Annotated in this window: 75 protein-coding genes (1 of these 75 cut by a window edge); 28 read left to right on the top strand and 47 right to left on the bottom strand. The window is 65.3% G+C overall.

Annotated elements, in window-relative coordinates; translation table 11 throughout:
• On the bottom strand, positions 1–487 hold the beginning of the coding sequence (locus BRW65_RS23300; protein WP_065500638.1) for a zinc ribbon domain-containing protein. It extends 956 nt beyond the left edge of the window; only the first 487 of its 1,443 coding nucleotides appear in the window; it begins with the start codon at positions 485–487; its stop codon lies off the left edge, out of view.
• A 199-nt stretch (positions 488–686) separates the two neighbouring features.
• Here BRW65_RS23300 and BRW65_RS23295 point away from each other — a divergent pair, with 199 nt between their 5' ends.
• Entirely contained in the window at positions 687–1,175 is a 489-nt protein-coding gene (locus BRW65_RS23295; RefSeq protein ID WP_244168176.1) for a helix-turn-helix transcriptional regulator, read from the top strand.
• Between the two features lie 801 nt (positions 1,176–1,976).
• On the opposite strand, the gene BRW65_RS23290 is transcribed toward BRW65_RS23295, so the two are convergent.
• Entirely contained in the window at positions 1,977–2,762 is a 786-nt protein-coding gene (locus tag BRW65_RS23290; protein ID WP_073878632.1) for a hypothetical protein, read from the bottom strand.
• Between the two features lie 137 nt (positions 2,763–2,899).
• On the opposite strand from BRW65_RS23290, the gene BRW65_RS23285 reads away from it, so the two are divergent.
• From BRW65_RS23285 to BRW65_RS23275, 3 genes are read left to right on the top strand one after another with little or no spacing between them, the layout of a single operon-like run.
• Complete coding sequence (locus BRW65_RS23285; RefSeq protein WP_207546042.1) at positions 2,900–3,598, top strand: class I SAM-dependent methyltransferase; 699 nt, start codon at positions 2,900–2,902, stop codon at positions 3,596–3,598.
• Between the two features lie 23 nt (positions 3,599–3,621).
• Entirely contained in the window at positions 3,622–4,275 is a 654-nt protein-coding gene (locus BRW65_RS23280; protein ID WP_108724089.1) for a phosphoribosylanthranilate isomerase, read from the top strand.
• A gap of 37 nt (positions 4,276–4,312) precedes the next feature.
• Positions 4,313–6,199 carry an ATP-binding protein gene (locus tag BRW65_RS23275; RefSeq protein ID WP_065498575.1) on the top strand — a complete coding sequence of 629 codons (1,887 nt, stop codon included), beginning with the start codon at positions 4,313–4,315 and terminating at the stop codon, positions 6,197–6,199.
• Positions 6,200–6,314: 115 nt separating this feature from the next.
• Here the strand turns inward: BRW65_RS23275 and BRW65_RS23270 are convergent, their stop codons facing one another.
• From BRW65_RS23270 to BRW65_RS23255, 4 genes are all read right to left on the bottom strand, one after another.
• Entirely contained in the window at positions 6,315–6,755 is a 441-nt protein-coding gene (locus tag BRW65_RS23270) for a type II toxin-antitoxin system VapC family toxin (protein ID WP_065498574.1), read from the bottom strand.
• Positions 6,756–6,758: 3 nt separating this feature from the next.
• Positions 6,759–7,022 (bottom strand): type II toxin-antitoxin system VapB family antitoxin, encoded by a 264-nt coding sequence (locus BRW65_RS23265; protein WP_065498573.1) that lies wholly within the window; start codon positions 7,020–7,022, stop codon positions 6,759–6,761.
• A 106-nt stretch (positions 7,023–7,128) separates the two neighbouring features.
• Entirely contained in the window at positions 7,129–7,314 is a 186-nt protein-coding gene (locus BRW65_RS23260) for a hypothetical protein (RefSeq protein WP_073878630.1), read from the bottom strand.
• Between the two features lie 223 nt (positions 7,315–7,537).
• Positions 7,538–8,230 carry a hypothetical protein gene (locus BRW65_RS23255; protein WP_131810732.1) on the bottom strand — a complete coding sequence of 231 codons (693 nt, stop codon included), beginning with the start codon at positions 8,228–8,230 and terminating at the stop codon, positions 7,538–7,540.
• A gap of 123 nt (positions 8,231–8,353) precedes the next feature.
• Here BRW65_RS23255 and BRW65_RS23250 point away from each other — a divergent pair, with 123 nt between their 5' ends.
• From BRW65_RS23250 to BRW65_RS23230, 5 genes are all read left to right on the top strand, one after another.
• Entirely contained in the window at positions 8,354–9,043 is a 690-nt protein-coding gene (locus BRW65_RS23250) for an HNH endonuclease family protein (RefSeq protein WP_065498578.1), read from the top strand.
• Between the two features lie 34 nt (positions 9,044–9,077).
• Positions 9,078–9,905, top strand: coding sequence for a hypothetical protein (locus BRW65_RS23245; RefSeq protein WP_065498571.1), 828 nt, complete (start codon positions 9,078–9,080; stop codon positions 9,903–9,905).
• Positions 9,906–10,027: 122 nt separating this feature from the next.
• The gene (locus tag BRW65_RS23240) at positions 10,028–11,083 is read left to right on the top strand and encodes a hypothetical protein (protein WP_065498570.1); all 1,056 of its coding nucleotides are present in this window, start codon (positions 10,028–10,030) and stop codon (positions 11,081–11,083) included.
• 4 nt (positions 11,084–11,087) lie between these two features.
• Positions 11,088–11,555, top strand: a complete 468-nt coding sequence (locus tag BRW65_RS23235; RefSeq protein ID WP_065498569.1) for a MerR family transcriptional regulator — start codon at positions 11,088–11,090, stop codon at positions 11,553–11,555.
• A 195-nt stretch (positions 11,556–11,750) separates the two neighbouring features.
• Positions 11,751–12,215 carry a hypothetical protein gene (locus BRW65_RS23230; RefSeq protein ID WP_065498568.1) on the top strand — a complete coding sequence of 155 codons (465 nt, stop codon included), beginning with the start codon at positions 11,751–11,753 and terminating at the stop codon, positions 12,213–12,215.
• 17 nt (positions 12,216–12,232) lie between these two features.
• Here BRW65_RS23230 and BRW65_RS31020 read toward each other — a convergent pair whose 3' ends face one another.
• Positions 12,233–13,051, bottom strand: coding sequence for a type VII secretion target (locus BRW65_RS31020; protein WP_065498567.1), 819 nt, complete (start codon positions 13,049–13,051; stop codon positions 12,233–12,235).
• Between the two features lie 192 nt (positions 13,052–13,243).
• Between BRW65_RS31020 and BRW65_RS23215 the strand changes: the two genes are divergently transcribed.
• The 4 genes from BRW65_RS23215 (at position 13,244) to BRW65_RS23200 (ending at position 14,961) form a co-directional block, all read left to right on the top strand.
• On the top strand, positions 13,244–13,573 hold the full coding sequence (locus BRW65_RS23215; protein WP_108724088.1) for a hypothetical protein: 330 nt from the start codon (positions 13,244–13,246) through the stop codon (positions 13,571–13,573).
• 5 nt (positions 13,574–13,578) lie between these two features.
• The gene (locus BRW65_RS23210; protein ID WP_073878646.1) at positions 13,579–14,064 is read left to right on the top strand and encodes a hypothetical protein; all 486 of its coding nucleotides are present in this window, start codon (positions 13,579–13,581) and stop codon (positions 14,062–14,064) included.
• A gap of 191 nt (positions 14,065–14,255) precedes the next feature.
• Positions 14,256–14,570 (top strand): hypothetical protein, encoded by a 315-nt coding sequence (locus BRW65_RS23205; RefSeq protein ID WP_065499229.1) that lies wholly within the window; start codon positions 14,256–14,258, stop codon positions 14,568–14,570.
• Entirely contained in the window at positions 14,557–14,961 is a 405-nt protein-coding gene (locus tag BRW65_RS23200) for a hypothetical protein (RefSeq protein WP_065499147.1), read from the top strand. Before BRW65_RS23205 ends, BRW65_RS23200 begins: the two co-directional genes overlap by 14 nt.
• 169 nt (positions 14,962–15,130) lie before the next feature.
• Here the strand turns inward: BRW65_RS23200 and BRW65_RS23195 are convergent, their stop codons facing one another.
• The 7 genes from BRW65_RS23195 to BRW65_RS31850 all read right to left on the bottom strand — a co-directional run bounded on the left by BRW65_RS23195 (position 15,131) and on the right by BRW65_RS31850 (position 20,367).
• The gene (locus tag BRW65_RS23195) at positions 15,131–15,454 is read right to left on the bottom strand and encodes a type II toxin-antitoxin system PemK/MazF family toxin (protein WP_065499155.1); all 324 of its coding nucleotides are present in this window, start codon (positions 15,452–15,454) and stop codon (positions 15,131–15,133) included.
• Positions 15,451–15,693: an antitoxin MazE5 gene (locus BRW65_RS23190; RefSeq protein WP_065499157.1), complete on the bottom strand. Its 243-nt coding sequence runs from the start codon at positions 15,691–15,693 to the stop codon at positions 15,451–15,453. Before BRW65_RS23190 ends, BRW65_RS23195 begins: the two co-directional genes overlap by 4 nt.
• A gap of 46 nt (positions 15,694–15,739) precedes the next feature.
• Complete coding sequence (locus tag BRW65_RS23185; protein ID WP_065499159.1) at positions 15,740–15,955, bottom strand: hypothetical protein; 216 nt, start codon at positions 15,953–15,955, stop codon at positions 15,740–15,742.
• Between the two features lie 203 nt (positions 15,956–16,158).
• The gene (locus BRW65_RS23180) at positions 16,159–17,127 is read right to left on the bottom strand and encodes a hypothetical protein (RefSeq protein WP_065499161.1); all 969 of its coding nucleotides are present in this window, start codon (positions 17,125–17,127) and stop codon (positions 16,159–16,161) included.
• A complete protein-coding gene (locus BRW65_RS23175; protein ID WP_065499164.1) occupies positions 17,127–18,641 on the bottom strand; it encodes a hypothetical protein in 1,515 nt (504 codons plus the stop codon). Before BRW65_RS23175 ends, BRW65_RS23180 begins: the two co-directional genes overlap by 1 nt.
• Positions 18,638–19,144 carry a hypothetical protein gene (locus BRW65_RS23170; protein ID WP_131810763.1) on the bottom strand — a complete coding sequence of 169 codons (507 nt, stop codon included), beginning with the start codon at positions 19,142–19,144 and terminating at the stop codon, positions 18,638–18,640. Before BRW65_RS23170 ends, BRW65_RS23175 begins: the two co-directional genes overlap by 4 nt.
• A gap of 26 nt (positions 19,145–19,170) precedes the next feature.
• Complete coding sequence (locus BRW65_RS31850; protein ID WP_065499168.1) at positions 19,171–20,367, bottom strand: C2 family cysteine protease; 1,197 nt, start codon at positions 20,365–20,367, stop codon at positions 19,171–19,173.
• Between the two features lie 172 nt (positions 20,368–20,539).
• On the opposite strand from BRW65_RS31850, the gene BRW65_RS23155 reads away from it, so the two are divergent.
• Both BRW65_RS23155 and BRW65_RS23150 read left to right on the top strand, forming a co-directional pair.
• Positions 20,540–20,737 carry a hypothetical protein gene (locus tag BRW65_RS23155; protein ID WP_065499170.1) on the top strand — a complete coding sequence of 66 codons (198 nt, stop codon included), beginning with the start codon at positions 20,540–20,542 and terminating at the stop codon, positions 20,735–20,737.
• Positions 20,734–21,111, top strand: a complete 378-nt coding sequence (locus BRW65_RS23150; RefSeq protein WP_065499172.1) for a type II toxin-antitoxin system death-on-curing family toxin — start codon at positions 20,734–20,736, stop codon at positions 21,109–21,111. Before BRW65_RS23155 ends, BRW65_RS23150 begins: the two co-directional genes overlap by 4 nt.
• 33 nt (positions 21,112–21,144) lie before the next feature.
• Here the strand turns inward: BRW65_RS23150 and BRW65_RS23145 are convergent, their stop codons facing one another.
• The 9 genes from BRW65_RS23145 to BRW65_RS23105 all read right to left on the bottom strand — a co-directional run bounded on the left by BRW65_RS23145 (position 21,145) and on the right by BRW65_RS23105 (position 28,911).
• Positions 21,145–21,576 carry a type II toxin-antitoxin system VapC family toxin gene (locus BRW65_RS23145; protein WP_242657529.1) on the bottom strand — a complete coding sequence of 144 codons (432 nt, stop codon included), beginning with the start codon at positions 21,574–21,576 and terminating at the stop codon, positions 21,145–21,147.
• Entirely contained in the window at positions 21,567–23,048 is a 1,482-nt protein-coding gene (locus tag BRW65_RS23140; RefSeq protein ID WP_139273214.1) for a hypothetical protein, read from the bottom strand. The genes BRW65_RS23145 and BRW65_RS23140 overlap by 10 nt, the downstream gene beginning before the upstream one ends.
• Before the next feature lie 51 nt (positions 23,049–23,099).
• Positions 23,100–23,534 carry a hypothetical protein gene (locus BRW65_RS23135; RefSeq protein WP_131810764.1) on the bottom strand — a complete coding sequence of 145 codons (435 nt, stop codon included), beginning with the start codon at positions 23,532–23,534 and terminating at the stop codon, positions 23,100–23,102.
• A 187-nt stretch (positions 23,535–23,721) separates the two neighbouring features.
• On the bottom strand, positions 23,722–26,145 hold the full coding sequence (locus tag BRW65_RS23130; protein WP_065499180.1) for a hypothetical protein: 2,424 nt from the start codon (positions 26,143–26,145) through the stop codon (positions 23,722–23,724).
• Positions 26,146–26,161: 16 nt separating this feature from the next.
• Complete coding sequence (locus BRW65_RS23125) at positions 26,162–26,647, bottom strand: hypothetical protein (RefSeq protein WP_131810765.1); 486 nt, start codon at positions 26,645–26,647, stop codon at positions 26,162–26,164.
• 176 nt (positions 26,648–26,823) lie between these two features.
• Positions 26,824–27,423 (bottom strand): hypothetical protein, encoded by a 600-nt coding sequence (locus BRW65_RS23120; protein WP_065499185.1) that lies wholly within the window; start codon positions 27,421–27,423, stop codon positions 26,824–26,826.
• Positions 27,424–27,437: 14 nt separating this feature from the next.
• Positions 27,438–27,863, bottom strand: coding sequence for a hypothetical protein (locus BRW65_RS23115; RefSeq protein WP_131810766.1), 426 nt, complete (start codon positions 27,861–27,863; stop codon positions 27,438–27,440).
• Positions 27,860–28,321, bottom strand: a complete 462-nt coding sequence (locus tag BRW65_RS23110; protein ID WP_065499189.1) for a HEPN domain-containing protein — start codon at positions 28,319–28,321, stop codon at positions 27,860–27,862. The genes BRW65_RS23115 and BRW65_RS23110 overlap by 4 nt, the downstream gene beginning before the upstream one ends.
• Positions 28,318–28,911 carry a helix-turn-helix domain-containing protein gene (locus tag BRW65_RS23105; protein ID WP_065499191.1) on the bottom strand — a complete coding sequence of 198 codons (594 nt, stop codon included), beginning with the start codon at positions 28,909–28,911 and terminating at the stop codon, positions 28,318–28,320. The genes BRW65_RS23110 and BRW65_RS23105 overlap by 4 nt, the downstream gene beginning before the upstream one ends.
• 172 nt (positions 28,912–29,083) lie before the next feature.
• On the opposite strand from BRW65_RS23105, the gene BRW65_RS23100 reads away from it, so the two are divergent.
• The 3 genes from BRW65_RS23100 to BRW65_RS23090 are packed head-to-tail and all read left to right on the top strand — an operon-like array spanning position 29,084 to position 30,236.
• Positions 29,084–29,407: a hypothetical protein gene (locus tag BRW65_RS23100; RefSeq protein WP_131810767.1), complete on the top strand. Its 324-nt coding sequence runs from the start codon at positions 29,084–29,086 to the stop codon at positions 29,405–29,407.
• Positions 29,404–29,853 (top strand): hypothetical protein, encoded by a 450-nt coding sequence (locus BRW65_RS32405; RefSeq protein ID WP_065499193.1) that lies wholly within the window; start codon positions 29,404–29,406, stop codon positions 29,851–29,853. The genes BRW65_RS23100 and BRW65_RS32405 overlap by 4 nt, the downstream gene beginning before the upstream one ends.
• Positions 29,850–30,236 (top strand): nuclear transport factor 2 family protein, encoded by a 387-nt coding sequence (locus BRW65_RS23090; protein WP_242657530.1) that lies wholly within the window; start codon positions 29,850–29,852, stop codon positions 30,234–30,236. The genes BRW65_RS32405 and BRW65_RS23090 overlap by 4 nt, the downstream gene beginning before the upstream one ends.
• 27 nt (positions 30,237–30,263) lie before the next feature.
• On the opposite strand, the gene BRW65_RS23085 is transcribed toward BRW65_RS23090, so the two are convergent.
• The 12 genes from BRW65_RS23085 to BRW65_RS23035 all read right to left on the bottom strand — a co-directional run bounded on the left by BRW65_RS23085 (position 30,264) and on the right by BRW65_RS23035 (position 36,105).
• Entirely contained in the window at positions 30,264–30,668 is a 405-nt protein-coding gene (locus tag BRW65_RS23085) for a hypothetical protein (RefSeq protein ID WP_065499201.1), read from the bottom strand.
• Between the two features lie 31 nt (positions 30,669–30,699).
• Positions 30,700–30,999 (bottom strand): type II toxin-antitoxin system PemK/MazF family toxin, encoded by a 300-nt coding sequence (locus BRW65_RS23080; RefSeq protein ID WP_244168175.1) that lies wholly within the window; start codon positions 30,997–30,999, stop codon positions 30,700–30,702.
• 8 nt (positions 31,000–31,007) lie between these two features.
• Positions 31,008–31,313 (bottom strand): hypothetical protein, encoded by a 306-nt coding sequence (locus BRW65_RS23075; protein WP_065499203.1) that lies wholly within the window; start codon positions 31,311–31,313, stop codon positions 31,008–31,010.
• Positions 31,314–31,399: 86 nt separating this feature from the next.
• On the bottom strand, positions 31,400–32,077 hold the full coding sequence (locus tag BRW65_RS23070) for a hypothetical protein (RefSeq protein WP_131810769.1): 678 nt from the start codon (positions 32,075–32,077) through the stop codon (positions 31,400–31,402).
• 35 nt (positions 32,078–32,112) lie between these two features.
• Positions 32,113–32,685 (bottom strand): TIGR03086 family metal-binding protein, encoded by a 573-nt coding sequence (locus tag BRW65_RS23065; RefSeq protein ID WP_073878628.1) that lies wholly within the window; start codon positions 32,683–32,685, stop codon positions 32,113–32,115.
• Positions 32,686–32,761: 76 nt separating this feature from the next.
• Complete coding sequence (locus BRW65_RS23060) at positions 32,762–33,541, bottom strand: SDR family oxidoreductase (RefSeq protein ID WP_065499210.1); 780 nt, start codon at positions 33,539–33,541, stop codon at positions 32,762–32,764.
• 227 nt (positions 33,542–33,768) lie between these two features.
• Positions 33,769–34,410, bottom strand: a complete 642-nt coding sequence (locus BRW65_RS23055; protein ID WP_065499212.1) for a hypothetical protein — start codon at positions 34,408–34,410, stop codon at positions 33,769–33,771.
• Entirely contained in the window at positions 34,407–34,715 is a 309-nt protein-coding gene (locus tag BRW65_RS23050) for a hypothetical protein (RefSeq protein ID WP_065499215.1), read from the bottom strand. Before BRW65_RS23050 ends, BRW65_RS23055 begins: the two co-directional genes overlap by 4 nt.
• A 41-nt stretch (positions 34,716–34,756) precedes the next feature.
• Positions 34,757–35,062 (bottom strand): hypothetical protein, encoded by a 306-nt coding sequence (locus BRW65_RS31430; RefSeq protein WP_131810770.1) that lies wholly within the window; start codon positions 35,060–35,062, stop codon positions 34,757–34,759.
• Positions 35,063–35,109: 47 nt separating this feature from the next.
• Positions 35,110–35,526 carry a hypothetical protein gene (locus tag BRW65_RS23045; protein WP_065499219.1) on the bottom strand — a complete coding sequence of 139 codons (417 nt, stop codon included), beginning with the start codon at positions 35,524–35,526 and terminating at the stop codon, positions 35,110–35,112.
• Positions 35,519–35,869, bottom strand: a complete 351-nt coding sequence (locus BRW65_RS23040) for a hypothetical protein (RefSeq protein ID WP_065499223.1) — start codon at positions 35,867–35,869, stop codon at positions 35,519–35,521. The genes BRW65_RS23045 and BRW65_RS23040 overlap by 8 nt, the downstream gene beginning before the upstream one ends.
• Positions 35,869–36,105 (bottom strand): hypothetical protein, encoded by a 237-nt coding sequence (locus BRW65_RS23035; protein WP_073878626.1) that lies wholly within the window; start codon positions 36,103–36,105, stop codon positions 35,869–35,871. Before BRW65_RS23035 ends, BRW65_RS23040 begins: the two co-directional genes overlap by 1 nt.
• A 57-nt stretch (positions 36,106–36,162) precedes the next feature.
• On the opposite strand from BRW65_RS23035, the gene BRW65_RS23030 reads away from it, so the two are divergent.
• Positions 36,163–36,408: a hypothetical protein gene (locus tag BRW65_RS23030; protein ID WP_036456669.1), complete on the top strand. Its 246-nt coding sequence runs from the start codon at positions 36,163–36,165 to the stop codon at positions 36,406–36,408.
• A 289-nt stretch (positions 36,409–36,697) separates the two neighbouring features.
• On the top strand, positions 36,698–37,054 hold the full coding sequence (locus tag BRW65_RS23020; RefSeq protein WP_065499228.1) for a hypothetical protein: 357 nt from the start codon (positions 36,698–36,700) through the stop codon (positions 37,052–37,054).
• 268 nt (positions 37,055–37,322) lie between these two features.
• Here the strand turns inward: BRW65_RS23020 and BRW65_RS23015 are convergent, their stop codons facing one another.
• From BRW65_RS23015 to BRW65_RS22980, 8 genes are all read right to left on the bottom strand, one after another.
• Positions 37,323–37,736 carry a type II toxin-antitoxin system VapC family toxin gene (locus tag BRW65_RS23015; protein WP_065498951.1) on the bottom strand — a complete coding sequence of 138 codons (414 nt, stop codon included), beginning with the start codon at positions 37,734–37,736 and terminating at the stop codon, positions 37,323–37,325.
• On the bottom strand, positions 37,733–37,963 hold the full coding sequence (locus tag BRW65_RS23010) for a FitA-like ribbon-helix-helix domain-containing protein (protein ID WP_065502704.1): 231 nt from the start codon (positions 37,961–37,963) through the stop codon (positions 37,733–37,735). Before BRW65_RS23010 ends, BRW65_RS23015 begins: the two co-directional genes overlap by 4 nt.
• 498 nt (positions 37,964–38,461) lie before the next feature.
• Entirely contained in the window at positions 38,462–39,439 is a 978-nt protein-coding gene (gene ligD / locus BRW65_RS23005) for a non-homologous end-joining DNA ligase (RefSeq protein WP_244168174.1), read from the bottom strand.
• A 75-nt stretch (positions 39,440–39,514) separates the two neighbouring features.
• Positions 39,515–39,763: a hypothetical protein gene (locus BRW65_RS23000; RefSeq protein ID WP_065498959.1), complete on the bottom strand. Its 249-nt coding sequence runs from the start codon at positions 39,761–39,763 to the stop codon at positions 39,515–39,517.
• A complete protein-coding gene (locus BRW65_RS22995) occupies positions 39,760–40,680 on the bottom strand; it encodes a discoidin domain-containing protein (protein WP_065498960.1) in 921 nt (306 codons plus the stop codon). Before BRW65_RS22995 ends, BRW65_RS23000 begins: the two co-directional genes overlap by 4 nt.
• A 3-nt stretch (positions 40,681–40,683) precedes the next feature.
• Positions 40,684–41,046, bottom strand: coding sequence for a hypothetical protein (locus BRW65_RS22990; protein ID WP_242657522.1), 363 nt, complete (start codon positions 41,044–41,046; stop codon positions 40,684–40,686).
• An 8-nt stretch (positions 41,047–41,054) separates the two neighbouring features.
• Entirely contained in the window at positions 41,055–41,456 is a 402-nt protein-coding gene (locus BRW65_RS22985; protein WP_065498963.1) for a PIN domain-containing protein, read from the bottom strand.
• Positions 41,453–41,695 carry a type II toxin-antitoxin system Phd/YefM family antitoxin gene (locus BRW65_RS22980; protein ID WP_207546058.1) on the bottom strand — a complete coding sequence of 81 codons (243 nt, stop codon included), beginning with the start codon at positions 41,693–41,695 and terminating at the stop codon, positions 41,453–41,455. The genes BRW65_RS22985 and BRW65_RS22980 overlap by 4 nt, the downstream gene beginning before the upstream one ends.
• A 100-nt stretch (positions 41,696–41,795) precedes the next feature.
• Between BRW65_RS22980 and vapB the strand changes: the two genes are divergently transcribed.
• Entirely contained in the window at positions 41,796–42,017 is a 222-nt protein-coding gene (gene vapB, locus BRW65_RS22975; RefSeq protein ID WP_065498968.1) for a type II toxin-antitoxin system VapB family antitoxin, read from the top strand.
• Complete coding sequence (locus tag BRW65_RS22970; protein ID WP_108724102.1) at positions 42,014–42,445, top strand: PIN domain nuclease; 432 nt, start codon at positions 42,014–42,016, stop codon at positions 42,443–42,445. The genes vapB and BRW65_RS22970 overlap by 4 nt, the downstream gene beginning before the upstream one ends.
• Before the next feature lie 397 nt (positions 42,446–42,842).
• On the opposite strand, the gene BRW65_RS22965 is transcribed toward BRW65_RS22970, so the two are convergent.
• The 4 genes from BRW65_RS22965 to BRW65_RS22950 form a co-directional block, all read right to left on the bottom strand.
• Positions 42,843–43,151: a hypothetical protein gene (locus BRW65_RS22965; RefSeq protein WP_065498970.1), complete on the bottom strand. Its 309-nt coding sequence runs from the start codon at positions 43,149–43,151 to the stop codon at positions 42,843–42,845.
• Positions 43,152–43,691: 540 nt separating this feature from the next.
• Positions 43,692–44,021, bottom strand: coding sequence for a hypothetical protein (locus BRW65_RS22960; protein WP_065498971.1), 330 nt, complete (start codon positions 44,019–44,021; stop codon positions 43,692–43,694).
• A gap of 50 nt (positions 44,022–44,071) precedes the next feature.
• Positions 44,072–45,439 carry a cutinase family protein gene (locus BRW65_RS22955; protein WP_065498973.1) on the bottom strand — a complete coding sequence of 456 codons (1,368 nt, stop codon included), beginning with the start codon at positions 45,437–45,439 and terminating at the stop codon, positions 44,072–44,074.
• Complete coding sequence (locus BRW65_RS22950) at positions 45,436–46,152, bottom strand: hypothetical protein (protein WP_065498978.1); 717 nt, start codon at positions 46,150–46,152, stop codon at positions 45,436–45,438. Before BRW65_RS22950 ends, BRW65_RS22955 begins: the two co-directional genes overlap by 4 nt.
• 569 nt (positions 46,153–46,721) lie before the next feature.
• On the opposite strand from BRW65_RS22950, the gene BRW65_RS22945 reads away from it, so the two are divergent.
• The 6 genes from BRW65_RS22945 to BRW65_RS22920 all read left to right on the top strand — a co-directional run.
• Complete coding sequence (locus tag BRW65_RS22945) at positions 46,722–46,922, top strand: hypothetical protein (RefSeq protein WP_051701214.1); 201 nt, start codon at positions 46,722–46,724, stop codon at positions 46,920–46,922.
• Positions 46,916–47,938 carry a hypothetical protein gene (locus BRW65_RS22940; RefSeq protein WP_065498983.1) on the top strand — a complete coding sequence of 341 codons (1,023 nt, stop codon included), beginning with the start codon at positions 46,916–46,918 and terminating at the stop codon, positions 47,936–47,938. The genes BRW65_RS22945 and BRW65_RS22940 overlap by 7 nt, the downstream gene beginning before the upstream one ends.
• Positions 47,939–47,941: 3 nt before the next feature.
• Positions 47,942–48,259 (top strand): hypothetical protein, encoded by a 318-nt coding sequence (locus BRW65_RS22935; RefSeq protein ID WP_065498986.1) that lies wholly within the window; start codon positions 47,942–47,944, stop codon positions 48,257–48,259.
• Positions 48,260–48,274: 15 nt separating this feature from the next.
• Positions 48,275–48,775: a hypothetical protein gene (locus BRW65_RS22930; protein ID WP_065498988.1), complete on the top strand. Its 501-nt coding sequence runs from the start codon at positions 48,275–48,277 to the stop codon at positions 48,773–48,775.
• A 36-nt stretch (positions 48,776–48,811) separates the two neighbouring features.
• On the top strand, positions 48,812–51,310 hold the full coding sequence (locus BRW65_RS22925) for an ATP-binding protein (RefSeq protein ID WP_065498991.1): 2,499 nt from the start codon (positions 48,812–48,814) through the stop codon (positions 51,308–51,310).
• A gap of 14 nt (positions 51,311–51,324) precedes the next feature.
• Positions 51,325–52,885: hypothetical protein (locus tag BRW65_RS22920; protein ID WP_244168173.1), on the top strand; the 1,561-nt coding region annotated here is incomplete at its 3' end.

The following is a 52,885-nucleotide window of genomic DNA, read 5'->3' as shown; positions in this document are numbered from 1 at the left end:
ACACATTTCCACCATCGGTGCGAGTGAAGGTGCGGTATTGGTCAGCACGCACCACGATCTGATTGTGGGTGTGGTTACGGCCTCGGGTGTAGTGCTGGCGCATCAGGCGTGACAAATAGGTGTCCTCGGCCCATTGGTCCGCCTTGAGCAGCGTGTAGTAGCGGCGGCGTTCACCTGGGTCCAGGCAGTGCTTGTACACGGCGCTCCGCACCTTGACCTTGCTTGATTCCCGGCGCGCACGAATGTCGCCGACCGCGTCGCGCAGCGTCTCCTTCCACGAGTTCGCCAGCACCCCAAACGATGCAGCCGTGCCGTCAGCCATCCAGGTATCCCGGATCTCCCGATCCCGTACTCCTACCCCACTGACAGAGCCGTACTGCTGCCACACCAGCGACCGCACTCGGCCCAGCAGTTTCGCCTGTTGCACCAGCTGCTTGTACTTGCCGTTGTTGAGGTCGCGGCTGTAGGCGATACGGGTGACCTTCATCTCAACCCCCCAGTGGTCTGGAATTTGCCGCCGTGGAACCGGCAGGTCTCGGTGTGGGGGCCCAGCCTCGGTTCTGAATGCAGATGCCTAACAAGTCAGCCACCTGTCGCCTGCTTTCCATCGCGGATACCGTTCCACCGTAGTCTAGACTAAGACAGCGGAGTATGACACCGGCATTAACAGGAAGCGGGATACCTCGGTGAATCTTCTTGACTATGAACCTCGCCGCAGGCTGCCCCCTATGACGCGGCGAGTACTGCGCGGATTTAATCCGCTGGCCTTCGCCGCGGCCCGCCGACAACGGGGTATCAGCGTCGCCGACTTGGGCCGCCTCGCCGACGTCGGCCGGTCGACTGTGCATGCTTGGGAAGCCGGCCGTGGTACTCCGCAGGTCGACTTGCTGACGCGAGTGATGCGCATTCTTGATACCCCGATTGAAGAGGTCGTCACCGTCCCGGCCGACGAGCGCTACCCGGGAGACTGGCGAGTTATCAGAGGATTGACGCAACCCGAGTTGGCGGCGGCCGCGAAAATTGCCACGACTACCCTGCGAGGCATTGAACGCGCCGACCTTGCACTGACCGACGCGAACGCGGTCAATCTCGCGAGGCGTCTCGGAATCAGCGTCGAGGAATACCAAGCGGCCTATCAGCGCGCCCGCCACCGCCCGCCCGGCGCCCCGGTATAACGACGCCGACATCCCCAGCAAACCCTTGCCGCCGACGCAGCCTGCATCGGCGCGCGCCACGCAACCACGCTGCGCGCGGGGAAAGGCCGGCGCGCAACCAGCAGCCACGGCCACAACGGGCCTGCTGGTGAGCCTTTCCATTCCCATCGGTCCTCCGAACGCCCTATGCCTTTGCCCCGGCATCGAGGCTGGGTACAGAAAAATTCCAACAGGTCAAAAGCGGAAAGTCACGAAAGTGAGCAAAGGAAAAAACGACAACTCGCCAATAACGATTCGATAACAATCGCCGTGAGTGGAGTCGGGCCCGCGAATGGGGAAAGCCGGTGAGCGGCAGGCAAAAGGCGGTGGCGCCGAGGGGGGCCCAGCGGACTGTGGCGGCACGCCGCGATCTGCGGGTGCTGTGTTTTGGCGCGCTGTTTTCTGGGGTCTCTGCGGGTGGTGTTAAGCCACTCATTAGGGCCGGTCTCCTTGCCTTGGCCTGCTGGGTATGGGTGCAGACGCTACCAACAAAAACACAGCGGTGCAATGGCTGTAAACACCGCGCTATGTTTTGCGCTGTGGTCTAGCCCAAAGCGGGCAGGGCAGCACGGCAGCGCCCGAGGGCTTCAACCCTGGGCTCGGACAGGCCCCCGCCCCTACCGCACCACTACTCCACATCGGTGACATAGCGACACAATGCGCGATCGGGCGGTCGTTCCGCGACGGCTTGCAGACCCGTTTAGTCGCGTACCGAGTCGTATTTCGTCCCGCCACACCGCGCGACTCGACGCGACTCGGCTACCGCGTCGCGCGGGCCGCCGTTCAGGCAGCGCCGACGATGTCTGAGAGCGCGAGCGGCCCGTCGAACTGGTTACGCCCGGCGAGGGCGTCATAGACAACGGCGGGATCGCCCAAGGTGACCGCATTGAGGTCGACTCCCTCAACCGTCCGTGGATCCACCCGCACCCACCGCCACGGATGGGCCACCACCGCAGCATCATTGAGAAAACCGGTGTAGTAGCCGTCGAGAATCGTTTCACCGGGCAGCATCACAAGATGCAACGAGCCAAAGAAGTAGCGGTCGTTGTGATTACGGAAATGCCCCATCAAGTGCCGGCCGAACAGCCGCGCGGTGACATCGGTTTCGTGCCCAGCCGAATGACCTTCAAACCGCGGCGCCGGCGGATAGTTACGCGACACCATCCCCGCCCCCCGCACATCGACCGTCGACAAATCGACGTGCCGGTACCCGCCGCTGATGAGATATCCCGTCGCCCACACCCCCGCCAACAGCGCAGGGTCTAGGCCCGGACCGATCCCGACCAGCACATCGTCATCACCCGCAACAGACGGCTCGCGAGGCTGCTCATGGCCGAACAGCTCTTTGGCCGTCCAGCCCGAAAACATCCGCTCGAGCACCACACAGTGATGCCCTTGAGGAAGGGTCCGCACCTGACCTCCGACCCAGCGGTAATACTGCGATTTGGTCGGGGGGACGGCATTACGGGGCAGGTCTAATTCCCGGGCCGCGCGCTTATATTCAGCGATGAATTCGGAGTACGCGTGCATGTGACGTTCGTCGAGAAGCGCCTTCAACAAATTCGCCACACAGCCAGCCTAGAAGCCAAAAGCGACTCTATGCGACTTCACCACGCGACTCGACGCGACTCCGGAAGACGAGAAGAGGCCCGGAAGAGACATCGCGCTCCGCAAACTGGGCGCCGAGTGACCCTACGATGAAAGCGATGACCGCCACCTCGCTGTTCAAAGACCACGCCAGCGCCTACGCCGCCTGGTCAGTGAAGAATCCGGTCAACACCCAATACGACCGGCCCACCATCCTTGAACTCGCCGGCGATTTGAGCGGAAAACGCATTCTCGAACTCGGGTGCGCAGCCGGCGGCCTGACCACCCACCTGGTGCAACGAGCCGCCGAGGTGCTCTCCGTGGACGCCGAGCCACAGATGATTGAGCTGGCCCGTCAACGGGTGGGCACTGCGGCGCAGTTCAAACTGGTCGACCTCGACCAGCCCAGTGACATCGCCCCAAGCGCCAGCGTGGACGTCGTCGTGGCCTCGCTAGTCCTGCACTACATCCAAGACTGGGCCCCGCTGATGCGAGAACTTCACCGCTGCCTCAAGCCCGGCGGAACGCTGGTCTTCTCCCTGCATCACCCCATCACCGGATGGCTGTTGTCAGATCGCACGGACTACCACCGCACTCAGCTGGTCAGCGAGGAGTGGAACTGGGGCGGCCTCGAGGTCACAGCCCAGTCATACCGCCGGCCCTTATCGAGCATCTTCGGTGAACTGCGCCGCGCCGGCTTCAGCATCGACACCGTCGAAGAACCACAGATCCAGCCCAGCGCTGACATCGACGCCGAGCTGCTCCACGCATTGAACACCCAACCGTTCTTCCTCTACATACGCGCCCAACGCGACTAACTGGCCCGGCGATGAATTCTGCTGTGCGCGTGAAGATTTGCGGCATCGGAACGCGAGACGACCTGGCGGCCGCGGTCACCGCCGGCGCCGACGCAATAGGGCTGATCGTCGGCACCACCCACCTCAGCGAGGACCAACTCGACATCGAACAAGCCCAACACCTCGCAGCGGCCACTCCGGTCTTCGTTTCGACGGTGCTAGTCACCCACCTCACCGACGCCTCGCGCATCTGCGAAGTGGCCGACCTCCTCGGCGTCGACACCATCCAAGCCCACGGTGCCCTGACCCCCGACGCTGCACGCGAACTCTGGGGCCGCCGCGCCAACCGCCGCATCATCCGCACCGTGCACATCACCGGCCCGCACAGCCTCGACGAAGCCGACGAAGCAGCCACCACCGCCCACGCGCTACTGCTCGATAGCCGCACCGAAACACGCTTGGGCGGCACCGGACTCACACACGACTGGACCACCAGCCGCCGCATCGTCGAACGCCTCCACCCCCTCCCAGTCATCCTCGCCGGCGGCCTGGCCGCCGACAACGTCGGCCACGCCATCCACGCTGTCCGCCCGTACGGCGTCGACGCCAACAGCCGCCTCAAATCCGCGACCGGCCGCAAAGACCCCACCGCCTGCACCGCCTTCGTCACCGCCGCCACCTCCAGCCCCATCAGCTAAACGCCGCCGCGTCGCGCTACGGCGCTATCGTCGCCTTATGAACCGCGTGGCCAGCAGAAACGCCCAGGCCGTGACGACCACGATCCCAGCGATCGACCTCGCCCCCGCTGTCCGCCTGCCACCCGAAATAGTGACCGCAACAGTCGCGGTGCTCGCGAACCGTGGCGGCGGAAAGTCCGCCGTCACACACCGACTCGTCGAACTGATGCACACAGCCGGACTGCCCGTGGTCGTGCTCGATGTCAAAGGCGACTGGTGGGGCATCCGCTCCAGCGCCGACGGCAAGGGCGCAGGCCTGCCCTTCGTGATCTTCGGCGGGGACCACCACGACGTCCCTCTCGAACCCTCCGCCGGCCATCTCCTCGCAGACCTCATCGTCGACGACCGGCTCCCCGCGGTGCTGGACCTGTCACACATGAGCAAGTCCCAGGCACGCACGTTTGCCACCGCATTCGCCGAACGGCTCTACCACCGCAACCGCGACCCGCTCCACGTGGTGATCGAAGAGGCCGACGTCCTCATCCCCCAGCGCGCCGCCGCGGACACCGCACGGCTCCTGGGAGCGATGGAGGACCTCGCCAAACGCGGCCGCCACCGCGGCCTGGGCATGACCGTCGTCAGCCAGCGACCCCAGGAAACTGCGAAATCCGTCTTGGAGCTGATGGAGACGGTGATCTTGCTCCGAATGACCGGGCCCCGCTCGATCAAGGCCGTCCAAGACTGGATCAGTGTCAACGCCGACCATGATGACACCACCGCCCGCGAGGTCATCACATCGCTGCCGTCGCTACCCACCGGCCAAGGGTGGGTGTGGAGCCCCGGATTTCTCCGAATCCTCGAACGCACAACGTTTCCCATGTTCAGCACCTTCGATTCGCACGCCACACCCAAGCCAGGACAGACACGGGTGATCCCGAAAAAGCGAGCTGACATCGATCTGGAAAAGCTCGGCGCGGAGATCGCTGCCACACGAGAACGCGTACGCCACAACGACCCTCACGTGTTGCACACCGAAATACAATCCCTGCGTAGCCAACTCGCCGCGGCCACTGCGCGCGCGGAGCATACGACTCGGCAGGCGTCTGGCTCCGCTCAGCTCCTCGAGGACCGCGCGAATGAAATCGCAGCACTACGTGCACAACTCGCCGACCTTCAGACACGACGTCACGTAGATCCCGATGTCGTCAAGTCCCTGCGCTCAGCGGCTGATCTGATCAGCTCGGCGCTGCATGCCCTTACCACCGCGCCGGCATCGCCTATCGCAACAAGGCAGGAGACCCCACCTCCGGCAGCACCCGCCAAACCCCAACACCAGGCCGAACCTCAACCCACCCACGCGGTGACCACACAGACCAACGGTGAAACCTCTTCAGCCACCGACCTTTCCCCGGCGTCCGAACCAAATCCCGACGCACCGCTGCGCTTTCGATCCGGAGCGCAACGCATGATCACGGCGCTGGCCCGGATGGCCCCGCTGCGACTCACCAAAGCCCAGTGGGCCACCGTCGCCCGCATGAAGCACACCGGAGGCACCTGGTCTACCTACCTCGGCCAACTGCGCCGCGCAGGACTCATCGACGAAAACGCCACTGGATTTACCTTGACCGAGACCGGCTGGAATTACCTTGGCCACCGTCCGGAACCGATGACCGCCCAAGAACTCCAGCAGCATTACCTCGGCGTCCTGCGCGCCGGCGCGGCACGAATGCTGCAAGCAGCCATCGACGCCTACCCGAACGGGCTGACTAGAACCCAGATCGCCGACGTGGCCGGCGTCAGCGTCAGCGGCGGCACCTTCTCGACCTACCTCGGCCAGCTGCGCCGCAACGGCCTCATCGAACAACACGATGAGCTCGTCAGCGCCACCGAGGTGCTCATGCACGGAGCAACGCGCCAGAGCGACGACCGACGCCGTCAGCCGTAGCAGAAAAACAGCCGGTTTCTCGGTGTGGTGTTCCGCTACGTTGTGCCACGTTCGAATCTGTGGTCCGACAAGGGCATGCATATCGGTCCGGCTCTGTTCCCGCTGTGGCGTTCGGTCATGTCGGCAGGCGTGCTGTTCTGAGCGGTGTGGGCCAGTAACCGATGATGCCTGCGCCGAATTCAAGGTCGGTCTGTGGGAAGTCATTGCCGATGGCTAGAAGTGGCTCGTGCGCGAGTTGGGCGGTGGCATAGCTCATGCAGTCGCCAAAGTTGAGAGCGGCGGGGTGGTTGCCGCGGCCGTATTGGACGTATGCGCGTTGGGCTGCGTAAGCGTGGTCGGTGGTGAATTCAGCCACGCTGAGGTTGATTTCGCTTCGGAGGCGGTCGAATACGGTTCGCGCGACTGGGCCCTGGCGGGCTGTTAGCACGATAAGTGTTTCAGTCAGCGTGGGTGCGCCGATGACGGGATGGCGGGTGCCGGCAAGGGCGGCGGCGACCTGTTCGGCGGCGGGCTCGTTTTGGATCAGCGCGATGAGTGCTGAGGTGTCGACGATCAACGGTCAGACTCCCGTCTCGGGGTCATAGCCGAGGATCTGCTCGCGTTCCTGTTTGGTGATCGGTGTGTGGTCGGGTAACAGGGGCCAGATTTCGGTCCGCATGACGTCGAGCAGATGGGTGACGCGATCGCCTGCTTGGGCTTCGAGGAGGGCGAGCTGGGCTCGGAGGGCGTCGCGGATGGCCTGTGTCTTGTTGCGGTGGCCCATCCGGGCGGCGAGTTCTTCGGCGAGCAGGTCGACCTCGGGGTCTTTGATGTTCAGCGCCATAGGTAGATGGTACCACAATAATGCTGACGGGTACCACAACCTCCGAGTGGGGACTCGTTCCCTGCGGAGCCGCGGTAGCGGCATTTCGCGTCGACGACCATCGCGCTCAGGATGTTCGACGCAACCGCAGAACATCGTGTACGACGCAGCCGACGCGTTCAGCGGCTTCCGCGGCCGACAGTGTCGGATTGAGCAGGATCTGCAATTCCTCAGCAGTGAATGTGGGCTCAGCGTCCCACGGCGCCTCGTCCCACCCGCTTTCGCTGAAGCCGGAGAATAACTCATCGCGCACGGCAAATCCTCACGAATGTTGGTGTAGTGGGCAATGTCTAGGCGGCGGGCAGAGAAAGAAGGCTATCGCCAAGCACGCGGGGGCTTCATCGCCCAGGATGCGCAGATCTTACGGGCCCGGCCCTCGCGCCGCAGCCTTAACCAGATAGGCGGCCAGAGAACTCAGAAGCTCGCGGGGCCTTTCCTACCGAGTCATCGCGAGGCGGAGACGATCCTCCACCGGATCAGAAATTCGGCCCAGCCACGCCTATGTGGCTGGGCCGGCCAAGTTCCACCCAGGCCGTATGAGCTTCGTCCAAGACCCAGCGAAACACCAGGCCCTTTTCGCCGTCACCGAGTAGCGGCGCACCGTAGTCGGCGAGGTAGCGGTGGCCCGCTGCTGCAAGGGCAGCCGCGAAGGGCGACCATTCACGGTCGTCTTCCCACCACAGCGGCGTGAGCGTGCCAGATTCTTCCAGTTCAGCAAGTGCTGCATCTTCGCTGTGGGTGTCGACGGCATACCCGAAACGGCGCCACATCGGGTGCGGCTGTTGCGGTTTGCCGAGCCTGGCCCACAATGCATGCGCTCTGTCCCATTGCCACGGTTGCGCCCAGAATTCCCACGGATCCTCTGGCCAGCCGTGGGACTGGGTGGCAGCCAGAACGCAGGCGAACTCGAACACGGTGCGGCTGAAATCGCTCCACTGCCCACCAGTTTCATGCTCGCGCATGCCGTGCACCGGCGGGTCAGTCGCTCCCGAGCGCGGTGATGACACCGCCCTCTTCAAAGGAGTATTGCTCAGCGAGCGCACGCCCGGCATCAGTGAGAGCGCGGATCGCCGCGGGCCTGCCAGGAACCGAACCAGCATCGTCAGGTCCTGGATTCGCGCGGGCGGCAGTTTGGGTGACTGCCGACTGCTACCCACAGGCTCAGACATCCACTCATTATCAGCCACAGAACCGACATCACCGACGCAACGACAACGCACCAAGCGAAACAAACGCCAGTGCCAATCGACGAAGCGTCCACTGTGTCGCTGGTCCGCGTTACGGTCAGCAACATGCACGCCACCGCGACCACAACCCGACGGCGCCGCGGCAGCCGGTGGGCTGTGGTTGCGGCCGCGGCCATCACCGCGGGGTGCGCCCACCTCGGCGTCAGCCAATCCAACCCAGCGGCGCCGGCGCCGGCTACCGGTTCCCTGGCCGGCCTGCTCGCACAGGTACGCATCGTCGACCAGATCAACCCCGTACCCGGGTATGACCGCGGATGCGGCAAAGGGCACGGCTGCGTGTTTGGCGCCGCGTGGAATGACCCCCTAGATCACAGCGGATGCGACACACGAAACCGGCTGCTACACACAGCGTTACAAGACATCGAGTACAAGCCGGGAACCCGGGACTGCAAGGTCATCGCAGGACGGCTGGTGCCAGACCCCTACACCGGGCAGGCCGTCGACCTCAAACATGTTGCCGTCGACCATATAGTGCCGCTGAAGGCGGCCTGGGACGCTGGTGCGGCCCAATGGGATCTGCAGCAGCGCCGGATCTTCGCCAACGACATGGCAGAGCTCGTAGCGGTATCCAGCTCAGCCAACAGCAGCAAGGGCGAATCCACCCCCTCGGAATGGCTACCCGCGATCGGCAAATGCCCCTACGTCATCCGCTATCTCACCGTCACCGTCAAGTACCACCTGCCGATCACCATCAAAGACCGCGCGGCCGCAACCGCGGCCTGCCAGACCGACTGAGCCGCCCCCCGGATATCCCGAAAGGCCAACGCCCATGCCCGAATCCAGAGCAATCCTCAAACTTATTCTGAGCAGCACCATCCTGCTTGCCCTGGTCGGCATCCTTCCCCAGATGGTCCGAACCGCCTCGGACATGTCAGGACTACTCACCCAACCTGCCGCCCACCACCCCGTCAGCACCCCACCGCCAGCCGCGACGCCCGACCCGCCCATCGACTGGGTCACCCCGGCCACCATCGGCCTGGGGATCCTCATCGCCGCCCTACTGATCCTGGGCACGTCGCGATACCTGACTAGCCGCCGCGTCGACAAACGCGCACAACAAGAGCGCCGAGCCGCACAGATCCAACTCTGGCAGCAAGGCGTCACGACGCTGGCCGACACCAGCGAGGCCCTGATGGCCTTCGAAAACGACCCCGAATCGGTGTACTTCACCCGCCGTCTCCTCGGCGACATCACCGAACCAGCCACCGCGGCGTTCTACACCGCCTTCGGTACCGCGCAGGCCCTGTGCACCGAAACCGTCCCAGCCGACACCGACATGGTCATCGCCTTCGTCGACGCGGCCGCCGCGGCCCGCCGCGCATTCGGCGCGGCAGACGAAAACGCCCGCCGCAAAGCGCGATTGGGCATCAGCCATGGCGGCCGCCGGCTCACCCCCGACGAGCGCCACAAGATCGATCAGGCCCAAAAGCTCATGCGCCAAGCCCGCGACCCCGCGGTCACCGAGGAGAACGCGCACAACGCCCTCACCAAAGCTCTGAACCTGCTCGACGACGCCGGCGCCATCATCCCTGAACGCCTCACCGCCAACACCACCAAGAGCATCGAAACCGTCCACCGCCGAGCCCTCACCCGATAAGTGCCGATCGCTGCTCGAAGGATGGTGGCGCAGAATACTTGCATGCGGCTCGTCGCCCACATCAAGTGCCCAATCGTCAGCGCCGAGGAAAACAGGCGCATCGAGTCAGAACGCGAGCTTCCATGAGCCGGCGGCGTGGTGCCCCGTGGGCGGCAACGAGCGTTCCGATCATCCGCCGGCAATGGTGTAGCGCGCTCGACGCCACGGCGGAGATCTCGTTCGACCAATACAAGGTCCCACCTCCGCCGAATGCCTCAGCACAAGACATCGCCACGGCGAAGAGAATCCAACGCCTGATCAAGAGATTCGCCGACACCGCCCCCATCATCAGGGCCGAAGCCCAGGCCCTGCGCACCGCCGAGCTGTACTGGGTCGCCCGCGACATGGTCGACGTCGTTTTGGATGCCACGCAATCCCTACCTGAGTGGACGCCGGCAGCCGCGTTACCAGCGCCAACGGGCATGCTGTGCTGGGCGAAATCCGCGGGCACCGTCCCGTCTGGACTGCTGAAACCCGAAGCCGTGGAAGCCGGACTGAATAACCCGGCCTACCTGGCCCAAGGCCTCACCCCAGACGTAGCCACCATCATCGACATCGCCTGGGACGGCGTGTGGTGGTGGAGCAGACCAGATGGCCTGCTCCAAATGGTGCCGTTCTCCCGCGAAGACCAAAACCCTGAGGTGTTACGGCTCGCCGACACCACCTCCCCGGTCTGGGGAGCGCAAACGATCATGGTCAACCCCGACATCCCTCGTACCGAGGAAGTCCACAACACCGAAAGCGCGCACCCCTTCGTCAGCGCCGTCTGGGCGGCCTGGCTACTCATGGCCCAAGCCAACGTCGCCGAAACCCGCACCATCGGACCGCCTCGACCGCCAGAGCCCCCACCAGCCGACACCGACGACCACCACCCACCCGCAGAACTGCCACCGCGAGAGCCCTCAACGGTGACGATCGTCGATCTACGTGCCCGAGCCACCACCTCTGAACCCGGCGCCGAGCCCGGCCGCACCTACAACCACCGCTTCCCCGTCACGGGCCACTGGCGCCAGCAGGCCTACGGCCCCAACCACAGCTGGCGCAAGCCCAAATACATCGGCGACTACATCAAAGGCCCCAAGGGCGCCCCGCTGATCGCTCCCAAACCCCGGGTGCACGTACTACGCAAAGGCCGCTAAGCAGTTGACCAATCCTGAACCGCCGCAAAGCCTCAAGCTCTCCGACGCCGCGAAACTCTGCGGTATCAGCGCCGAAACGCTACAGCTGCTCATTGCTGATGAGCTGCTGCCGCAAGCGGTGAGATCCGCCCGCGGACACTCCTACCTGCCCGCGGCCAACGTGCCCACCTGGGAGCACTGCCGCCAGCTCGTGGTGCGACAACGCGACCGACACCTGCAACGGGCCGCGGATCTGATCGGAAGGGTTGAGGTCGAGCTCGAGGCGGTACGCAACGACATCACCGAAGCACGCGAACACCCCGCCGAGCCCCTTGGCGTTGATCTCCTCGGCGCCACGAGCTACGCAACGTACGGGAACACCACCACAACGTTGGCGGCCACGCTGCAACAACTCGACCTGGTGCGCATGCAGATTGTTCGCTATCACTCTGCACTGCAGGCAATCGTCGACAAGGACCGCGGCTACGGCTAAGGCGGCGCTCAAACGCGCCCTCGAACGGCCACCATGACCAACTGATCTACGGTGTCCGCTCCGGTTGTTACCATTCGAGCGTTGAACGAGACGAATGCGATTAGTCTGTGCGGCAATTCTTTTCGGGCCGACCGTATCCGCTCCCCGCCTGAGGTTCGACCCCCAAAGGATAGTAGCTGAGGAGCACCGGGAACCATGATTACGCTTCTGGCCAGCCACAACGAAGAGCTGTACAAGGTGGAGCCTCGATGTGTGGCCGACATCGCCGACCTCGTCCGCGCCCACCAACTGCAAGTGCTGACCAGCACCGACGGCACACTCGACTTCTGGTTCACCCACCACCCGTGGCTGCGGGTGAACCGTCACGCGACAGGGCTGCTGCTGGCCATCACCCGGTTCACCGCCCACGAGGTGCCCCTGCTGCGCGGCGACATCGTCATCGCCGCCCACGACAGCGCTGGTCAACCGGCCAGTCTCACCGACACCCAGATAAGCCGGCTGATCAACAGCGAACCCAGCCGGCGCGAAGAACGCATCCTGTACCGCCGCTTCGACCGAGACCTTCGCGCGCAACGCCGTACCCGTGCCGCCGCCGAGGCCGCCGCCCGAAAATCGCTACTAGCGCGCGCTTTCGGGCGAACGCACCCAGGCCGTCGCTGACAGCTCGGATGGCCGGTTTATTGCGGCGTGGTCTGCCCAGGCAGCATGCTATGGGGGTTATACGGCTCGGGAACCATATCTCCATGCCACAGATAAATCCCTGAGCCCGGCAGCCACTCGTCATACCCATACGGCGGCAAAGGGTTCGGCGTAACACCCGGCGAATACATCTTGGCGCCAGGGAAATCCGATTGCGGCACCCACACCCCCGACTTCGGGCTCAACTCAACGTAGGGAATCTCGTTGCCGTGTTCGTCATAGAACGGCGCCGGGCCTAATTGGTTGGGCGGCAAGACTTTCACGCCCGGGATCTCATCAGACCGAACAAAACTGTGCGGAACTTGATCCGGATCTTTAGTCCTGTCGTAGACGTCGACCCACGGTGGCCCCTCCCACGAATTCGGCGGTCCCTTTCCACCTTTCCCGGCGATGTAGGGCATATGCCGTTTGTCGCCGGGCTTCCACGTCTTGGAGTCCAACGGCGTGGCCGGCGAGTCTTTGCCTTGCCCCGTGCCGGGCAGATCAGTAGAGAAATCCAGCGCCTTCACCCGCTGCGCGTCCTGGCCGTCGACCCGGGTATAGGTGTCCGCGTGCTCAGTGAGCCGCTGCGCGTAGGCGTTGAAATCAGCCACCTTGGCCTGCACCGGGGCCTCGGCCTTGGCCAGACCGGCCGCGATCCCGACCGCGGTGGGATAGCCCATCGGTCCGTGGGTGTCGATCACCTTCTGCACCTCGTCGGCGGCCTGCGGCGAAATCTGCGCCGCACGCTGCGCCAATTCCGAGTAGGCGTCCGCGAAGCGCACCAAATCAGCCGGGTTGACGTCTAACTCAGCCACACACGTCTCCTACCTGCACCAATTCATCAGTTATCCATGATTCTCCCCGATAGATGCGACACCAGGCGACACTTGCCCGCCAATTGCAGCGCCCTTTTTCAGGCCCGCCAGTCCACGGCGACAGCCAGCGTCGCGGACACCGCCTGCATCCGGTGCTGCGGCGCCGCCCTCGGCCGGTACGGTTCAGCCACGATGAAAGCACGCCGCTCCCCCTGGCTCGACGACCGCGCCGCACTGCTGGTCTCCCTGCTCGCCGACCGGCACGGACTCACCGTCAGCGAGGACACCGCCCGCCAGGACATCTCTGACGACCTCGACCACGTCGCCCGCCTCGCGCGCATCGGCCGCCAGGCCGCCAAGGTCTACATCACCGACGACACGATCAGCAAGATGGCCGACCGCATCGCCGCCGCCGTCGCCGAACACCAGACCGCCACCGCCGCAGCTGGGGGCGTCGAGCACCAGGACGTCGACGTCGTCGACCTCGACACCGAACGCCGCCGGCGCCGCTTGACACCATGAACCCCATGACGTCCGAGCCGATCGACCTGAGCGGCTTCACCGGCTGGGTCCCGTTCACCGCCCTGCCCACCGCCGCCGTGCCCACCGGCCCCGGCGTTTACGTGATTGTGCGGCCCACCGACGAACCGCCGACCTTCCTGGATACCTCGCCGGCCGGACACTTCAAGGGCAAGGACCCGACGGTGCCCGTCGCCGAGCTGCAGACGCTGTGGGTGCCCGGCACCCGCATCGTCTACATCGGGAAGGCCAGCGCAGGCTCCAGCGGACGCCGTGGCCTGCGCAAGCGCCTCGACGAGTTCCGCCGATCCGGCGCCGGTGAACCCGTCGGCCACACCGGCGGCCGCCGCATCTGGCAGCTCGCCGACCACGACGACCTGCTGGTGGGATGGCGCGCCACCGACGACGGCGCCGCCGCCACCACTGAGACGGTGATGATCGCCCAGTTCCGCGCCCACTACGGGCGTCTGCCGTTCGCCAACATGCGCGGCTGAGATGGGTGCAGCAGAGGGCGACACCACGCCGGCGCCGTGCGGGCATCGCGGCTGCCGAATCACCTCCGGGGAGCGGCGAGCAGCGGCGGCCGCCGCAGTGCTCGACGGCCCGCGTATGCGATCAGGACCCGGCACCACGCTCCTACTGATCAATGGGACGCCGTGTCGGTGCCCGGCCGGACAATGGCCAGGTGAACGAACCCGGAGAGCCATCCCCCCACCACGTCACGCAGAAGCCGCGCAAGCGCACCGACGCGACGGTCTCGGACTTCACCCTGATGGTGAAAGTGCCGCGCCGCCCCGAGGCGGGCCGCGTCTTCACCGCCCCTGAGGACGCCGAAGCTCACCAGTACGCGGCCGCCGCCGGCGGAGCCGTTGTCCCCCTGCCGCTTCCACCGCCGAACGGCTACACCGTCGGCCCCAATGGGCACCTCATCCCGCAGCCCGCGGCCACGTGCGCCGGCATGGCCGACCTCTCTGAGCCGATCGACGATGCCGCTCACTGATCCGCGCCAGCAGGCCCTGGAGCTGTGGCCGCGCGACCACGACCTCCCACCTCGCTGGGACGGCCTGCCCGTCGAATGGGGCGCCTGGGGCGACACCCGCGGCATGATGATCTGCCCGCCACCCAAGCAGCCCGACCGCTGTGCACACTGCGGTAGTGCCGCGTCCGCGCTGATCAACATCGGCCGGATTTGGACCGACAAGCGCAGTGCGCCAACGGCAATCGGACGGGCCCGCATCCGTGGCGGCAAGCACCTCGTCGGTCTGGTCACCGCTTTCCGCTGCCCAACCTGCGAACACGACCACGTCCTGGACCCGAACGGCCAGTCATGGGATCTCGACGACACCGACTACGGCGAGGACGGCTCCTGGGACATCAGCGCCAGCCCCTAGTCTGGCTCGTTGGGCAGGACCACCGTGAACGTGCCGTTGCGCGGCGGATCGTCCAGATCGAACCCGAACAACCACCACTCGCACAACCAGTCATCGCCACCCCACATCGAGCACATCTCGGCCCTGCAGCTGTTCCAACGGCAACCAGGGCCTCGTACGGCGTACTGACTCAGCGGCCACCCACCGCCACCGCCAACGCGGCGCACACAGCCGCCATCCTCGAATCCGCCAGCCGACCCAACCGCGTCCCCAGCGCCGCCACCGGCACACTTTCCACCAAATCCAGATTCACCGCCGCACGCTGAGGCACCGGATCGTCACTCGGGTCGAGCACCACCTCGCTGGCCAGCCCCCGCACCGTCGTCGTGCACGGCGCCACGAGCACGCGCCGCAACTTCGGAATCGCCGCATCACGGGACAGCACCACCACCGGCCGCGCGCCCGAGCCGGGGATCTCGCACCACCACAGCTCACCGCGCGCCGGCAGGGTCATCGATGCCTCGCAGACCGGCGCCAGTCGGCGACCTCGCCCCACTGGTCGGGCTCATCGGCCGGGTGCTCGTCGTAGGCGGCGTAGCTCGCGTCGACCTCTGCGGCCCGGTTGGCGGCCAGCAGCGCGCCCAAGGCCTCGTCGAACAAGGCGTGGTCCTTGGCGCCGGCCCGCAGACTGCGCGCGCTGGCGAGCAGATCGGCGTCGACCGTTGTGCTCACCCTGGTGCGATTGCGGGGCATGGCATAAGTGTGGCACGCACGCGGGACACTAGGCAGGAGTCCGCGCTCACCGCGACGGCCCGAAGGCCTCGCGCAGCAGGCTCAGCGCCACACCGGTCGCGGTGGGGGCGACTGCTGCTTTGGCCTTCGCTGCGGCCGATCGTTGGTGGCCGGGCGGAACGACTCGCTCCTCCAACTTGGCCGACGTCTTCACAGCGCGCATCGCAGAGCGTTTCACCGCAGCCTTCAAGACCACGACCTTCTTCGGCGTTCTACGTTCCACGGGACTCACCTCCTTGACGACTCGACCAGCGTCGATGCTACCGGCGCCACGGGCGCCCACCTAGCCCGCTGCCCGGTCACGTGCCCTCCGCGTGCGTCGGGTGAGCGCCCTATCGGTTACTGCAGGCCGCCGAGCCGCCCGGGCGCCCCGCATCACCTACCGGTGACCGTGGCCGGTAGAACCGTCGTCGGCCGCCGCGGCGCTCAGGACGAATTCAGCGGCACGGCGTGGAGGCGCAGGTACTCCATCAGCGCTGGCTCGGGCCACCCGGAAACGCGATAGCGCCGCGGGAACACCGCCGCGGTGGGAACGATCCCGACTATGTCGACGACCACCGAAAAGGGCACCACGAACCGCTCATCGTTGTTGCTGATGAATAGGATGTAGTCGACCTCGGGTAAGTCGTAGGTCACGCCTTCGCCCCAGACCGTGGCCGAGGCCAGACCATGTCCGGTCTCGATGACCTGCGCGGCCGCCACATACACCGCGACCAGGTCCTCCTCGTAGGTCCGCTTCAAAAATTCCGTCTGCTCCTCGTATTGGCGAAACGCCGCGCACGTGCGAGCCCGCACCGCCAGGCTCCGCAGCGGATGCTGACCAGCCTTGTCGAAGGGCACCAGCCGCCCACCGCGGACCGTGAATCCCTCTGGCGAGACTGGTCTTTCGGCCTCGCAATACATCTTCTCGGCGACCTCGAAGAACTTCGCCCCCTCCTCAGGGTCGTCGCTACCGATGAGCAAGACGTCTTCGCTGGGCACAAACGCCACCGGGCGGGGCCCCTCAGGCTGGCCGAACCCTGCCAGCCATCCGTGTGTCAGGATGGCCGAGCTGATGTAGGTCGCCTGCTCGACGTCGTAGAAGGCCGGCGCCTCGGTGCACGACACGTCCGTGCTCACAGGGTGAAGGGCCGCAACATTTTCTCGGCCCGCGGCGAACACCTCGCGCCAGCCCACCCCCCACTGCGCGGTGTTCTCGACCGTGACAATGAGCCGGGCCTGCGGGAAATCCACCGCCACCAACTCATTGGCGAACGCTGACACCGGCTGCCGCCACGCGACTGCCTCACCATCTCGGCGCAAGCTGGCGTAGGTGGCCGGCCGCAAGATCGACCGCAACAACGGCCTGGCTTCCTCCCAGGTTTGCGGCGGGTCAGGCAGCGCCGCGAGATCCATCAGCGCTCTCCGATCGCCAGGACCGGGTCGCCCGGCTTGATCACCAACGGCGGCTCCGTGCGGGCGACCAGCTGCGCTAAGGGCGAGTCGGGGCTGTAGGACACCTCGCGGCGCGTGATGTCGCCGCTGGCATCCAGGATCAAGTTCGTCAGGATTTGCACCAACGTCTCCTTGCCTGCCCTGCCGCCGCTGGGGCCGGTATCGGTCACTCCGAAACCTGTTGCGGGCAACGGCCACACGGTGCCCCGCGAGTCGCGGAACATGCCGCCGTTGCGCTCGTAGAACAGCTCGGTCAGTTGGCCAGTTGCCGGCACCGATCGGCCCACCGTTGAATAGATGGTGTCAGCGGTCGCCACAACCCAGCAGTGCGGATTGAGCGGGTCCCGGTAAGCCGCCGCGGCCGCCGCGGCCTCACCGTGGCCACGGGCCTTCCAGAACCCGAGCTCGGAGCCATCAGCAGGCTCTAGGCGAGTCATCCATTCCTTAGCCAAGGGATTCGACGTGATGGGGATCGGAAGAACACCGGAGATCGGGCTATGACCAACCAGCAGCCTGAGGACGTCGGCGGCGACCGCCTCTTCGTCGCAATTCTGGTGCAGCAGCACCGCCACCTCAGCCTCGGTGATCTGCACCGCCGGGCGGCTGAGGTCGACATCGGCTACCGCAGCATGCAGCAGACCACGCCGGGCGGGTAGCTGTTCGCGATTCTGATCACCGATGCAGCCAGATGCCGCCTCGCGGTTGAGAAACTCGATCGCACGGCCCACCAGAGAGGTGACGTATTCCGACGTGTCCTTGGTGACCAGAGCGGCTAGCCGGCGCGGATCTGGCCACTCCCCCAGCCGAGCTCGGATCCGCTGCACCGGGGCACCCGGCTGCCAGGCCGCGATCGCGTCGACATTCCGCAACGCGGGCGGCCACCACGGAAGATCGACCCGCAGGAGCCCGGCTACCTCGAACCACCCGTAGCTGGTTCTCTTATGGTGGCGTTCTGCTACGGCGACGTAGGGCGCTGAAGCGCCGTCGTTGGCCCTGTGGGTCGACATTTCCGGCAGGCACACCGCTGTGGCCCACGGCAGGCGCGCCAACAACGGTTCGGCGAGCCGATAAAGTTCGTTTTCGTGCTGCTCGTGTCCGGCATAGGCCACCGCGACCGGGCCCCGCCCATCGCCGGGCTGCCACGCGTGCACGGCCATCCCGTCGACAACCTGACCGAACAGGAACGTGGCCGGGGCCAGCGCCGCGGTGAACGGATACAGCCGGGGAACCTGGTCTTGGAGTTCTGGTTGGTGCAGCAGAATGTAGTTGTAAATCGTTGCGCGCGAACACCGTTGAGCACCGCCAGGATCACGCTCAGGGCCCGGCAGCAGGGGTGCGCGCCGCGGCAGGTCTGCCGGGTTGCCGATATTGAGTAGCGTGGCGACGTCGCCGGCGGAGAGCGTGGGTTGTGACCACCGGGTGCCCATCATCCGCAGCCAGTAGGCGTCGTCCTGGTCGATTCGATCCTGGCTCATGCTGATCCTCCCGCTGGTGTGAGTTCGAAGTAGGCATAGACATGTACTTGGTCGCCGGCCGCTGCGGGTTGGAGGGCGTCTTGCATGCCCACGGCGAGGATGTGTGTGGGGTTAAACCACTGCTGCACCCGGTTGGTGCGCGACCACACCGCGAACGCGAGGTCCTCACCGTTGGGCTTTGTTTGCCCAGCATTGTCAACACGGAATGTCGGTGCGGACAGGTAGCCGCCAACGCTGTTACGCACTGCGTCCCAAATGAATTTGCCCTTGCTCGCCAAGAACCGTTCCGCGGTCGGATGATATCCCGGCTCGACCCCGGCCGCGAACTGGCGCAACGCCGCTTCGGCACGGGCACGGTCGGGCCCGGGCACGGCATCGATCGGGTAGGCGGAGCCGACGAACGGATATTCGGGCAGGCTGGCCAGTGAGGCGGGCTTGCGCGCGAACGTGTACTGCGCGCCGAAATAGACTGCAGCCGCAACGATGACCAACGCTGTTGCCACCGAAGCCCATAGCTTTATTGACCGGTTCATTTCCCGAGTTCTCCGATGTTGACATTGAATGTCGGGTGAGTCCCAAGCCCGCCGAGCTTGCCGGTCGGTCCGGAGCCGATGACATCGCCCAACCGGACCTGGATCAGTGGGTTCCCCGGATCATTGGGGTTGCCGCCCCAGGGGTTGCGCAGGGTCAGCTGCGCGTCGCTGCCGCTGCCGCTGATGCCTTCGACGATGTAGACGTGCGTGTTCAACAGTGGGCCACCGGTGGGTGTGGTCGAGATCGTCACCGGTTGATGGCTTGCCAGCGCCCCCGAGATCGACTGATCAATGTGCTGATTAGTCAGCCACACGTCGCGGGGATCGATGCTCACCCCGCGGTTACCGGTCAACGCCTGCAGCGCATCTGGTGCCGAGCCGCCACGCCCGATCCCGTAATCGAGTGCGTGCCCGAGATCATCGCCAGGGCATTGCAGCTTCGCGTACGCCGACTCCATCACGCTGGGCCACAACGGAGCATTGGGCTGCCCGTTATCCAACCAACTGGCCCCGTGATGGTCGATATCGGTCTGGATATCATCCTGGGTGACCGTAATATGTTGCCACGCATGACCATTCCATAGCGTCACATCAAAAGAGTTGTTGTCCTCGTCGAATTGGATCCGGTCTTTTATCCACTGAGGGTTGGCCTCCGCGATCGCCCCGATCGTGGCGTCGAAGTAGCAGTCACCAACGGAGTCCTGCTTGATGTCAGCTGCTGTGGGCGGGTGAGGGAACAGATCCTTATCGGTCCAGCGCCGGTGGAACTCGATGCCACCGCCGGTGTCCAAGGGAAGCGGCCCTCCGTCGGTGCCGGGCCCGCGCTCACCGAAGCCGGCTTCATGGACATCGCCGGCGCGCCCGTCGGGCGGAGGATCGCTGGGATCGAAGTCAAGACCGTCCAGCTTCGCGGCCCCACCGCCGTCAGCACTGGTGTAGGTGGCGGCATGCTCGGTCAGCCGCTGCGCGTACGCGTCGAAGTCGTCGACCTTCGTCTGCAGCGGACCCTCCGCCTTCGCGAGCCCCGCGGCGATACCGACCGCGGTGGGATAACCCATCGGGCCGTGAGTGTCGGCGATGCGCTGGACCTCCTGGGCTGCCTGCGGGGAAATTTGTGCTGCACGCGTGGCCAGCTCGGAATAGGCGTCTGCGAACCGCAACAGGTCAGCCGGGTTGACATCGAGTGTCCCCACGCGCCCGCCCTCCTACCTGTTGTTGCGACTGCATGATTGTCGCCGACGACAGCGACACGCGGCCCTGAACGCCTACGCAGGCCGGTGCCCACGGGATGATCCCCGCCATGCCAGTACCACCATGGTACCGTCACTGGTACCATGGTGGTACTTGAAAGGCTAGGAGGGTGAGATGCCGGCACTGAATATCGACTTCACCGAGGAAGAACTCACCCTCGTCCGGTCTGCGGCCAGTGATTCGGGCGCATCCATGCGCGCCTTCGCCAAGCAAGCCATCCTCGACAAAGCCAGCGACCGCGAAGGCCGCGTGCGCGCATTGGCCCAGCAAATCGCCGAACGCTCAGCCGAGTTGAACCAGCGCCTCGCGTGACCGACCACGCCACTACCGACGAGGTCCTCATCGCAGCAGAGTACGCATGCGGCTTCCGCCCCATCGTCAGAGATGCAGGGCTACTTGAGTCGAGCCTCATGCGGCCCGCCGCAACGGTATTCGGACACGACGCCTACCCGGGCATCTGGGATAAGGCCGCCGCGTTGCTGCACTCGTTGGTCACAACGCAAGCACTTGCCGACGGCAACAAACGCACAGGCTGGGCAGCGTGCTGGCTGCTGCTCGGCCTCAACGGGCACCGGATCTCGGCAGCCCTCGACGTCGATGCCGCCGAAACCTTCGTCATGGCGATCGCCGCCAACGAACTGACCTGGGAAAAAATCGCGGCACGACTTCCCGATTTCGCCGAATGAGCTCACTCGTCGACGTCTCCCCCGCCGTCGACGTTAGGCGTCGTAGGGCAGAAGCGTGAACGCTTGGCAGTGGCGAGGTTTCACGGCCCGAAAGTCTCTCTGATCCACCGTCGCAACCTGCGTGATCTCGAGGTGTTCAGCGGCCGCGATGACCGATGCGTCGACCGTGCCGAGTTTAAGGCCTCGGTACTGGGCGACCAGTGCGCGGATCCGCGGCCAATCCTCATCGGCGACGGGCTCTACCTGAAAGTCGTCCTCGTCGAGGTCGTTGAGAAATTTCTGTTCGGCGACCACACCCGCACGGTGGCACAGCATATGAGCGACTTGCGCGATGACCAGCACGGGCACGATGAAAGGGCCCGGATGGTTTTCAAGGAAATCGAGGAACGTCTCGTGATGTTCGTCGTTGGCGATGCCGTAGGCGATCAGCGGCCCGGCGTCGACGATGACAGCGTTCAGTTCCACACCTCGTTGGCCAGAATCTCGTCGACGCGCTCGGAGCTATCGCGGTGGCCGCTGCGTCCGGCCGCCGCGGCATGCAATCGCCGCCGACGCCGCGCGGGGGGCCGCTCAGGACGGGGCGCTAACTGCGCCGCCACCTGTTGACCATCGGAGGTCAAAATGAGCCAGGGGCCCGTCGTCCACGCCGGCCGCTCGCCGCGCGCAATCTGCTCGGTGACTGCGTCTAACACGGCTTCCGGCCGTTCCGCGTCGACGGCCGGCGCAGGCGAGTCGCCTGAGGTCTGTTCAGTGAGCGTGACCAAGCCGTCGGCGGCCAGCGACCGCACCGCCGCGGCGGCATCGGCCCACGCCTGCTCCCTTGTCGCGAAAGGGCTTTCGTCAACGGCATGCCACAACACCAGCCGCAGCGACACCGGTTCGGTCAGTGCATCAACTAACACTCGCGCACGCAACGCCTCGAGCACCGCGGCGCTGTCGCGCTCGGGCAATGTCTCAGGTCCCGCGGGCGCCTCAGGGTTGTCGATGAGGCCGATCGGTCGGCCTTTCACCGGACGATGGGAGCGCTCCGGAACCGGTTCCTCAGGAGCGAAAACCCGTCGCATCGTGTCGTTGAGAAAGGGTTCGGCCCGCAGGCGCCCGTCTTCGACGACGAACCGCACCGACGGCAAACGCGTGTGCATCGCGCCTAACGTGTAGGTGTGCGCACCGACGGTCACGATCAGCGGCTCAACGATGATCAGTTCGTAGTACGCCTTGAGGTCGACGGCCGCCCCCGCTGGCATGCGGAAGGCTTCCCACTCACCATCCACCGTTTCACCCGCGACCAGGCGGGCAGCGTCTTTGACCGCCCGCGCATCCCCGGCGCTCACCCTCGTCAGGTCAGGAATCACCACCGGTGCAGCCGCATACGCCTGCAAGCGCGTCAACGCGCGCAAGTACTCCATTACCGATTCCGGGAACACCTCATCTGAAGGAGGAAGCTCCTGAAAGTCAACGAACTCACCCGACGCCCAAGACACCTGCAAAACATTCGGCGCCCGAAAGTCCTGAAGCAGCTCGATGCTCGGTAGTGCGTCAACAACCTTGGTCCCGACGATGCGTACCCGTGTGAACGTAAACGTTCCCGTCATCGTCGTGGTGTCGGTCTGTAAGACGAACGACAAGAAACCGGACTCATCAGATCCACGCTGAGTGACAACGGTTTTCGTGCTTTCAACGGTGACCGAGAACACCGCGCTCGGGCCCGCGGTGTTATCGGGTCGCCGGACACGGAATCGCGCTTGACGAATCTGGCGATCATCAGGGTTGAGCCAAAACACATGCCGGGCGCCCGCCATCATGGGCGTGGGCACCGCCGCCGACACCGTCTTCTTGCGGCGCACGCTGCGAGCCGGCGGTGGCACCCAGCGCTCATCAACAGCGGGGACTACCGGAGTGTTCGGCAGTGCCGCGTCAAGCAATGCAGTGGGCGGCACTTAACCACCTCCTCAGCGAATTAGACACTGCCGCAGCAGGTTCGAGCGACATCAAGGCCGGGTGTGGGTCCAGCATTCGGGAAGAACCTCCATCCAGCTCTCCGAGTCGACCGCCGCTAAGCTGCGCTCGCGGCCGCGAATCCGTAGCGGATCGGTCTCCTCACGCAATCTGATCCGCTGCTTGAACCAGCTCTTCCAATCGCACGGCTCGCCGCCGGCGGCAAGCCCGGCGCGATACCACGCCGCGATGAACTCCCGCCCCCGTTGCTGATCCCGCCACCAGCTGCTTTCGCTGGCATAGGCAAGGCGGATCAACCCGGCCCGCCCGGCCTCCTCGTAGGCATTCTCGACGGCCAACCGATCCTCGTGCCAGGCCTCGAGTGCGAGCCGCCAGTCGCCGTTGGCCGCATACGGCTCCCACGGCCGACGTGGCCACCCGGCCACCTCCATTGCCACTACCACATCGATATCGACGTAGGTCTGCATAATCGGGACTGCTGGGACCAGCAGCAAGGCGGCGTCTACTAGTTCGTCACGCCAATTCCCCTTCAACGTGCCGCGCCGCGACTCGTCGAGAATTGATGCTGCGCACCTGTGGCGACGCTCGACGTAGGTGACGGCCGCCGTCTTCTGCCAACACTCGCTGCCGTACTCCACGCGCCGTGTCCCTGCTTTAGGCGACGGCAGCGGCGGGACTCAGCGGGGCGCCGGCCAGCCGCGTCGCATACAACAAGTCCGCACACCCCTCCGCGGTGTCGTAATGACGCAGCGACTCAATGACTTCGGCCGCACGCACCGTCGCCAAAGACAACGCTGGCTCTGATCCGCCATGACCTTGGCCAAGAATCGCCTGCTCGTATTCGACCAGCGCAACGAACCGCTCGTGACGAACCTGCGCCCATAACTCCTCCCCGATCGGTTTGCGCTCCTCGAACAGCCGCATAACCTTCTCGCTCGCAGCCCCGTGCAGGTGACCAGAAAGGGCAGCCATATGCATGTGCCGGGCCGCGATCTGCAACCGCTGCTGCTCATCAAAAGCGTTGGCCTGCCGCCACTCCCACGGCATAGCGACTTCGCAGCGGTGCACCATATGCGCACCGACGTTGGTGGTCGGCGAGACCTTACGAGGGTCAACCTCCACAGCCCGCGCATTGACTTGAGAGGTCCAGTCGGTCATCTGCTCCTTCGGCAGCGATGAGGCGATCGCCAACACGCGTGCACCCGGGGCAGCCATCTCACGGGCCTGGGCGTGACGCACCACCACATCAAGGGGATTGATCCCTCCTGCGGCCGCGCTCGCCTCCCACAGTTCGCGACCCGCAACGGGATCAGTGACCGCTAGCCGCACGTCCTGCGGCACCCGCACTCCCAGCGGAATGCTCGAGGGGCCCTCGCTGGTCGCCAACCACGCCGTCACTCCCCCGGTGCGTTCGTAAATCAGCGAGACCGCATAGTGGGTCTGGATATAGCCCTGGGCCAGGGTCTGCGCCAGCATCGCCCCGATCACGTCATGACCGGCGTCCATGGCCTGCTGAAACAACAGCTCACCGCTGGCACCGTCAGCACCGATCGCCTGAATACGGGCATGCTGCTGCGGCATCGCCAAGGGCGCCACCTGCGCACCATTCGGTGTGCCCGCCGCCACCGGCGCCGGTCCACTACCCCCAGGCGGACCGCCCGCCGGCGTCGACGGCGTAACAGGACCGGCCGGCCCCGTGCTACTCACCGGAGTCACCGGTGTCGCACCCGCGGCGGCTGACGGCATCATCGCCATCGGAGCACCACCAACACCCGGCGCGGCAGCCGCAGGAGTAGTAACCGCGGACGAACCCACAGTGGTAGCAGCCGGCGCCGCCGCCGCGGCAACATTCTGCGCGACCTGGTGACCCACATTGGCCGCCGCGCCAAGACCATTCGCGACACCGCTGACCGCTCCAGTCGCCATCCGCGCCGACGTCTCAGCGATACCGGACCCCAAACCCGCCAACCCCGGCGCACGACCGGCCCCCGCGCCTGCGCCGGCGCCGGCGCCGGTCCCGACGCCGGTCCCAGGGCCGGTAGCGTTGGGGAACTGCCCAGCTTGTGTCCCAGCAGGATTCATCCCACCCGGGTTACCCATACCGTTGCCAGCGCCAGCCGATCCCGGCGACAGCATCGACCCCATCGACGCGGGCGACCCGCCTCCCCCGCTGCCGGACGAGATCGGCTTCATCATCTGCCCGATCACCGAACTCGGATTGCTACCCGATCCCATCTGCGGAGCAGCCGGCGCCTGCTTCGGGTTAGTCCCGTTCTGATCAGTGCCATCCGGCTTACGAAACCCGGTCTGCTGCACCTGATTCTGCTGCTGTGACTGAGGAGTGTCACCCTTGTTGAACTGGGTTGTATCCGGGCTATCTGCTAGGCCGTTGCCGTTATGAACGGACTCGATCTTTGGGCCACCGCCTTGAGGCGCAGGTAGAGCTGGTGCGGCAGGCGCCGGAGCTCCGGCGCCGGGGACGCCGCCGGATTCGGGCAGTGTTGGGTTGCCGTACGGCACTGCCCATTTGCCGACATCGGCGGCCAATGTTGCGACTTTCCCTGCGCCCTCGGCATCGCGGGCCTGGGCCAGACCCGCGGCGCCGGCAACGATTGAGGCGATGTCCGACTTGAGCTGAGCGTCGATGGCTGCAGCAGCGCCCGGGACGGCCGCGGCTGCCTGTTTGGCCTTCTCGGCGGCCTCGCGTGCTGCTTTGATGTCTTCTTCGGCCTTGTTGACGATTTCGACCAAATCGGCCTTCGTGGCATGGATCTCGCTAGACGCCCACAACGCCTTCTTCGCGAGGTAACGGTAGCCCTCGATGCGATTCTCCAGCGTCGTCTGACGCCCGTCGACGAGTCTGCGGGCCGCATCGATGAAGGCACCTTCCATGGGCGCCACGATGCTGCGAATGTCGTGCTGCGTGTGGAGCTCAGGGAATAACTTATTCGCCGCTCCCGCGAAGCTCTCCGAATAAGCCGACCACGCGGAGGCCGTCTGTAACGGCCAGGAGGTTCCCAAGATCGCCTGTGAATGCTCGGTAGCAGGCTTTGCGGGATCGCCAGCGCCAGAAGCCATTAACAGTCCTTTCGCCCTAAGGCGCCAAGCGATTGCACAGAGTCCCAACTGCCTTGGCGGCGGCATCGGCGATGCCGAACGCGTTGCCATTGGCAGGCGAGGCGGTGGCGATAGCGGTTCCTAACGTATGCAGTGCTTTGACTGCGGTGTTTGACGCTTCAAGCAGGACCGGCGTGGTGCCCGGCGCAATCTGTGAGCGCAAGGCATCGCTAGCCTGCTGGTAAAGGCTGCCAGACTTCTGTAAAGCTGCTGTCCAATCCGGATTCGACTGGATCGCCGGATCACCGATCTTGACGTCCTTAGGCAATACCGGCAGTGCATCGTGCGCCATGTTGGCGTAGTGGTCGGCGGAGTCCCAGCCTTGGTAGCAGGTCTGGTGGTCTGCTTGCGCAGTCGGAAGGGGCGCCGGAGATTGTGGCGCGGGTGGCTGAACTGTCTTCGTCACAGGCGCGTGCGTCGGCGCGGCGGCCGGCGTGGTGTCGCGGACCTGCATGGTGATCACCGCGGCGATGATCGCGGCTACGACCGCGCCGGCCGTGGCGGCGGTAGCGAGTGCGGGCCAGCTCCGCCGGGACCCGCGAGGAGGAGGCGGCGGCCCGGGCGGGGGCGGCCACTTCCCTGGATCCGGCGGCGGAGGCAGCGGCGGCGGGAACGCGATGTCAACGGTGTGGTGCTGAGTCATCGCCCGCACACCCAATCGAGGGAGTCACGGCCGGCGGTGAACATGTCCACAACTTTTCCTGAGGTGGGGTCAAAGGTCTTGTAGGCCACCGCGAGGGTGCGCAGTGCGCTGACGGTGCTGTCAGCGAACCCAGCCAGCATCGGGCTGGTGCCGGGCGCGAGCTGGCCTGCCAGGGTTTCGGCGGCCTGGCCGTAGAGCTGGCTGGCGCGGTCTACTGCGGCCTTCCACGTGGGGTTGGCCTGTACGGCGGGGTCGGTGAACGGCATGTTCTGCGGGATGACGTTGAGGCCCGAGGCCGCGGTGGTGACCAGGTCGTCGGCGATCGTCCAGCCTTGGCAGGTCTTCTTGTCCGCCTCAGCGGCCGGCAGCGGGGCTGGTGGCGCTGGAGGTGCGGCGGTCACGATGACCGTCGCCGGCGCGGCTGGTGTGCTGTTGTTGGAGGGGCCGGGCGTGGCGGCGATGGTGACGAGGGTGGTGATGACGCCGGCGATGACTGCGCCGGCGCCTGCGGCCGCGGCGATCGCCGGCCAGCGGCGCCGCCGCTGCAGCGGCGGGGGCGGCGGCCACGCGGGTTGGGCCGGTGGGGCGATCGACATGAGGGAACTCCTGGCTAGATGGTTCGTGGCAGGTTGGATCCGCCGCCTGGTTTCACGACCGGCGTCGGGAACTGGACCTGGTTGTAGTCCTGCGCGGCGTGCTGATCCTGTTGCGCGAGGACCGGCGGCGACTGGGTCAGTGCGGCTTGCTGTTTGGTGGCCCAGAGCGAGTCCGTGGTGTCCACGTTCGTGCGTACAGCTTCGGTTTTCGCGATCGCGCCAACCAGTGCTGCGTCGAGTTTCGATTCGGCGGCAGGCGGTGGCGGGGCGAACGTCGGCGCGGCGCTACCGGTCAGCGTCTGCGTTGCTTTAGCGCCCGCTGACGCCAACTCTTGGGTGTCGATCTGCAGCTTGGATTTGCTCCCCATAGGTGCATTGTCCCAGCATCTGCCGACAATGGAAACCGCTTTGAACGCTGAGCTGCGCAGGGTCAAGATCATGGCCACATCCCGAGTTCGGGGAGAAGCCTGTCCGCGGCGTCGATGATCCGCTCGGCGTCGGCGAGGGCCTGGTCGGTATCTGCGGCAGACAGATCCAGATCAGCTGTGCTGCGCGGATATTCGAGCTGGTTACGGATTCGGCGCATGCGGTTGAACACCCGAAACGATGCGCCGAACTGTGCTTCTGCGGCGTCGGCGACGGCGATGTGGCCCCCTGCAGTCGTCGGGCGCAGGCCTTGCTGCGCCAGGAGTGCGGTGAGCGCCTGGCGGGTGGCGTCGTAGGCGAGCTCGAAAGCCCCGATGTGGTCAGCGGAGCGGGCGGCGCGTGCGCCGGCCAGCCGCTGTCGTGCCTGTTGAAGCAGGTATGCGCCGTTGGCGGCGTCACCGCTGACCTGCTCGAGGTGGCGGCGCTCAACCAGCGCGGCGATCTGCGCTTGGCCCGTCTTCCAGCCGCTCATATCGCGTCCTGCGGCGGAAAGACTTGGACGTAGGGGCGCTGCTGGATCTCGGTGAGCAGAGCCCACTGGCCGGGGTTGGCCCATTGGGCCGGTGTGGCCTTCTCGGGATTGACCGGGATCTGGAGGCGCTTTTGGGCGCGGTCGGCCGCATCGAACAAATCGCTGCGCGTGGGCTCGCCGATCGCCAGGACGTCGATGTCGTTGGCCGGCGGGCCGGGCTGCCCGGTGTAGCGGGCAGCCCAGGACCCGAAGATCAGTACCTGCTCCACTGCGGGGATGGCGCCGAATTCCTCGGCAATGACTGTGTGGGGACCGAAGGTCAGCAGTGTGAGCTGAGTCAGCGGCGTGTAGGCGGGATGGTCGGGATTGGCGCTGATCAGCCGGTTGCGGCCCTGCCGGCGGTCGCGCAACACGTGGGCGGTGACGAGGCGTTCGACCTCTTGCTGGGCGGTCTGCTTCGAGACGCCGAGCGTGCGCGCAAGGTCGGTGACCGTGTACTCCCGACCGGGGTCAAGTAGCAGCTGGGCCAAGAGTTGACCCTGGTGCTGGGACCGGAAGACGGGAAGTAACGCCGGAGCCGCAGTACGCATAAACCGATCATATGTCAAGATAAACCTGACGGTCAATATAATATGGACATATAGTCAAGCTAAAGCCGACCTAAGCCCTAGGGCGCCGCGCGATCCCCCGAGGGGGCGTATTGAGTGCGCGGTAAGTCTCTCTGCGTCTCGTTCAGTCTCGTTGATAGGTAGGCTGATCCACGTGCGTGTGATAGCTCTGAAGTCCCTCCTCGAGGAACGCCACCTGCACGCCTATTCGGAGTTTGTCGCCGAATACAACCGGACCGCAAAGGAATTGGGAGTCTCCCGCCAAGCAGCACCCCCCACGAAGGCGCAGTACTACCGCTGGCTCGGAGGCGAAATCCAGAACCTGCCACGCGGCTACCATTGCGCCGTGTTAGAGCGGATGTTCCCCGGCTGGTCCGCCAAAGAGCTGTTTGGACACCCCGACACCCCGCACCGGGGTGATTTGCTAACGGGTGTCCGGCCGGCATTGAACCGACCGACCTCGCCGGTCTATGGGTGACCAGCTACGTGGTCGACGGGCTGCATCACGCCGATCTATCACAGGTCGACGTGACCAAAGGCGGCGTCACAGCTACCAACTACCCACCGAGCCCCCGCCTCGAAGAGCGCGAGCGCGGCTATGCCAACGACATCGAAGCCGAAGTCTTCGGCCGCCACATCATCGGCAAGTGGCGCAACGTCAACGACCGCTACTTCTACGGCTCAATCCATCTCGCCGTCCTACCTGGCGAAACGTCAATGGAGGGCTACTACACCGCAGTCCTGACCGACACCGAGGTCGCTTCGGAGCGATGGCGATGGGCCCGAGTGGAGTCTGGATCCGCCGCAGGTGTGGATTTAACGACCGTGAAGCTGGCAGAACCCAAGATGATTTTCGAAATGCTCAGAGACCGAACCCGTTTCGACGGGTCAATCCCGCTCGCCCAGGTAACGGAGCATTCTTGAACGCACCCACACGGCACGAGCACGTGCGCCAACTCGTCGACACCTATCTGCGCGCGTGGACGACGCAAGACCCAGACCTGATCGTCACGATCTTTACGCCCGATGCGACATATCACGAGCGCGTCCTCGACGAGCCGATGCGCACCACCGCAGAGATTCGACGGTACTGGGAAACCAAAGTTGCGCGCGAGCAGGCCAACATCGACGCACGGCTCATCAGCCTGTACGTCGACGGATCCACCGCGATCGCTGAATGGGAAGCCCGTTTCGACGACCTCGTCAAAGGCCACCGCAAACTGATGCGTGAGGTAGCCATCCTCGAACTCGACGGAGATCGCATCGCTAGCTTGCGGGAATACTGGGCGTCCAAATCCGTCGACTGACCGCCTACTGGGGATCTGTTCGCTCGTCTAGCCGTTCTCGGCCTGGGCCGCCGCAAGACTGAGCCTATTTCCGCGCTGCAGTAGGCGGTTCGCCGCGTCCATCAGTTCATCGAACACTGCGCCTCGGTCGAGCTGGTCGAGTGCTTTGCGGACCAGGGTGTCTCCAGCCAGTAGTAACTCATCGGCGACCACCCGTGCTTCAAGGGGGCTGAGTTGCACATCTAGCCCGTTTCCGTTGGGGGGCATGGCATGTGGAGCAGGCTCCTTTGCCGGTGCGTCTGTCAATCGGGCCAGCATTCGGCGGATATCAACGCTGTGCAATTGAGCCTCCAACTCACGGTCGTCGAGGGCTTCCACATCCGCGACCGGGAGCTGCCGCGCTTGGGCGATCAAAACCACGGCGGTATCCCGGTCAAGTGACACAGTGAGCATTTCAGTCCCCCTCTATCGCCAACCCCAGCGCTCAAGGCACTGCTATCCGTAGCGCTGCACTGATCTCCCGCATCGTCGGTAGCGAAAGGCCGCCGAGTGGCGCGGTGAGTTCGGCGTGGCAGAGCTGCACGATGTCGTCGACAAGCACAACGCCGTCGAGCGGGTCGGCGGCGTTCAGCGGCACGACTGTCGGCAAGTGCCCGTTCTTGGTCGTTGTGGCGATCCGCGCCGCCAAAACGGTGTCGAGGTTCCTGTTGCGGGAGTCATTGCTAACAACTACCCAGGGCTTAGGGCCGTGTCCGAGATCGACGCGGTATACGTTGCTGCGCATCCCGCGAATCATCGGTCGGCCTTACTCCTACGAGTGCGTCGGTCGCGCGCAGTTCGCCGCTCGGCGGCGGCGGGTTCACGCGTGAACTCGGCCGCCAGCTCGGCGTATCCGGCTTCGAGCACGCCCTCCCCGACCGCGTCCGCGCCGGCTTGGAGCAATGCGCGAAGCGCGCCGGCTTCTGATTTGATGTCGCCTTCGCCACGTTGGCCGGCCCACTGGCGTAGTGCCTCGAACTCGGCCGTGCCCTCGTTCAGATACGGGGCAAGAGCTGCTTCATCAGCATCTTTGAGGATCAGGCTGACCCGCTTGCTCATGGTGCAGAACTTACACCGTTCATGGGTGCACTAACCGGCGCAGAGTTACACCGACAGCCACCCTTCGGTACTCGTCGGCGGCTCGGTCAGACGGCGGCATCTATGGCAGAGCGGCTGAGCTCGACGAGGATGGGGAAGCCAGGGTCGCTCGGCTGCAGCAATGATCTGAGGTAGCTGAGGCGGTGGCGCCCATCGACGAACCACATTGCCCGTCCGTCGCAAAAAATGCGCGGCGGGTCGAGGATCCACCATGCGATTACAGGCCCGTGGGCGGCTTGTAGGTCGTCGAGCGACGGAATGCCGCAGCGGTATTCGGTAAACGCCTCGGCATAGGTGCCGGTGATATCTCGGTTGAGGGCGTGGCTAGCGTGTGCACCGTTGACGGCCTGCGTGGCGATCTCGACGATGTCGCCATGTCGATCGAAATGGGGCTTGAGGTGGGTATGAATGAGATTCTGGTAGGTCGGTGTCCAGAAAGACCGCTCGTTGGCGACCGGATCGTCCCAGCGGTGGCCAAGGAGTCGCTTCATACCAAATTCGAGCTCTGGGTACTCCGCTTTGCCCAGTCCCTCAGGGTAGGGCAGGTCGCCTACCGCAATGGTGGTGAAACGATACGTTGTGACGTGGTTGCTCATGCGAGTGACGGTATCGCTGGCGAGCGACATTTGTGGCCGAGTACTGGCGGACGGCAAAGGAATCGGAAATAAGGCCGCTCTCTCGACGAAGGCCGAGTTGTCGTTAATCGAAAGCTTGGCACCACTCACGTGCTGCACTGCAGGCGCCACACTTCATGACGGCTTTACTCCCCGTGCGCTGCCGCGTGCGTCGGGGTGCGGCCAGACAGCGCAGCGAGACGGTCGATCGCTGGTGCGTTGCTGCTGATCGGTTGGGCCGCGGCGAATTGGCCGCCGCGTTGCAGGGCCGCGCGGCGGCTGTCAGCGAATGCGAGCACCTCGTCGACCAGGCGGTCATCAATCTGTAGGCAGTCGCCGGTCGAGGTCGCGATGTCCCAGGCGTGGATGACCAGATCGGCTACGCGGAGCGCAAGCCGAACGCGCAGCGATGTGGGCAGCTGCCCATCGGGTTGCGCCGCGCAGTCGAGCGCGCGGCGCAATTCCTCGGTGGAGCAGCGGTACCGGGCAAGCAGTTCGCCGGACGGTGATCCGCCGTGAGTGGTCGACGCAATGCAATTCTCGGGCTGAAGCTGCGCGGTGAATGAGTGGTTGACTTCGATGAGGTGGTCGGTCACATCGGCGACGGTCCACTGGGTGCACGGGGTGGGTGCGCTCCACTGGTCATCGGCGACGTGAGCCAGGACGTTGTCGACGGCCAAAGCGGCTTGCATGAAGTGCGTGGGCTCTGCGAAAGGCATCTGCGCTCCCATTCTTAGGGGGTGTGGGGCAAAGTGTTTGGTGGGATCGCTCCCCGCCTGCGTTCGGCGCGGAGCACTATCGGACTTGTTGGGTGGTCGGCACGTTGTTGGTGAGGCGCAAGTAGTCGCGGCCTCCGACGTAGATGGTGTCGTCGGCGGATTCCGCGTTGAGCGCGGCCGCGGCGATGGCTGCGGCGAATTCGTCGAGGGTGGGCAGCGGGCCGTGGGCACGCCGAGCTTCGACAGCGTCTGGGTCACGCCGTTGAAGCAGTCGGACGATGATCGTTCCGTCGATCATGTCGCCTGAGACGACGGTCAGGGACACGTGTCTGGCGGACAGCTCGGGGCGCATGGCGCGGAGGGCGTCTTCGCCGGCACGTTTGCTTTCCGCGATCGGAAGGTAGTCGGCGGGCACCGGTTTGAGGCCGTGGAAGTGGGCTTGGTGGCTGGTGACGAACACGACGCGGCCGCCGGCGGGCATCAGCGGCAAGGCGCGGTTGAGCAGATGCATTGGGGCGTCACGGTTGATGCGCATCGGATAGTCGGCGGAGGCGCCGCGCTCCAGGCCGCCGGAGGCGTTGAGGATCAGCGCATCTAGACGACCGAATTCATCTCGTACAGCACGGATTACGTCGCCGCATGCGGCCGGGTCGCAGATGTCGAGACGGACCGCCGACGCAGATCCTCCCGCTGCGGCGATGCCGTCGACAACCTGGTGGGCGCGCCTGGATTTTTCGCGGTAGGTGAGGATGACGTGCGTGCTCGGGGACGCGAGATGTCGTGCTGTCGCGGCCCCGACGCCCCGTGACCCTCCGGTGATCAAGATGACATGCCGGCCCGTCGGCTGACTGTTCATGGTTCCTCTTGCCTGGCGTTCGATACCCGTTTCTGCCGGGGGCCCGGCACTCGGCGAAAGCCTACCCCAATATTAAGAAACATAAGAGAACGATGTGGTTGCGATAAGAGCGGGCCGGTGCGACGCCGCCCGGGATCTAACGCGCCCGCACCAAACACAACTCACCGCTCCGACTAAGAACCATCAAGCGGCGCAGTAACCCGGGCGTGATGCAGGCTGCATCACGGTCAGCGCGTTGCCCTTTGATCGTTGACGGAGAGCCTGGCCTCCCCCACGATGCCTATCACCAGGCGCCACGCTTCGATGCGGTCGGCGTAGGCAGTCTCAGGGTGGTCGCAACCGTCGTACCAGGCCGGCTGTTGCTCGTCGTCAAGGTAACTCGAATGCCAGCCATCGGGATGCAGCGAGAAGGGGTCGCTCCACCAGCGCCACCCCAGCCCGTTGGGGTGTCCGCGGCCGACAGCGAGGGCGTGCAATTGTGCGGTGACTTCGGGATGCGCGGCGCGCAGGCGACGTAGCTCGGGCCACGAGATGCACCAGCGTGGGCGATGACTCCAGCCCTGCCAGGTATCGCCGGCCTCGAAGCGGAGCCCGTCTCGCCAGATCGCCCACGCCCAGCCGGGGGTGCCGTCGGGGCCGCGCCGGTAGCTGGCCTTGGCTTCACCGCGGTCAAGGTTCGCTTCGATCGCGTCGCCGTGGAGCCACCAGCCGAGCAGGTCCGGCCATGGAGTCTCGGTGAGGAACGAGCGTGCCGCCGCGGATGCGGCCAGCGCCGCGGTCTGAGCAGTCTTTTCGGCGGCTTCTACCTCGCCGAAGAGGTCGTACTGGACCACGTTGGTGGGCGGCCTGTTACGGCGGGCGGGCCTCATTGCAGACCGCTCATCGCCTGGATGATCGTGAAGGCGCGCACCTGGGTGATCTCCTCCCAGGTCGACCCGGTGGACGGGTCGTAGAGAACATGGGCGGAGTTGTTGGCTTCGCCGTAGACAGTGAGAGATTCGCCGCCATAGCGCTGGTTGGGCTTGCGAATCGTCCAGCAGCGCTGCGTGCTTGCCGTCGGGTACACCTCGAGGCCGTGGCGAAGCGCGGACTGCAGCAACCGGCGTGCGCGTGAGCTGTCGACGAGGGCGATGTCGTCGAACGTCATCGAGTCATCGAGGTCGGCGGTGGCCATCGAGGTCGGCGGTGGCCATCGAGTTGCGCCTTCCGTGTGGGTCAGTGTGAATGTGCTTGGCGTCGGTGCTGATTCCAGGCAGAGATGTCGTCAAAGGGTGCGCCGCAATGTGGGCAGCCTTCAGCGCGTAGGAGGTCCTCGGCTAGGGCGCGCATGGCGGCGGCCTCGGTGCGATCACTTGCGATGGCGCGGCGGCAATCTGGGCATGTTGTGTCGTTGCGGCTGACCAGCTCAGTGGTGCGAATCCGTTTGCCGCACGCGGATTTTGTCGTCTTTCCGTAGACGAGCACGAAATCGCCGAGCAGGGCATAGGGAGCGTGGCGCACGGGCTCTCCTTTCGGCGTCATCGCTTGATGGTGCGCCGCGAGTGCGACAGTAGGGCCGTTTCGCTGGGTCATGGGCGCTCGATCTCGTGGGTTGTGCGGGTGGTTGTCTGGCCAGTGGCTCGGTGTAGTGCGGCTCGGCCGGCGTCGGTGAGTTCGACTGTGGCGCGCCACCCGGCGTCGGCGGGGGCGGAGTGCTCCGGGAGCTCGATGACCTTTTCGCTGCCAGTGATGGTGTGGGAGATGCGAGTTCGGGCCGGAACAGTTTTCAGTGGGAGCAGGTCGGTGCGTTCGACGATCCAGCCCAGCTCGGCGAGCCGCGAGTAGGTTGCGTGTTGGCCCCCGTAGACGCTGTGCCCGTCGATCAGGAACACCAGCGGGCCGGTGTGACCTCTGCGCGCCATGTCCGGGTAGGCGTTGCCCCATTGAATGCGGCCCGCGTCGACCGCGCTCAACGCTTCGATCTGGCGGGGTGTGGGGTTACGCATCGCCGAGGAACGCGATCGTGTCGGTCGTGATGGTGACGGGCTGGCCGCCGTTGTCGATGACGAGGGTGTAGTCAACGCCCCGGCCTGCCGGCCCGTTCTTGGTGTGCCAGTCGAGTACTTCGAGGACGTCGAACCAGTTTGTCGCTGTGTAGGCGCGCAGGCGCAGGGCGCCGAGGTCGTTGAGGTCGGTGGGCCAACCGTTCGGGCCGGCGGGGGCGGTGAGGAGGCCGTGCGCGGCACAGATGGCGTCGTGTGGTGTCTTTGGGCCGTGTTCGCAGGGCTCGCGGTAGCTGGTGTGCCAGTAAGCGACGGTGGTCCGGGCGGCCGCGGGTTGGGCGGACATCAGAGGGCCTCCCCGTAGGTGTTGCCTTGGAGGACGTTGGCGATGGCGCTGGCGATGACCGCCACCTGGTGGCAGTTGATGGTGCCGTTTTGGAGGTTGATGAGCTCGACGACCGCGTTTCTAGCCACAATCTTTGCGACGTCGTCGAAGGCATCGAGCCGGCTGGCGACGTCCTGGCATGCTTGACCGGCGCTGAGGTAGTCGCCGGCCTTGAAAAACACTGTGTGAGTGGGCATAACACGGACATTACAGCGATACCGCTGTAAGGTCAATTGTGTTGTAAAGTCGTGCGTGTGATCCAGCTGCTGTCCCTGCGTGGCTTCGCCAACCGCCGCGGCCTCGCACACGGGACCGTGCGCCGCTACCACGTCGAAGGCCGACTACCGCAGCCCGACGGAGAACTGACCGACGGCGCCGACATCCGCCACCCAGGCTGGCTCCCAGAAACCGTCGACAACTGGCAGCGGCCAGGGCAAGGCGCTCGCACCGACCTTCAGTCGGTCAAAGGTTGCGGCGACGCAGCCAACGCGCCCCGATGAAAATCACCACCGCGACCACCGTGAGGACGATGAGTCCTGGCGCTAGGTGGAAGAGTGCTCCGGCCGCGTCACTGCCAGTGCGCCAAGCGAATCCGTGTACCAGCGTGTTGGGAAATCCGTGACCGGTGTGGTGTGACGCGCTCGCGAGATGAGTCATGTGTCTTCCGCCTTTGTCTGTTGCGTTGGTGGGACTGTAAGTCCGCGGAGCGACAGCAGCGGATAAACCGGTGGCTGTACTTACGATCGGCTGGCTGCATCACATGTCAGCGGTGGACCGCATAATCCAGTAATGCGGGAGTTGGATGGAGGGCGGCTGAGCAACGTGGTTGAGGCATATCTTGAACAGCTTCGGCAGGCTGAGCTGGTCGCCGAAGCAGAGGACGCGGCGCACGGGAAGCGCCACTTGTCCGTCGTTACAGGAGATTTGGAGACCAGTGACGACGTCGCGCGGGTCGAGCAGCTCACCGCTACGGCATGGGCCGGCCGAGACGGCGCACACATGACAGCCTCCCGTGGCGGCAGCGACTATGTGACGCTGGTGATCGAAGGCCCCTGTGCCGCGCAGTTCGTCGACGAGCTAGCGGCCCTGGCTGAAGAGCTCAATCCTGGATTCTGGCGCATCTCCCGCTCGTCGAGCCCATTCTGACGCCCGGCACGCTCGGTGGCGGCGCCGACATTGACCTCCAGCGGCAGCCCCTTGGTGCGGCAACAACTGAACTTCGACGGCGCCGATTTCCCCCACCCGGAGGCCTCCCGAGTATTTCGTCACGTGACGGCCCTGGTTGTCGTCGGACGGGTGGTTGTCCGTTGTCCCCGAATCTGGGGCATTCTCATTGAAACTGGCTCAGATTTGCAGTCACCCGAGGTGACCCTGAGGCCCCACACTGACCTCGCTTCGATTGCGAAGTTCGGCGTCACCGGTCCCACGGATCCAGGCATCGCACGCCGAGAGGCTGGAAGTGCCGGATATTGCGGGTCACAACCACCTTGTCGGCGGATTCTGCGACCGCGGCGATGACGGCGTCGGCGTACGGGGCATGTTCGGGTACCCGATAGGTGGCCAAAATGCGAGCGGCTGGCAGGTCGAAGGACAGCACTCGGCCGTCGAAGGCGGACAGTAGGCGGTCCTCGAACCATCTGCGCAGCACCTCGCCTTGAGTGGGGTTCGTCCGTTCCTTGGCGATGACGCCGCGCTCGATCTCAGCGATGGTGTTCGCTGCGACGAACAGCTCGGCTGGTGGGACCGACACCGCCCACGCGCGTACCTCAGGGTTGCGATCGGGTTTCCGCAGGGCCGACACCACGTTGGTGTCGAGGAGGTAAGTCACAGCTCCGGGGTGCGGGCGGTCAGGGGGAGACGCTCCGGCTCGAAGTCGAAGTCGCTGTCGGGGCTGTCGTCGGCAAGCAGGTCGACGATCGTGACCTCTTCTCCTGACACCCCTGAGGTAAGGATCGCGCGGGCTTCGGCCTCGACGGAGTGGTGGTGCCGTTTGGCACGCGCCTGCAACGCGGCCTTGGTGCCCGCAGGTAGGTTGCGGATCAGGATTTGCTCCATAGTCACCTCCGATATCACGCTGATGATATCAGAACTGGCGCAATCCAACGCATCCGCGATGGCCCACCAGTGGGCTGGCCGCTGCGTTGAGGTTAGTAAAACGACCCTGGCAGCGTGGGGCCTCAGGTTCACCTCGGGTGACTGCAATCTGCCCCAGTTTCAACGAGAATGCCCCAGATTCGGTGAGAACGGACAGAGGTGGCCATTCCCGGAGCCGGGTCACTGACCGCGGTGTGGCGGCTGGTCGCTGTAGACGGTCGAGAAGATGACAAGCGCATCGACTCCCCTACCCCTGGCCGAAATGTCGCCTCGGAGGTGTCACCGCTTGGTCAATTCCTCGAGGTTGCGATCGGCCCATGCCTCGCTGAACGCCCTCGCATCCGGAATGTGCTTGCATCCACCGGTTGTGGGCTCGCCAGGTGATAGCGACAGCTGCTGTCGCTGCGTGTGTGAGAATGTGGTCCGCCGGCCGGGATTCGGCGAGCTGTCGCTCAAGAATCACCCTGGGACACGAATGTTTGCAGGATCGGTGTCTCGTAATCCTTTGAAGCTGGTGTGGCGAAGCCAGCGGCCGGGGACATACTCGCGGTAGGCGACTTCGCATACCAGTTGGGGCTCGACCCAGCACACCCCGTTGGCCTCCACGGGATTGGCGGCGGGCGTGGTGGCGCGTGTGATTGGTTGGAGCATGGCGTAGAGGTGGCTGCGGGTGGTGCTGCTGAATCCGGTTCCGACTTGTCCGACGATGATGAGGTCGCCGGCGTCGGTGTGGCCGGCCAGCAGCATCGAGCCGATACTGGTGCGTCCGTCTGGGCCGGCGGCGGGACAGTAGCCCACGATGATCAGCTCGCAGGTTGGGCGGACGAGCGACTTGATCCACTGGGTGGTGCGGCCGGGCCGGTAGGGCGCGTCGAGGCGCTTGGTGACAATTCCCTCCATCTGGTGGTGGGCCGCGACCTCGAGCATGTCTGCCGGGGTCACCGCGGTCAGGGCGGCCGGAATGGTCAGTGTGGGCGACGTGTCGACGATCATGAGTGCGTCGAGCAGTTCGCGACGTTGGTTATAGGCGTGGGATGTGATGTCGCGGTTGTCGAGTGCTAGCAGGTCGAACGCCAGCAGGCGGACGGGCACTTCGCGCAGCAGCTGGGGGTGTGGTCGGCGCTGCTGTGGCCAGCGGCGCTGCAGTCGAGTGAAGGATGGTCGGCCGGTCGGATCGACGGCGACGATCTCCCCGTCGAGGACGGCCTGGCGATCGCCGATCGCGGTGGCGACGCTGGCGAGCTCGGGGAAGGTCCGCGACACGTCGGCGCCATTGCGGGTGAAGACCGTGACGTCGCCGTCCTGGATGCGGACGGTTGCTCTCTGGCCGTCGAATTTCCACTCAACGGCCCAGCCGTCCGCGCCTCGCGGCGGGGCTCCAAGGGTCGCCAGCATCGGCGCCCATGCTGGGTCTCGCACAGGCGTCTTGGTGGCCACTGGATCGACGCTACGCGCCCTGCACAGAGCCGTGGGCTGTTCTACCGCGTGATGCAGGCTGCATCACGCGACGACTCAGTGCGCGTGGACTGTGAACTCTAGGGCGACTTCGTCGGTAACGGTGCCGCTCACAGTGCTGCCGGGCTTGAGGTCGTCGAGATCGAGCTCGGCTGTGGCTCGGCGGATGATGCCGTCGGGAACGCCGAAGGTGGTGTGCAAGATATGGAAGACGGCCCGCGCGGCGGATTCGCCGTCGTGGTCGCCGCCGGTGGTGCTTTTCCACACCACTTCGCCGTCGCGGCGGATCTGCACGTCATATTTCACGTCGGATGGCTGCCTTCGGTGCCGATGAATTGAATCTCGCTGATAGCTACGGTGGTCACCTCATCGGGAGTGCCGGAGGCGGTTGGGCTTGGGGCTGTGGCTGCTTGAGGTGGATCAGAAGTCGCTTTGACGCGGATGAGTAGTTTGCTCACAGTGGCGGGCGGATTGAAGGTGATGAAGCGCCAATCCCTAGCTCCCGCGGTGTCGATGATGACGGGGTCGCGTTTGAGGTCCTTGGGAAACCACACCTCGAGTTGAGTGACGATGCGGTGCTTGGACCATTGATCGGAGCCGTCGGGAGCGGTGGCGTCGAAGCCGCCGATGACCCGCAGTTGCGTCAGGGTGACTTGGCGGCCGAAATCGACTTGAAGGGCCTGCCCGTCCTGGTTCTTGACCCGGGTGCACACCCATGCGGTGTTGAAGTCGCCGTCGAAGGCCCGGTTGGCGTCGGAGTAGTTGGCATCGCGCGGGCACAAGTCGCTGGCGGTAACCCCCTTGAGAATGGTGTCTTGCCGTAGCGGCGCCTGCGGCGGTGGTGGCGGGGCGGTTGCGGTCGGGGTGGCGATGTGTGGTTGCGGGTTGATGTCAGAGGTGAGGTAGTTGACGGCGGCCAGGGCCACCAGCAGGATCACGACGGCGGCCGCGGTGATGAATGCGGTGTGCATTCTGCGATCTGGTGGCACCCGCTTGTTGAACGCGCGCCCGCCGGCGCGCGCCGCGCGCCCTGACGCGTGGAGGGTGCGGGCGAGCAGGCCTGGCTTGTCCGACGGTTGACTGTCGCTGGGAGCGTCGTCGGTTGGCGGAGGCAGGCCGCGACGGGCCGGCCGGGTGGTCGTGCGCGGTGCCAGCGAGGCCAAGATGAGGCGCCCGTTTTCCCAGCCGTGGTCGGTGTGGAGGTCTTGGTCTGTGCTGCTCATGGGCTACAGGGTGTCGACGTCGATGGTGTTGTAAATGGCGTCATGGGCGAGCTGCTGGCTGCTGCGCTCAGGTAGTGCCGGCAGGCTGTAGTCAGGGCGCAGCGCTGTCGCCGGTGTCGCCATGGGCGGGCCGCCGTAGTAGTGGTGATGGTGGTTGATCTGAGTCAGGTGGGGCCCGGGGCCGGCGGGAATGCGGCGAGGGTGGCGCCGACGGCGAGTACGGCGGAACAGGCCAGCGGCCACACGGGCTGCTGGCCAGGTGAACCAGAGGGTCCCGCACAGAAGAAGGCTGTAACCGAGCGCGGCGTCTTCAGGGGCGCCGAAGAAGTGGACGGCGGCGCCGGTGAGCAGCACCGCGGCGATCAAGGCGCGTATCACGGTGAACCTCCGGGCGAAGTGGTGTGGATGTGGTGGGCCGCGGCGTCGCGGGTCAGCTCCGGGCTGTAGGTGATCAAGGTGTGGAGTTGGGGGCCGGCGGACAGGGCGGCAGCGATGTGCAGCGCGTCGGTGGTGCGGCCCGGGGCAGGGGCAAGCTCGATCGCGGCGTCGAGAAGCCGGTCGGTGACCGCGACCACGTCCAGGCCGGCAAGAACGTGGTCGGCGTGCTCGGCCGCGTCGGGGTGAAGAGTGGCCACGGTGCGCATGACGTCGGCGCGGCTAAGGGCGCACGTGAACCAGATGGTGTCGGTGCGGGAGCGCAGGTAGTCGGTAAGGGCCGGGGACTCAGGCGTCGTGGAGATGAGTTTCATGATGGCGGTGGGATCCAGGTAGATCACGGCGGCGGGGGTTGGGGCCGGTATGGGCGGTGCGGGAGGTCAAGGATTTCGGCCGGGGTGAGGCGGGCGGGCGTGACTTCCTTGCTGGCGATGAGTGCCGACCAGGTGTCGTTGGTGGCCGGAATCAATTGCGCGACTGGGTGCCCGTGGTGGGTGATCTCAATGGTGTGGCCGTCGGCCACTGCACGCAGAAGCACACTCGCATTCTGGCGCAGTTCGCGGACACCAACCCGTTTCATGTAGCACATAGTAACTCAATGTGCTACTCAAGGTACACAATTGCGGCGATTATCTCGCTTTCAGCGGAGAGCGGCAGATATCGTGCGATATCATCGAACGATGAGCGACGTGCTGATCCGCGACATTCCAGATGACGTTCTCGCTGGGCTCGATACCCGAGCTGCCGAGTTGGGCTTATCGCGCGTTGAATACATTCGCCGTCGCCTTGCCCAGGACGCTCGCGCGCCGCGAATAGCGGTCACCCCCGATGACCTACATCGGATGGCACGGGCCGTCGCGGGCCTCGCCGACGACGACCTGATGCGCCAGGCATGGCAATGACAGAACCGACGTGGCTGATCGACAAATCAGCCCTGGCGCGCCTCGCCCATAGCCTCGAGCCAGAGACTTGGAGCAACCGAATCGAGCGCGGCCTGGTCCATATCAGCAATCTGACGCGCCTGGAAGTCGGGTATTCGGCTCAATCCGGAGACGTCGCTCGGCGCGAGTTCCGTGAACCTCCTTTGGCCGCAATGCCCGTCGAGTACCTGACACCAAAAATTGAAGACCGCGCACTGGAAGTGCAGCTACTGTTGGCCGATCGCGGACAACACCGCGGGCCGTCGATCCCCGATCTCATCATCGCTGCCACCGCCGAGCTATCGGGATTGACCATCCTGCATGTCGACAAGGACTTCGACACCATCACCGCGATAACCGGACAGCCCGCAACTCGTCTCGCCTACACCAGCCCAAGCGGTCCGGAATAAGGCAATTGTCGGGGATCGGAGAAACGTGTGAACCACAATGCGAAACTGCGGTGGCCGATCGTGGCCATCGTCTTGGCGGCGCTCGGTCTATGGATCACGTGGGATCACCCGCATCTCATCGATAAGGCGATGGGCTTCGTCGTCCTTAGCCTCGGTGCAGCGGGAACCGTTTGGGGGCTCGTCGAGAAATGGCCTCTCTGAAACAGACCCTCATGCCCAGCCATTGAGCAGCAGCCAGCACCGCGGGAGGCGCCGTGGACCATCTACGGAACGAGTCGGTCGCGAACCGCTAGTCGAAGGAGAACCCGTCTGCGAGCTTTCGGCGCGGGGTCTCTTCTGACTCCTGTGCCGCATCATCTTTGGCGGTTTGTTCGCGCGCAGCGAGCGCTCGCTGACGCTATCGCTCCCCGTCGCCGGCGATCTTCTCCACGAGATTTCGCAGGATCAGGTGGTGCTCGATCACGTACTCGATGGTCGTGTTCAAGACGATCAGATGTTGCAGATCGTCGTCGACGACGACCGTGCCGATCTCGGTCGGAAACTTGGCGCCAGGGCCTGCGGCATCCTCCTCGCCGGCGGACAGTTTCCGGGATAATGCAACTCGCACCGGGTACCGCTGCGCGCCGCCGTGTCCGGGCAGCGGATCGGGCCGGCCGACCAATCTCAGCTCTTCGGTCGGCGGGCTCAAATCCGGGTCGTCTGCCATTGCGGCCTCCTTCGGGCGTGGCCCCCTCAGAGAACCTTGCCGGCGGCCACCGCACGGCGCGGGCACACGCTTGGCTGGCGGTCCAGACCCTCGTTCTGCCGGCCCCCGGGGGCCCACGGCCGGTGTGAGGTCCTTGTCGCGGCACCGGTCGTGGGCGGTTTGGCGCGCTGCGGCGCACATTGGCGCGGGCGGGAGCGCGCGGGTGATCGAAGGGCGTTTAGGGGCGGTGAATGCGTTGGGATCAACCGCGCTGCATGCATGTCTGCGGCGCCGTCGCGGGGTGGTGGCGCGGGCATTGGGAGGCGCGTCCGCACAACCTTGGCCGAGGCGCGGGCGCGGCTTGGGGGGAGGATGTTAATGACCGATGTGGGGCCTTTGCCGCTCGTGATTGGTGCGTTGTGGCGCGCTGTGGAGCGGCGGCCAGGACGGCTCGGCCGAGACGTTTCTGGCGGGGGTGCGTCTGCTCGTGGATCGTCGGCGGCGGGGGCTCGCCGGTGGGTGTTTTGAGGTGGTCTGGCCTGGCCGGCAGCGCTGGGTCAGTTACCGTCGGTCGCGTGCTCGTTCAGTGTCGAGTGCGGCACGTAACGCGGCGATGTCAGGGTGGCGAACATAGACATCCCAGTCCTTGTCGAGATCGCTGAGGTCGTGGCCGGCGGCCAGGTCGAGGCCGAGCTCGGCCAGGCGCGCGGAGAGCTGGCTGGGTTCGCGGCACACCGTATAGGTGGGCCAGTGTTCGGTCTTGCCCGCGGCCGCGGAATCGGTGGCGGTGCCGGGGGTTTCCGACCAGCCGGTGAGGGTGATTGCGCCGGTCGGTTCGCGCAGCAGCCAAAGCCCGTAATCCATGTGGGTGGTCTCCTGGTAGACGGTCATTACGAGCCCTGGGCAGGGGTGTCTGAGGTCATGGGTGACTGGGGTGCCTTTCAGACGATTCTGTTCAGTTGGTTGACGAAATAGCGTTGGACGAGCTGCGTGCCGGTGTGGCCGGCGGGATCGAGGCGGGCGGTGCCGTAGTCGTTGTGGTAGTCGCCCTTGATGAACTCGGCGAAGTGTTTGAGCGCGGTGGCGACGGTAGCGGCGCTGAACTGGGCGAAGGTGGGTCCGAAGATGCCGGTGGCCTGGGTTCCGATGCCGCCGGTGGCCACGCTGATGGCGTTGATGACTGCGGTGACCAGATCGCCGAAGCCGGGTCCGGGGTGGGCGAGGCCGGCCCCGACAGGGCCGAAGGCGCTGACGTTGATGGTGTTGGTCTGCTCCTGCATTTTCGACAGTGCGTTGGCGACGTTGGCGGCTTTGGTTGCGATGGCAGTGATGAGCGCGGGCAGCGCTGTCCAGGCGCGTGCCTGGATGAGATTGATGATTTGGCCGGCGGCGTTGAACAGCTCGGATGCGGTGGCCGCGACCTGTGGTCCGGCGAGCCAGAACAGCTGCTGGGCGAGTGCGACGCCGAAAGCGACGCCGCGGTGGACGAGGTCGGGGATGAGATTGGGGTCTTTGACGAGCTGCAGGATTTGGTTGACGGCGGCGGTGGCGGGGGCGATGAGGCCGGCCATGAACATGGTGGCGAGCTTTTGAGCAGAGCCAGCCGGATCCGAGGCGTCCAGGTGAGATCCGAGGTGGCCGATAAACCGCATGACAAGGTCGGCTTGGGGCAGATTGCAGAAGTAGTCCAGCGGGGCGCAGATCGACAGGATGCCGTTGCGCTGCGTGAGCGCGCCGAAGCCGCCGGCGCGTACACCGGCGAAGCCCACGCCGGGCTGGTTGAGCCCGATGGTGGGCTGGCCGACCGGGGACTGTGAGGGGTCAGCGACGAGGGCGACGCCGAGGAGCCGGCTGGCGGGGATGGCGCCCCTGTTGTGGCCGATTGCGGCCGCGATGTCACCGGCAGCGTCCGCGCCTTGGCTGTAGCCGGTGAGGAGGAAATTGGTGTGTGGGCAACGGTTGGCGACCGCTCTCATGCGCGCGTCTGCGCTGTCGATGCCGGCTTGTTTGGAGGCCAGGTACCCGCCGCCGTCGGTGCCGCCGAAGATGGTGGCCGGGTAGGGCGTGTAGAAGGTGTCGACGGCGAGGTGAACGATCCGTTTGATCGGTTCGAGGATGTCGCCGAGGATGCCGACGGGTCTGGTGGGGTCGGCCTGCGGGGTGGTCTGCGTGGTGCCCGGGATCGCGATCGCTTCGACAGCTGGGCACGTGGCCGGTGCGGCATGGGCAGGCGCAGCGGTGGACAGCAGCAGGGTGGCGGTGAGGGGTAGCGACACCGCCAGTGAGGTGCAGCGGTGGCGGATGGTCATGCTGCTGCCGCGCTCTGGAAGTGGCTGCTGATTTTGCGGATGGCGCGTTGGGCGCGACGTTCGATGGCGCCGACATTTGCGCCGAGGCTGCGTGCTGCGCTTCTGGGGCTGTAGATGTCGGTGTTGAGGTAGAGCGCTTTGAGGGTCTCGTATTCCAGTGCGGTGATGATGCGGTGGTCGCGGGCCTGGGAGAGCAGGTGCGCGGTGTGGTCGTCTTCGGCGCCGTTGTCGGTGCGGTCGAGGATCGCGGAATGGGGGTCGACGCGCACCGCCACGGTGGGGGTGCCGGCGCGTGGCCGGGTGGCCATGACTTTGCGCAGGGTCGCGTTGTAGAGGTAGCGCGACGTCAAGATCTGTGGTTCTGCAGCGGTGCGGATGAGGGTGAAAAAGATGGTCAGGGTGTCGTTGTCGCGGGCGTCGCGGTCGGTGGACAAATAGCCGTCGGGGTCGGCGAGTTCAGCGATGCGACGCAGGGCGTGGCGCATCAGGACGGCTGCCATGAGCAGGGCGTGGCGGTCGCCGCTGCGGGCGTAGCCGGCGAGGGTGGGCAGCACGGTTGATGCGGTGGGCAGGTGCGCGCAGATGGCGTTGGGGGTGTGCGGGGCACGCGGGTGCAGGGATTGGATGAGGGTCACCGCGGGCGTGAGGTCGCCGCGGCGGGGCTGGGTGAGCAGGCGGTGGGCCTGGTCGGCGAGTTGGTCCCAGATGGTCATTGGATTCCTTGGCGTCGCGGGGAGGTGACGCGCTTATGGAATCCGTGGACGTTGTTGTGGGGGTTTGCGAAGCGGTGTTCAACGAGGTTGACAGCTCGCCTTTATAGGGGTGATGCACATCACATTCTGGGGTGGTGACGTGGCGTTTCGCGGTTGTCAGCTCGGTTGTCGAGGAATGGGTGTGCGCCGCTGTCGGGAGTTGCTGGGCACGTCATGTCCGGGGGCTGGCGGTCGTACCGCGCGGCGGCACCTCGGCATAGCGATGTGTGGAGGCCGTCGAGAGGGGTGCGGCGGAGATTCGGCCAGGCCGTCGTCAGCGCATATGCGGTGATGCGCTCGGCGCATACGTTGACGAGCTAATGCAGGAGGGGGAAGCGCTCGTCCATGGCTTCCGCCTCGCGGCTACAGCCGAGCCGAGCGTAATCCCCCTGTCAAGCATCAAGCGAACATCGCGATGACATACGCGCGTATGCGTTACCAATTCGTTATGTATGCGGTTGTCGCCAAATCGGTGTTTTGCCCCGCATTAGAGGGTGTCCGAGCATCTACCCCTCTTGGAGGCCTTACCCATGCCGCAGCCGATTCGCCGCACCCACGCTGCGGTCCGCTCCTACTGCGACCAGCTGCGCGAGCTCATGGACCAGCTGCGGGCCGACCCCCTCAACGAGTCCAAGTCCGTGGCCCTCGTCGCGCACATCATCAACAACCGCAGCACGGCACTGCAGCTGCTTGACGTGCTGGAAAACCAGGCGATGGGGTCCGTATGTTGACCCGCCCCATCGCCGGTGCGCTGGACTCGATCTTTCTGCGTGTCAGTGGCGGGGACGCCATCCGCGCCGACGAGCTTCGCGCGCGAGCGAGTGCGTCGTTTCTGGCGTTCATCATGGTCAGTTACATCCCGCTTCTAGCCGGGGTTGTGCTGCTCGTCTTGAACCGCCCCCAGCTGCCCGACGAAGCGGCCGAACAAGACCAGTTCACCGCGGTGAAGTCCTACGCCGCGCGCTACGTGGACGCGTATTTGAAAGACCCGTCGAACACGACGGCGATCAAGCAGTTCTACGACGGAGACATTCCCCCGTCGGCGCTGCCTGCCGGCGGGCGGGCGTTACGCGCAGCGTCGTGCCTTCCCGGTGTTTTCAACGGTGGTTTTCAAACCTATTCGGTCGTCGTTGACGCCGAGATTCCGAAAGCCGCCAACGCCGCCTCCATGGTGCCGGTCAAGCTCCAGGTCGATATCTCAGCCGACAGCCACAACTTGTACCGGGCGTTCACGCTTCCGCATGCGCGTCCGGATCGCCAACCGGGGCTGCCGGTGCAGCTGGCCACGCAAACGTTGGTGTCCGAAGACCGGCCGGTGTACAAGACCGTCGCCGGGTTCCTCGCCGCGATGCTGACCGGGCAGGGAGACCTGACGCCCTACATCTCGGCGGCCGCCAAGATCACCGCCGAACAACCACCGCGGTTTACCACGATGGCGATCGAGCGGGTGCAAACGAATTCCGAGGCTGCCACCGCCCAAGATGTGCCCGCCAAAGCTGACGGCATTGAGGTCACCGTGCGGGCTGTGATGCAGACCGCCAGCGGCGTGCTGATGCCGATGGATTTCCCCCTGGTGATGTCGGTGGCAGCAGGCCACTGGCAAGTCGACCGGATCAACGATGCGCCCAGCATCATCCCGCCCAACCAGGCAGGGCCATCCGGACCGTCGTTGACGCCGCCGACCACCACGACGACGCCCAGCAAGTCACCGCGCGTTTACGCGACCAACAGCCCCGGAGGGAGCTAAGAAATGATTCACAATTTCGCGTCTTTCATCGCTGACGGGTCTGCCTCAGCAGCGGCCGCCCATGTCCGAACAGTGGCAGCCCCGATCTGGGATATCGGCGCCAACATCAAGAACCAGGGCATCAGCTTCGCGGTGTTCCTGTTGATGGGCGGCACGGCGGTCTTGGCGGTGTTTGAGTACTTCGTCGTCAAGAACAAGACCGCTGCACTGAAAACCGTCGCGGTCGGTGTCATTCTCATCGGCATTATCGGGGCGCTGCCTTCGCTGGGTGTGGTGTCCAAAGACACCGTCCACGGCCTCACCAATAGCGGAACTCGCTGAGCCGGGACAGCGCCGATGTTTGTCGCCAAGTGGTACACGCGAGCGTCGCGGGTGCGCATCGTCATCGCCAAGTTCGACGGGCGCTGGAAGATCCCCGGCGGGCCCTTCCCGATCCCCGAGCTGATTGCGCTTGTCGGTGGGTTGATGATCACGCTGTTCGCGCTGCCCCGGTTCGATGAGCCGCTGTTGACCGGTGCGGTGGGAGTGATCGTCACCGTGGCCGCGGTCGGGGTGATGCGGCGCATGCCGTACTCCCCGGTCAAATTCAGCACTCGGGTGCACCGCATCTACCGGCTGTACACCAGCCCGGCCAGCAGCAGCCGCGGCGAACAGCGGCGCGTCGACGCGGTGTCTACCGTGCGCCCGACCATCACCATTCTCGACGAAATCGACGCGGCGACCAACTCGCATCGCGTCGAGGCGCGCCCGCTTGCGCCCGCCCAAACAGCCGCCGAGTCCGGGTGGGACGACCTGTTCGACCAGCCGCACAGCACCGCAGCAGAACTGTTCACCTGACCACCGCCCGAAACACCCTCCCAAAGGACGCTTCTGATGGCTCACCAGCTCGACCAGAACCTGCAACCCACCATGTCGGTGATGGGCAACCTGCGCCGCATGCGCGACGGCGCGATTTGGGCCGACTACCGGCTCACCGGACTGGCGTATGGATACACCAGCGACGAACGCAAATACGACACCTTGATCCACCACAAAAACCTGATCCGAGCACTCCCGAACAATGCGGTCATCGCAGGCGTCATCGCGGCGATGAACCCAGACGAAATCCTGGCGCGCGCGATCGCCGGAACAGACCTCAGCGCGCGTCCGATGTGGCGCGAAGAATGCGAGGGCAAGCACGAGTACTTTTCCTCCACGGTGCACGCCGCCGAGCGGATTTTCGTGCTGTCGTTTCCGGTGACCGATGCCGACGTCGTATCCGATCTCACCGGCTGGGGCGGCATGGCGCGCCGCTCGGCTGAACGCGACCGCGTCGAGATGGCAAAGGCGGCAGCGTTAGCGGCCGCGATCGTGGCGCGCCTTCCCTCGGTGTTTGCATTCGAGCCACTGACAGCAGCGCAGATGGTGTGGCTGTGGAACCATGCGTTGGCACGTGGGACGCGCCGCGAGGTGTTTCCGCCCTCGATTTCGTCGAATGTGTCCTCCCCCGCAGGAGCGTTCGCCGCGGCGGAATTCGACGAAGGTGAACGGCGCAACGACCGCAAGCGGTGGCGCCCGGACAGCTTTGCGCCGCTGGTGAAGATCACTCAGCCCGGGCGGATCGGCGCGGCCCCGTCGTGGCAGACGCTGCTGGCGATCGAATCGCTGCCCCTGGAGGGGCTGCAGTTTCCGGGCTCAGAGTTTTTCACCATCGCCGACCGCATCGATGGATTCGACGTCGACTGGGCAGCGCGGATCAGCAAGACCAGCCGCGAGCAGGCGATCTCGCGCAACACCAAGAACCTGCGCCGGCTCAACGAGCAAGTCGGTGAGCGCGACTCCGAGGTGTCCTTCGCCCAAGACATGCTGTCCCAGCAGGCGCTCGATCTCGGCGAATACAACGCGCTGTTGGAAACCAACGACGACGAGATCGAGGTGTCGATGTGCCCGATCTTCGCCATCGCCGGCAACTCGCGCGCCCAGTGTGAAGACGGGGCGCTCAAACTGGTGCAGGCCTTCGAACGCAACCGCATCAAGGTGGTCGCCCCGCTGGGCGGGCAACGCGAGCTGTGGTCGGCAATGAACCCCGGCGGTGCCAACCTACGTGTCGTTGCCGACTTTTCCCACGTCACCATCAGTGAGTACCAGGCCGCCAGCGTGCCGTTCGCGACCAACGCCGTCGGTGATGCGCAGGGGCCGATCATCGCGCTGAATTTGTCGGGCCGGCGCAATCAGCCGGTGCACCTGGAGTGGTGGCGCGAGCCGCTCAAAGACGCGTCCTCGGCGATCGCGATCGCGGGTGAGCTGGGTGCGGGCAAGACCTGGCTGATCATGTACATGCTGTTCCATCTGGTCGACATCGGCGGCCAATTCTTGGCGATCGACCGCACGGACTCCGGGGAGTACGCGCGCCCGGCAGCCACCCTGGGTAGCCACGCGATCATCGACCTGATGCGGCCGCAATGGTCGATGGATCCGCTGCGCACCTTCCAGGCCGAGATCGGCGTCGACTCCGCCGTCGAACTGCTCACGCCGCTGTTCGAGTGCGAAGCGAACTCCCCGATGGGAATGACACTGGGTGAGGTGCTGCGCCCGGAATGGGGTGTGCGCTCGATCCCAGACCTGCTCGCGGTGCTGCAGCGCGGGGCTGACATGGGCAAGTTGGCCGACGGCAAGCCGCTGCCCTCGGGATGGGATGAGCTGCACCGCCACCTGGCCTACTGGTCAGGCCGGCGGTATGCCGCAGCGCTGTTTGACCCGAATCTGCCCTCGCTGGATCTCAACACCGAAGGCATCGTGATCCGCACCAACAGGGTCGAGGTGCCCACCGGTGAGGAAGTGGCCGGCCGCGAGGCGCTGAGCCCGAGCAAGGTGTTCGGCCGCGCCATCTATGGGCTGTCGATGGAGTTGGGTCGCCAAGCGTTCCAGCTCAACAAAGCGCGACCGGCGGCGGTGGCCCTGGATGAGGCCTACCACGTGACGTCCACCTCCACCGGTTTGGCCCGTACCGCGCGGCTGGCGCGCGACGGCCGCAAGGACAACATCTCGTTGATTCTGGGCAGCCACGACCCGGTCAACGACTATCCCGCGGGCACCGCATTGGACCTGATACCGATGCGGATCGTCATGCGCCACCGTGACGAGACTTTGGCCAGGCGTTCACTGAAATGGCTCGGGATCGACCCGGACAAGAACCCGCACATCGTGCGTGACTTGACGACCAACACCTCACCGAAGGGCGCCGACGGCAAGGTGGTGCGCGGCCGCGAGGGCGAGGGCTACATGCGCGACGCCCGCGGCGCGATCGGTCGCATCAAGGTGCTCGGCCCCTCCTCGCAGCTGCGGCGCGAAGCGATGAGCACCACTCCCCCCGACCACAGCCAAGTCGCCTAACCAGGGAGGTTCATGTGAGGGACCATCGGCCCAACAACGGCGGCCTGGTGCTCGTCGACGCCGATCGTCTGGCGCGCTGGGCTCACTGGATTCGTGCCTGGACTCCCGCGGTCGTGCTGCGGTGGTGTGGGCGCCACCGCGTCGCGACCACGGCGGTGCTGATCGGATTCACACTGCTCGTCATCGGGGCCGCCCGAGCCGGCGCGGATCCCGGTACCGGCGCCGACACCGGCAGTGGGGACGTGCTGATTTCCTGGATGGGAATTAAAGACTCCGACAATGTGCCGGTCGCCAAATACACACTCACCCTCAATCAGGGCGGCTGGGACGATCCCACAGCCAAGATCTTTTCCTACGTCGATTCTGTCGTCTACGAGGTGTATCTGTGCGTCACAACGACCGCGTTGTGGCTGATCAAATTCGTGCTCGACTTTTCGTGGCTGAAATTGTTCACCGGGCCGTTTCAGACGATCGGTCACGGCGTGGATACGGCGATGGACCGGTTTGGGTTGGCCGCCACAGCCCTGGCGGTCCTGGCGATCATCGCGGTCTGTACGGTGCTGGCCGGGCGGACCGCCAAAGCCGTGTCCAACATCGCCATGGCGATGGTGATGATCGGTATTGCCGCAACGATTTTCGCGAACCCGCTGGCCGAACTCGTCGGCCCGGATGGGCTGTTGGCCAAAGGGCGTGACACCGGTTTGCAGATCGCTTCGTCGGTGTCTGACGGACACATGAGCGACCAAGGCGGCAAGGCCAACGTCGACGACATGGTGTCGCGTCTGGCCGATAGGTTTCTGCGTTCACCCACCCAGATGATCAATTTCGGGCAAGTCAGCGACTCAATTTCGCGTAAGTGCAAAGAGGCCTGGTCGAAAGGAATCAAAGACCAGCACGGAGACAAACTCAAAGACGACATTCAAGGGTGTGACTCCAAAAAAGGCGACCAAATGCACGACCGGTCTATGGGTAACCCCGCCGCCTTCCTGGTGCCGCTGTCCATCTGCGGTTTTCTGGCCGCCATGCTTGTCGCCTTCGCCTGCTACTTCGTGTGGCACGTGGTGCGCGCGGCGGTCCAAGCCATGCTGTATGCCGCGCTGGCACCGCCGGCATTCGCCATCGGCGTGATACCGGGCGGGCCGCAGATGTTCGCGTGGAAAACCCTGCTGGACTGCGCGATGGCGTTCGCGGCGATGGTCATCTACACCGCGGCCTTCGGCGGCTACAACGTGATCCTCGACCAGGTCTTCAAGGAATCGAACAACGCCATCCAGTCGATCTTTCTGACCACGCTGGTGCTGGCGTTCGGGTTCGCGTTCTTCGGGCCGCTGCGGCGCATGTTCGACCGCAGCCGCGACACGATGGCCGCCAAACTCGGCGGCGCAGCCAACGGCGGCGGGTCCGGTCGAGGCTGGCTCTCCAAGTCCGCTGATCTGGCTGCGCTGAAGGGCAACCTGACGCCCGGCGGCCGCGGCGGCTCGAGCAACAACCGCGAGCCCGGTCGCATCCAACCAGAATCGGACTCCTCCAGCGGTGCCGCCGGCAGCGGTGGGGGCGGTCCAGACGGCGGGGGCG

Source organism: Mycobacterium paraffinicum, from assembly GCF_001907675.1.
GTDB classification, from domain to species: domain Bacteria; phylum Actinomycetota; class Actinomycetes; order Mycobacteriales; family Mycobacteriaceae; genus Mycobacterium; species Mycobacterium paraffinicum_A.
This window is presented reverse-complemented; position numbering and strand designations above follow the sequence as displayed.

Bases quoted from the DNA above. Each gene is read 5' to 3' on its own strand.
- BRW65_RS23285 (WP_207546042.1), top strand. From the start codon at position 2,900: ATGACCGCCACCTCGCTGTTCAAAGACCACGCCAGCGCCTACGCCGCC.
- BRW65_RS23275 (WP_065498575.1), top strand. From the start codon at position 4,313: ATGAACCGCGTGGCCAGCAGAAACGCCCAGGCCGTGACGACCACGATC.
- BRW65_RS23265 (WP_065498573.1), bottom strand. From the start codon at position 7,022: ATGGCGCTGAACATCAAAGACCCCGAGGTCGACCTGCTCGCCGAAGAA.
- BRW65_RS23255 (WP_131810732.1), bottom strand. From the start codon at position 8,230: ATGTCTGAGCCTGTGGGTAGCAGTCGGCAGTCACCCAAACTGCCGCCC.
- BRW65_RS23250 (WP_065498578.1), top strand. From the start codon at position 8,354: ATGCACGCCACCGCGACCACAACCCGACGGCGCCGCGGCAGCCGGTGG.
- BRW65_RS23245 (WP_065498571.1), top strand. From the start codon at position 9,078: ATGCCCGAATCCAGAGCAATCCTCAAACTTATTCTGAGCAGCACCATC.
- BRW65_RS23240 (WP_065498570.1), top strand. From the start codon at position 10,028: ATGAGCCGGCGGCGTGGTGCCCCGTGGGCGGCAACGAGCGTTCCGATC.
- BRW65_RS23230 (WP_065498568.1), top strand. From the start codon at position 11,751: ATGATTACGCTTCTGGCCAGCCACAACGAAGAGCTGTACAAGGTGGAG.
- BRW65_RS23215 (WP_108724088.1), top strand. From the start codon at position 13,244: ATGAAAGCACGCCGCTCCCCCTGGCTCGACGACCGCGCCGCACTGCTG.
- BRW65_RS23210 (WP_073878646.1), top strand. From the start codon at position 13,579: ATGACGTCCGAGCCGATCGACCTGAGCGGCTTCACCGGCTGGGTCCCG.
- BRW65_RS23200 (WP_065499147.1), top strand. From the start codon at position 14,557: ATGCCGCTCACTGATCCGCGCCAGCAGGCCCTGGAGCTGTGGCCGCGC.
- BRW65_RS23195 (WP_065499155.1), bottom strand. From the start codon at position 15,454: ATGACCCTGCCGGCGCGCGGTGAGCTGTGGTGGTGCGAGATCCCCGGC.
- BRW65_RS23190 (WP_065499157.1), bottom strand. From the start codon at position 15,693: ATGCCCCGCAATCGCACCAGGGTGAGCACAACGGTCGACGCCGATCTG.
- BRW65_RS23180 (WP_065499161.1), bottom strand. From the start codon at position 17,127: ATGGATCTCGCGGCGCTGCCTGACCCGCCGCAAACCTGGGAGGAAGCC.
- BRW65_RS23175 (WP_065499164.1), bottom strand. From the start codon at position 18,641: ATGAGCCAGGATCGAATCGACCAGGACGACGCCTACTGGCTGCGGATG.
- BRW65_RS23155 (WP_065499170.1), top strand. From the start codon at position 20,540: ATGCCGGCACTGAATATCGACTTCACCGAGGAAGAACTCACCCTCGTC.
- BRW65_RS23135 (WP_131810764.1), bottom strand. From the start codon at position 23,534: ATGCAGACCTACGTCGATATCGATGTGGTAGTGGCAATGGAGGTGGCC.
- BRW65_RS23130 (WP_065499180.1), bottom strand. From the start codon at position 26,145: ATGGCTTCTGGCGCTGGCGATCCCGCAAAGCCTGCTACCGAGCATTCA.
- BRW65_RS23120 (WP_065499185.1), bottom strand. From the start codon at position 27,423: ATGTCGATCGCCCCACCGGCCCAACCCGCGTGGCCGCCGCCCCCGCCG.
- BRW65_RS23115 (WP_131810766.1), bottom strand. From the start codon at position 27,863: ATGATCTTGACCCTGCGCAGCTCAGCGTTCAAAGCGGTTTCCATTGTC.
- BRW65_RS23110 (WP_065499189.1), bottom strand. From the start codon at position 28,321: ATGAGCGGCTGGAAGACGGGCCAAGCGCAGATCGCCGCGCTGGTTGAG.
- BRW65_RS23105 (WP_065499191.1), bottom strand. From the start codon at position 28,911: ATGCGTACTGCGGCTCCGGCGTTACTTCCCGTCTTCCGGTCCCAGCAC.
- BRW65_RS23085 (WP_065499201.1), bottom strand. From the start codon at position 30,668: ATGCTCACTGTGTCACTTGACCGGGATACCGCCGTGGTTTTGATCGCC.
- BRW65_RS23080 (WP_244168175.1), bottom strand. From the start codon at position 30,999: ATGCGCAGCAACGTATACCGCGTCGATCTCGGACACGGCCCTAAGCCC.
- BRW65_RS23075 (WP_065499203.1), bottom strand. From the start codon at position 31,313: ATGAGCAAGCGGGTCAGCCTGATCCTCAAAGATGCTGATGAAGCAGCT.
- BRW65_RS23065 (WP_073878628.1), bottom strand. From the start codon at position 32,685: ATGCCTTTCGCAGAGCCCACGCACTTCATGCAAGCCGCTTTGGCCGTC.
- BRW65_RS23060 (WP_065499210.1), bottom strand. From the start codon at position 33,541: ATGAACAGTCAGCCGACGGGCCGGCATGTCATCTTGATCACCGGAGGG.
- BRW65_RS23055 (WP_065499212.1), bottom strand. From the start codon at position 34,410: ATGAGGCCCGCCCGCCGTAACAGGCCGCCCACCAACGTGGTCCAGTAC.
- BRW65_RS23050 (WP_065499215.1), bottom strand. From the start codon at position 34,715: ATGGCCACCGCCGACCTCGATGACTCGATGACGTTCGACGACATCGCC.
- BRW65_RS31430 (WP_131810770.1), bottom strand. From the start codon at position 35,062: ATGACGCCGAAAGGAGAGCCCGTGCGCCACGCTCCCTATGCCCTGCTC.
- BRW65_RS23045 (WP_065499219.1), bottom strand. From the start codon at position 35,526: ATGCGTAACCCCACACCCCGCCAGATCGAAGCGTTGAGCGCGGTCGAC.
- BRW65_RS23040 (WP_065499223.1), bottom strand. From the start codon at position 35,869: ATGTCCGCCCAACCCGCGGCCGCCCGGACCACCGTCGCTTACTGGCAC.
- BRW65_RS23035 (WP_073878626.1), bottom strand. From the start codon at position 36,105: ATGCCCACTCACACAGTGTTTTTCAAGGCCGGCGACTACCTCAGCGCC.
- BRW65_RS23020 (WP_065499228.1), top strand. From the start codon at position 36,698: ATGCGGGAGTTGGATGGAGGGCGGCTGAGCAACGTGGTTGAGGCATAT.
- BRW65_RS23010 (WP_065502704.1), bottom strand. From the start codon at position 37,963: ATGGAGCAAATCCTGATCCGCAACCTACCTGCGGGCACCAAGGCCGCG.
- BRW65_RS22995 (WP_065498960.1), bottom strand. From the start codon at position 40,680: ATGAGCAGCACAGACCAAGACCTCCACACCGACCACGGCTGGGAAAAC.
- BRW65_RS22980 (WP_207546058.1), bottom strand. From the start codon at position 41,695: ATGAAACGGGTTGGTGTCCGCGAACTGCGCCAGAATGCGAGTGTGCTT.
- vapB (WP_065498968.1), top strand. From the start codon at position 41,796: ATGAGCGACGTGCTGATCCGCGACATTCCAGATGACGTTCTCGCTGGG.
- BRW65_RS22970 (WP_108724102.1), top strand. From the start codon at position 42,014: ATGACAGAACCGACGTGGCTGATCGACAAATCAGCCCTGGCGCGCCTC.
- BRW65_RS22965 (WP_065498970.1), bottom strand. From the start codon at position 43,151: ATGGCAGACGACCCGGATTTGAGCCCGCCGACCGAAGAGCTGAGATTG.
- BRW65_RS22960 (WP_065498971.1), bottom strand. From the start codon at position 44,021: ATGACCGTCTACCAGGAGACCACCCACATGGATTACGGGCTTTGGCTG.
- BRW65_RS22955 (WP_065498973.1), bottom strand. From the start codon at position 45,439: ATGACCATCCGCCACCGCTGCACCTCACTGGCGGTGTCGCTACCCCTC.
- BRW65_RS22950 (WP_065498978.1), bottom strand. From the start codon at position 46,152: ATGACCATCTGGGACCAACTCGCCGACCAGGCCCACCGCCTGCTCACC.
- BRW65_RS22945 (WP_051701214.1), top strand. From the start codon at position 46,722: ATGCCGCAGCCGATTCGCCGCACCCACGCTGCGGTCCGCTCCTACTGC.
- BRW65_RS22940 (WP_065498983.1), top strand. From the start codon at position 46,916: ATGTTGACCCGCCCCATCGCCGGTGCGCTGGACTCGATCTTTCTGCGT.
- BRW65_RS22935 (WP_065498986.1), top strand. From the start codon at position 47,942: ATGATTCACAATTTCGCGTCTTTCATCGCTGACGGGTCTGCCTCAGCA.
- BRW65_RS22930 (WP_065498988.1), top strand. From the start codon at position 48,275: ATGTTTGTCGCCAAGTGGTACACGCGAGCGTCGCGGGTGCGCATCGTC.
- BRW65_RS22925 (WP_065498991.1), top strand. From the start codon at position 48,812: ATGGCTCACCAGCTCGACCAGAACCTGCAACCCACCATGTCGGTGATG.